The sequence below is a fragment of the Kitasatospora sp. NPDC005748 genome (genome assembly GCF_040630735.1).
In the GTDB taxonomy this organism is placed as follows: Bacteria; Actinomycetota; Actinomycetes; order Streptomycetales; family Streptomycetaceae; genus Kitasatospora.
This window is the reverse complement of record NZ_JBEXYD010000003.1, coordinates 112,719-169,580: the sequence shown is the minus strand read 5'-3', so window position 1 is coordinate 169,580 and position 56,862 is coordinate 112,719. Positions and strand designations below refer to the sequence as shown.

The window sequence follows — 56,862 nt, the reverse complement described above, 5'->3', positions numbered from 1 at the left end:
GATCGTGCTGGTCTGCCTGCTCGCCCAGATCGGCCACGTCGCCTACTGGACCGCCAGCACCGGCCTGGTGGTGCTGGCCTCCGCCGAGGGGGAGCGGACCCGCTGGTTCGCGCTGGTGCAGACGCTGCGCAACGCCGGGCTCGGCCTCGGCGGGGCGCTGGGCGCCCTCCTGGTGGCCGGCGGCGGCACCGGGAGCCTGCGGCTGCTGGTGGCGCTCAACGGCGTCAGCTACGTCGTCGCGACCGTCCTGCTGGCCACCTGGCGGCCGGCCCCGGCGGCCGCGCCGGCGGAGGAGACGGCCCCGGCGGAGGTGGCGGCCCCGGCCGAGGAGGCGGGCGGCTACCGCGCGGTGCTGCGCGACCGCCGGTACCTGCTGCTGGTCGCCGTCAACCTCACCTTCGTCTTCGGCTCGATGATCCTGAGCATGCTGCTCGCCGTCTACCTCACCGAGGGCCTGCACCGCGAGGCCTGGGTGGCCGGTTCGCTGCTGGTGCTCAACGGCCTCCAGGTCGTCCTCACCGGCAACCTGGTGGCCGGGCGGCTGGAGCGGTTCCGGCCGACCAGGGTGCTCACCGCCGCCTCGCTCCTCAACGCCCTCGCCTTCGGCGGCTTCGCCCTGGTGGCCGCCGCCCCCGGCTGGGCCGTCCTCGCCGCGCTCTACGCCGCGATGTTCCTCTACAACCTCGCCGAGACCATGGCCACCCCCTTCCGGGAGGAGCTCAGCGTCTCGCTCGCCGAACCCGGGCTGCGCGGCCGCTACCTGGCGGTCTACCAACTGTCCTGGAACATCGGCCAGGCCGTCGCTCCCGCCCTGCTCACCCTGCTGCTGGGGCGCGGCGCCGCCTGGCCGTGGCTGTTCCTGCTGGTCCTGAGCCTGGCCGCGGTACCCGGGCTGCTACGCCTGGAACGCGATCGCTGACGGACTGTTGTTTGTCCGTGTCAGATGGCAGACTGCGGCCGACGGCCGGGGGGCTGCGCGACGTGCGGAGGGTGACGCGATGAGCATGACTCAGGCAGGCGGAGGTGCCACGGTACGGCGCCTGCTACTGGGGTCCCAACTGCGAAGGCTGCGGGAGGCCAGAGGCGTCAGCCGGGAGGAGGCCGGGTACTCGATCCGCGCCTCCGAGTCGAAGATCAGCCGGATGGAACTCGGCCGGGTCGGCTTCAAGGAGCGGGACGTCGCCGACCTGCTCACGCTGTACGGGGTCGAGGCCGAGCAGGAGCGGGCCTCGGTGCTCGGGCTGGTCCGCGACGCCAACGCGACTTCCTGGTGGCACGGTTACGGCGACGTGCTGCCGGGCTGGTTCCAGACCTACCTCGGCCTGGAGGAGGCCGCCACCGAGATCCGCAGCTACGAGGTGCAGTTCGTCCACGGGCTGCTGCAGACCGCCGACTACGCGCGGGCGGTGATCACCCACGGCGGCCACGTCACCGAGGCCGACGAGGTCGAGCGGCGGGTCGAGGTCCGGCTGAAACGCCAGCGGGTGCTCACCGCCGACCGGGCGCCGCGACTGCTCGCCGTCCTGGACGAGGCCGCACTGCGCCGCCCCTGGGGCGGGCCCGAGCTGATGCGGGCGCAGATCGACCGGCTGCTGGAGCTGACCGAACTGCCCAACGTCGTGCTCCAGGTGATGCCGCTGCGCTTCGGCGGGCTGCGCGCCGAGGGCGGCGCCTTCTCGGTACTGAGCTTCGCCGAACCGGAGCTCGCGGACGTCGTCTACCTGGAGCAGTTCACCACCGCGCTCTACCTGGACAAGCCCGCCGAGGTGGCCGAGTACTCCGGCGCGGCGGACGGTCTGGTGGCCGACAGCCTCACCCCCGAGCTGACCCGGGAACTTCTTCGCTCCGTACGCCAAGAACTGTGAGCCGTCAGTACGATGAGCCCTGATCAGATCTGATCGAGGAGAGCCTGCGGGCTTTCCCGCAGCTTTCCCGAATCAGCACGAGAGGGATCAGATGTCGTACCTTTCCGAGTTGGCGCTGCAGTACATCGACGGCGAGTGGCGGACCGGCAGCGGCTCCTGGGACATCGTCGACGTCGACCCCTACACCGGCGACAAGCTCGCCACCATCACCGTCGCCACCGTCGAGGAGGTCGACCGGGCGTACCGCGCGGCCGAGCGGGCGCAGAAGGAGTGGGCCGCCACCAACCCCTACGCGCGCCGGCTGGTCTTCGAGCGCGCGCTGCGCATCGTCGAGGAGCGCGAGGCGGAGATCACCGAGGCGATCATGGCCGAGCTGGGCGGCACCGCCCTCAAGGCCGGGTTCGAACTCTCCCTCACCAAGGACATGCTGCGCGAGTCGATGCAGCTGTCGCTGCGCGCCGAGGGCCGGCTGCTGCCCTCGCCGGTGGAGGGCAAGGAGAACCGCCTGTACCGCCTCCCGGTCGGGGTGGTCGGTGTGATCAGCCCGTTCAACTTCCCGCTGTTCCTGTCGCTGAAGGCGGTCGCGCCGGCCCTCGCGCTCGGCAACGGCGTGGTGCTCAAGCCGCACCAGGAGACCCCGGTGGTCGGTGGCACGCTGATCGCCAGGATCTTCGAGGAGGCGGGCCTGCCGGCCGGTCTGCTGAACGTCGTCATCACCGACATCGCCGAGATCGGGGACGCCTTCATCGAGCACCCCGTCCCCAAGGTGATCTCCTTCACCGGCTCGGACAAGGTCGGCCGGCACGTCGCCACCGTCGCCGCCTCGCACTTCAAGCGCACGGTGCTGGAGCTCGGCGGCAACAGCGCGCTGATCGTGCTCGACGACGCCGACCTGGACTACGCGGTCGACGCCGCGGTGTTCAGCCGCTTCGCCCACCAGGGCCAGGTCTGCATGGCGGCCAACCGGGTGCTGGTCGACCGCAGCGTCGAGGCGGAGTTCACCGAGCGGTTCGTCCGCAAGGTCGCCACGCTGCGGGTCGGCGACCCGAAGGACCCGGCCACCCAGATCGGCCCGCTGATCAACCCGGTGCAGGCCGACGCCATCACCGCCCAGGTCGACCAGGCGATCGCCGGCGGGGCCACCGCCCTGCTGCGCGGTGAGACCAACGGCAGCCTGATGGACCCGGTCGTGCTCGGCGGCCTGCCGGCCGGCGCGCCGATCCTGCAGCGCGAACTCTTCGGCCCGGTCGTCCTGGTGGTGCCGTTCGACGGTGAGGACGAGGCGGTCCGGATCGCCAACGACACCCCCTTCGGGCTCAGCGGCGCCGTGCACACGGCCGACGTGGAGCGCGGTGTGCGGGTGGCGCAGCGGATCGAGACCGGCATGATCCACGTCAACGACGGGACCATCGCCGACGAGGCCGTGGTGCCGTTCGGCGGCGAGAAGAACTCCGGGGTGGGCCGCCTCAACGGCGAGTCCACGGTGGACGCCTTCACCACGGTGAAGTGGATCTCCATCCAGCACGGGCGCAGCCGCTTCCCGTTCTGACCCCTCGGGCCCGCCGGGCCGGACGCGGGCGCCCTGCCACCCGGACCACCGGTGGCGGGGGCCCCGCCCGCCGCGCGGGCGCCCGGGCTCAGCGGGGGTAGCGGATCAGCTCGGTGGTGGTGAGCTCGAAGGCGAACGGCTCCGGGACGGGCACCCGGTCGCCGAACCCGCCGCTCCACCGGCGGCGGTAGACGCCGTTGCCGGGTTCGGAGTGGAGGGTGAGCGTGCCGTCGCGCGGGTCGATCACCAGGTACAGCGGGATCTGCATCAGCGGGTAGTCGCGGACCTTGCCGACCAGGTCGTTCTCCGGATTCGAGGGCGAGACGATCTCGACCGCGATCGCCGCCAGCTCTGCCGGGACGTCGTTGCCGGCGAGCTCGACCACCGAGACCGGGATGTAGGTGAGGTCCGGATTGCGCAGCTTGCCGACGTTCGGCGAGGCGAGGTCGGTGTTCTCGCTGGGCATCAGGTCGGACGGCCGGTGCGCGTCGAACTGCTCCCGGACGATCAGCAGGTTGCGTTGGTGGATCACCGACGGCCCCGCCATCATGATGATCTCGTCGCCGGAGATCTCGATCTTCCACCCCGACGGCGGAGTCAGGCCCTGCGCGTACGCCAGGAGCTGGGCATGTCGTTCGGGGACACGGAACTCGGTCATGCCGCCATCCTCCCACCGCGACGGGCCCGCCGGGCCGGACGCGGGCGCCCCGCCACCGGGGAAGGGGTGGCGGGGCGGTCGCGGCGGTCGTGGGGCGGGCGGGGTCAGAACACCGGGCGGCCGGCCCGGACCAGGCGCCAGGACTCGGCGGCGAAGTCGGCCGGGTCGATGACGCCCCGGGCCTTCACCCAGGCGATCATCGCGTTGCGGATCTCGTCCGAGTTGGCCCACACCTTCGGGGCGGCCGCGACGTGCGGGAAGTTGCCGCCGCCGTTGGCACGGTAGTTGTTCACCGCGAGGACGAACTGGGCGGCGGGGTCGACCGGCTTGCCCTCGAAGGTGAGGTTGACGATCCGCGAGCCGGCCGGCTGGGCGATGTCGATGTCGTAGCCCAGGCCGTACACCGAGTCGTAGTTGTAGTCCGGGGTGTTCTGCGCGTTGGTCAGGGTGGCCTTGTCGACCGGCGCGTCCGGGGCGAGCTGGTTGTAGTACCGGGCCGAGAACTCCAGGTAGTCCTTGAGCTGGGCGCCCGTCAGGATGCGGGCCTCCAGGGTGTTCTCGTAGATGTACAGGCCCGCCGCGTCGCGCAGCTTGACCTGGCCGGACGGGATCACGGCGGTGCGGTTGAAGGGCGCGGCCTGCGCGAGCACCGGCAGCTTGGCGTACTGGCCGCCGGCCAGCGCCTCCTTGACCACGTCGGCCTGGACGCGGCCGATCAGGTCGATGATCGGGACGTCCCGGAACGGCGCCTCGGCGATCGACAGCTCGATCTTCGCGGTGCCGATGACCTGGTTGACGTACTCGACCACCTTCTTGTGCTGGTCGGTCATCAGGCCGACGATCTCCGGGTCCTCCGGGACGGTGTTGGAGTTCAGCACCCGGGAGGAGAGCGAGACCACCTTCCAGGCGCCGTTGTCCAGCTCCACCTCGAAGTCGAAGCAGGTCAGCCGCTGGCCCCAGCAGAGCGGCTCGGAGAGCACGACCGTCCGGCCGGTCTCCTTGTTGACGACCAGCCGCTGCGGGATCTCCTTGTGCGCGTGGCCCACCAGGACGGCGTCGATGCCCGCGACCTGCTCGGCCAGCGCGACCGAGGCGTTCTCCGCCCACGGCAGCTGGTCGCCGTAGGAGGTGGCCTCGTCCATGCCGGAGTGGCAGGCCACCACGACGACGTCCGCGCCGGCCGCGCGGACCTTGGGCACCCAGACCTTCGCGGTCTCCACGATGCCGGGGAAGGTCATCTTGCCGGCGACGTTAGCCTTGTCCCAGATCGCGATGCCCGGGTTGGTCAGGCCCAGGATGCCGACCTTGAGGGCCGGGCCGTTGCCCAGCCGCAGCTTGCGGATCACGTACGGCGGGAAGGCCGGCTTGTCGGTGCGGGCGTTCAGCGCGTTGGCGCCCAGCAGCGGGAAGTCCAGCTGCTCCTCGTAGGCGCGCAGGGTGTCGATGCCGTAGTTGAACTCGTGGTTGCCGAGCGCCGCGGCCGTGTACTCCATGGTGTTCATGGCGAGCGCCATCGGGTGCTCGGGCGCGGTGTCTGCCTCGGTGGCGATCGGGTCGACCCGGGCGTAGTAGTAGGTCAGCTGGGTGCCCTGGATGGTGTCGCCGGCGTCGATCAGCAGGGTGCGGTCCCAGCCCTTCTCCTCGCGGACCTGCTTGGCCAGCGTGGAGATCTTGGCGAGGCCGACCTCGTTGTGCGCCTTGTCGGCGTAGACCGCGTCGGTGAAGTAGTCCCAGTTGAGCACCCGGCCGTGCAGGTCGGTGGTGCCCATGACCGTGAAGGCCTGCTTCTTGGCCCGCCCCTTGGCGCGGGCCTCGTCCGGGCCCGCCGCCGCGGCGGGCGTGGCGGCGACGAGGCCGGCGCCGCCGGCCAGGGCGGCGCCGGCGGCGGTGGCGGCGGACCGGGCGACGAAGTCACGACGGTTCAGAGGCATGGACGGCTCTCCCGGGTGGGGACGGCGAATGGGTCGTCAGGTGTGGTGACGCGCGTAGAGGTACGCGCGTAGAAGTGTGCCGCGCGACCCGGCCGATGGGTAGCCCCGAAACGTTTCCAGCAGGTGAGATCTTGGCGACTCGTTCGTGACACCGCCGCACCGGCATCGCGCACCGTACCCGCCGCGGCCGCGGAACAGGTCACCCGCCGCGGCCGGAAAAGCGGCCACCCGCCGCGCCGGCGGACGGACGCGGCGGGCGGGTGGCCGAAGGACGGGCGCGGGGCCTAGATGTACCCCTCGCGGACCGCGTGGGCGACCGCGTGGGCCCGATTGCGCAACTGCAGCCGGGTCGTCAACCCGTGCAGGACGTTCTTGACCGTGCGCTCGGAGTACGACAACCGGGCCGCGATCTCACCCGTGTCCCAGCCCTCGGCGACCAGCCGCAGCACGTCCGACTCCCGCTCGGACAGCCCCGACGGCGCATGGCCCGGCATCCCCTGGACGCTCCGCTGCAACCGGCCCACCTGGCTGATCAGCCGCCCCAGCAGGTCCGCCGGCAGATCACCGTCACCCCGGGCCGCCGCCAGCACCGCCCGGCCCAGCCGCTCGGCGGTGGCCTCCCGGCGCCAGATGATCGCGGCCACGCCGCACTCCACCGCCTCCAGCAGCTCGGCCTCGCGCATCCGCTCGACGACCAGCACCACCCGCTGCTCGGCACCGCGCACCAGCCGCCGCAGGTTCGCCATCACGGCGGCGTCCGCCGACTCGGCCAGCAGCACGGTGACCGCCCCCGGTGTGGTCGGCGCACCCGGCGCCGGATCCAACAGCTCCAGCCCCGGGTGACGGCGCAGCTGCGCCTCCGCCCCGGCCCGCGAGATCGGGTCCGCGGCCTGGACGACGACGCTGGTCCGGCCACCGCTGGACGGGGGAGCGGCGGACGGGGCGACGTGCCGGGCGGACATCGGACGCTGCGGCGGCACCATCCGCTGGCCCGCCGACGCGGGAGCGTGCCTGGGCACGGCCCGGCGTTCGTGGTCGGTGTGCAGGACAGTCAAGCTGGCCCCCTCCTGGAAAATCCCCGGCTCGCGGCCGGACGGCCGGTGCGCCGCGTCCAGGCCCTTGCAGGGCCCGGCGGGCACAGGCGTGCGGCGTGCGATGCGGGAACGACGACGGCCCCCCGGTAGGCTCCATGGTCCCCGCCACGGGCGGCCACGGCCATCGTGGTCCACCACGAGATCGGCCACCCGACGGCAACGGAGCAGCGCAGCGCCGCGCGGACACGCGGACGACGGGCGCGGCCCCGGCCCGGGCGGGGGCGGTGCGGGGCGCGGAGGGCAGCCGGACGGATCGGGCGGGGGTGGGGTGCGGAGCGGCTCCGAAAGGGGTGCGACGAGAATCACAGCTCTAACCGAGCCGCTGACACGGCGTCAAGCCGTTTCCCTGCACAACGGGGAAAAGTGCCCGTCCGGTCATCGGCGGGCGTCGCGGGAGGGAAGCAGATGAGTACCGTCAGGACGCGCCGACACCAGCAGGACCGGACCGTCGCCGCACCACCGCACCTCGCGGCCCGCGACCCCCAGCTGCGCCGGATCGCCGCCCTCGCCACCCGTGCCCGGACCGGCACCGGCGGCGTCCTACTGGTCACCGGCGCCGCCGGCACCGGCCGCAGCGCCCTGCTCGCCGAAGCCGCCCGCCGCGAGGCCGCCCACGGCACCACCGTGCTGTGGGCCCGCTGCTCCGTCGACGAGGCCACCACCCCCTACGCCGCCGCCCGCCAGCTGTTCGAGGCCGCCCCCGGCCAGGGCACACCGCCCCCCGGGGCCGGCCGCACCGCCCCCGGCACCGGCACCGACACCGACACCGACCTCTGGGCCCTGCTGCGCCTGCACGCCGCCCACAGCCCCGTCCTGCTCGCCGTCGACGACATCCACCTCGCCGACCGGCCCTCCCGGGACTGGCTGCTCCAGCTCGCCCGCCGGATCGACCGGCTGCCCGTCCTCCTGCTGGCCACCGAACGCCGCCAGAGCGCCCTCGGCAGCCCGCCCGCCCGCTTCGGCCGCGGCCTGCCCCCCGGACTGGCCGACACCACCCGGCTCGACCCCCTCGACACCACCGCCGCCACCCGGCTCGCCGAACTCCACCTCGGCCTCGGCGCCCCGCCCGCCCTCGCCGACGACTGCGTCCGCGCCACCGGCGGCAACCCGCTGCTGCTCACCGCACTCCTCGCCGACCTGCGCGACCACCCCGACGAGTGCTGCCCCGCCGCCTTCACCGCCCTGCCCGCCCCGCCCGCCCTCGTCGCCCTCCCGGCCCTGCCCGCGCCCCGCGCCCTCACCACCCTCCGCGCCCTGCCCGACAGCTGCGCCCGGATGCCCGGCGGCGCCTTCCCCGAGGCCGTCGAACAGTGGCTGCGCGGCGGCGGCGACCGCGCCCTCACCGCCGCCCGCGTCCTCGCCCGGATGCAGGAACACCCCGCCGCCCGCACCGCCCCCCTGCCCGGCGCCGGGGACTTCGACCCGGTACCGATGCTCGCCGAACTCGCCGGCGCCGACCCCGACCAGATCACCGGCTGGCTCGCCGAGCTCACCACCCAGAAGCTGCTCGACGACCCCGGCCCCGGCCGCTGGCCCCGCTTCGCCCACCCGCTGCTCACCGACGCCGTCCTGGCCGGCCACGAACCCGGCCACCGCGCCCGCGTCCACCGCGCCGCCGCCGAGTTCCTGCACCGCACCGGAGCACCCGATGAACGCGTCGCCGGACACCTCCTGCTCACCCCCGCCCCCGCCCCGCGCTGGGCCGCGGAAGCCCTGCGCCGCGCCGCCCGCAAGGCCGCCGAGGCCGACCGCCCCGAGGACGCCGTCACCCTGCTGCGCCGGGTCCTCACCGAGCCGCTCAACGACCGCCGGCGCGGCCTGCTGCTCACCGAGCTCGGCGGCCTGGAGGTCACCCTCGGCCCGGCCGAGCGCACCGCGGGCGTCCGCCACCTCGCCGAGGCCGTGCACCTCCAGCAGTCCGACGAAGGCGTCTTCCAGACCGCCAACACGCTCGGCGCCGTACTGGCCGCCCGCGGCGACGCCCCCGCGGCGCTGGAGCTGATGGAGGAACTGGCCGAACGCTTCGCCGACCGCGACGACCTCGTCCACGCCGTCCAGGCCGCCGCCGCACTGATCGCCGCGCACGACGGCCACAGCTGGCTCCAGGTGGTCGAGGGCGTCCAGCGGTTCGCCGCCCGCACCCAGCACCGGCTCGCACCGCCCGCGTACGCGCTGCTCACCGAGTTCGACTCGACCAGCGGGGTGCTCTCCGCGGCCGAGGTCGCCGCCCGGGTCAAGGACCTGCTCGACGCCCCGGTCGACCCGCTCTGCCGCTCCTACGTCCTGGTCTCCGCCGCCACCCTGGCCCAGTGGGCGGACCTGCTGCCCGAGGCGGACCGGCTGGTGGCGCGCGGCCTGGCCGCGTACCGGGGGCCCTCGCTGGACCCCGGCTACCAGTGCCTGCTGAGCGTGCGCGCCGAGAGCCGGGTGATGCGCGGCGAGTACCAGGCGCTGCTCGACGACCTCGCGCTGACCGGATCGTCCGCCGCGTCGGCCGCCGCCGCGTCCGCGCCCGCCGCCTGCGCGGGGCCCGCCGCGCTCCCGGGACCGGCGCCCGCCCCCGCCCAGGCGGCCCCGCCCGCCCCCGCCCAGGCCGTCCGTCAGGGGCTGCGGACCGGCGCCCGCGGCCGGTCCGGCGGCGAGAGCGCCGAGCGGCCCGAACGCCACGAGCGCTCCGTCTGGTCCTGGTGGTGCGGGACACCGGCGGACACCGGCCCGGGCGCCACCGGACCGGGCCACCCGGGCGCCTGCGCCCCGGGCACCGCGGACCCGCACCTCGCGGACCGCGACGTCACCACCCCGGGCGCCGCGACCGCGCCCGGAGAACCGGCCGAAGCCGACGCGCAGGCCCCCGCCACCTACGCCGGCCTGCTCGGCCAGCAGAACGCCCACCTCGTCGCCCAGGCCGTCATCGCCCTCACCGAGACCGGCCGCTACTGGCAGGCCCACGGCCTCGCCCGCGCCGTCGCCGCGGACCGCGCCCAGGGCTCCTGGGAGTGGAACGAGTACCTGTACGCCCGCGGCCTGCTCCGACTCGCCACCGGCGAACCGGCCGAAGCCCTCGTCGACCTGATGGAATGCGGCCGCCGCCAAGGCGAACGGCACGTCCTCAGCCCCATCGTCACCCCCTGGCGCTCCGCCGCCGCCGACTGCCACATCGCCCTCGGCGAACCCGGCCCGGCCGTCGCCCTCGCCGAGGAGGAACTGCGGCTCGCCCGGATCTGGGGCACCCCGCGCACCGTCGGCCGCGCCCTGCGCGCCCTCGGCGCCGCCACCGGCGGCCGCCACGGACTCGACCTCGCCGCCGAGGCCGTCGAGCTCCTGCGCACCGCCGAGATCGAGACCGAACTCATCCCCGCACTGATCACCCACGGCCGCCTGCTCGCCGACGGCGGCCGCCGCGGCGCCGCCCGCCGCGCCCTGCGCGAGGCCGCCGGCCGCGCCGAACGGCTCGGCGCGATACGACTGCGGGCCGTCGCGGTCGAGGCGCTCCGCGCCAGCGGCGCCCGGCGCGGCCGCGGCGAGCACGCCGGCGCCGAGGCACTCACCGACAGCGAACTGCGGATCTGCCGCCTGGCCACGGCCGGACACTCCAACGCCGAGATCGCCGCCATGCTGCACCTGGCCGTCCGGACCGTCGAGACCCACCTGACCAACAGCTTCCGCAAGCTCGGCGTCCGCCGCCGGGCGGAACTCGCCGGCGCCCTGGAGACGTGACCGGCCCGCGCCGGCACCCGGCGCGGGCCTCCCCGCTCAACCCGCCAGCACCGCCGCCATCCGCTCCACCTCCCGCGCGAGCGCCACCCGCGGATCCTCCCCGTCCGGCGTCCAGCGCTCCCAGGTCCGCGCCCGCAGATAGCCGTCCACCGCCACCGGCAGCCGCCGCAGCACGATCCGCTCTGCCGCCGGCCCCGGACCGACCACCCGCAACCGCTCCACCAGGTCGTCCAGCTTCACCGACGACGGCAGGGCCACCGTCCCCAGATAACCCGCCAGCGCGTCCAGCTCCACCCAGCGCACCGGCGGCGCGGGCACCGGCACGTCCGGCACCGGCACGTCCGGCACCCGCCCCGGGGTCACCGGGCGCGGCCCCGGCGCGAGCAGCACACCCACGCCGTACAACGCCGCCACGATCCCCGGCCACCACGCACCGCCGAGCCCCGCGAAATGCAGCCCCAGCCCGACCGCCCCGCCCCCGCAGCCGACCAGATTGCGGGTGGACTCCAGATACCCCACCATCCGCCGCCCGCCCGGACCCCCGCGGTTACTGGTACCCACGGATCTCCTCGAACGCCCCGTCCAGCGATGCTGTCCCGTCGAACAGCTTGCCCCCGGTCAGCTCCGCGATCCCCTGCAACTGGTTCTTCGCCGCGTCCCCGAACAGGATCGGGAACACCGGCACCGCCTTCTGCGCCGCCGACAACCCGTTGTAGAAGTTCCGGAAGTCCTTGTCCGACGCGCCCTCGTTGCTCTCACCGTCCGTCATCACCACGATCGACGTGAACCGGTCGTCCTGCGCCGCCGCCTGCTGCCGGTCCAGGAACCGGTACGCCTCCTGCAGCGAGCTGTACACCGCCGTCCCGCCGTCCGCCGACAGCGCCTGCACATCCGCGTTGATCGACGCCAGCTCCTGCTGCGCACCGGCCGCCGGCACCGTGTGCGTCTTCGTCGACTTCACCTTGGAGGCGAACGACAGCAGCGTCACCTCCTCGCGGTTGCGGAACCGCCGCACCCCCCGGGTGTCCTCCGCCCCGGTCAGCCGCCCCAGCGCCGACTTCAGCGCCGCCAGCCGGGCCCCCGCCATCGACCCCGAGGTGTCCAGCACGTACACCGTCCGCGACGGCCGGCGCAGCTCGTCCTGGTACGAGGCCAACAGGCCGTCCGCGACCGCCTTGCTGCCCGGGAACGGCAACTCGTGCCGCCGGTCGGCCGGCAGCGACGGCGCCGCCGCCACCCCCGCCGACACCGGGTGACGCAGCGTCAACTTCGAGACGCGCTTCTGCACATCGTCCTTCAGCAGGTAGTCGGTCAGCCGCCGGAACGAGTCCCGCTCCCGCTCGGCCGAGGAACTGAGCAGCGTCAGCGGATAGTTCGCCGACACCACGCCGTCGGTCGGCCGGATCACCGTCAACTGCTGGTCCGCCGCCAGCGTCTTGTTCATCGACAGCAGGACCGACTCGTAGTTGACCAGCGCCCCGACCCGGCCCTGCTCCGCCCGCGCGTACGCCTGCGCCAGCCAGCCGGACGAACCCGACGTCAGCTTCTGCCCCGTGAAGAACTGCTTCAACGACGGCGTCGCCTTCCGCACGTCCGCCTCGGTGAGCGCCGAATCCGCCCCCGAGAACGCCGCCGCCACTGCCACCAGCGCCGAGAAGCCCGAGTTGGACCGCGACGGGTCGGCCATCCCGTACGCCAGCCTGCCGGTCGACGCCGCGTCCGCGAGCTGCCCCCAGCTCACCTTGGAACCGTCGCCCCAGCCCAGCTCGTCGAGCGCGGACGACCGCACACCCACCGCCACCGGCGACACCATCACCGGCGTCTCCGACAGCAGCTTCGACTTCCCCGCGTCGTCCAGCCGCAGATAGTGGTTCGAGGGGAACCAGACCGCGTCGTACTTGCCGTCCGCCCGGCCCGAGGCCACGGCGTCCGCACCGTCCAGCGACCCGGTCCAGGCGAACTGGACGGTCACCCCGGTCGCCTTCTGCGCCTCCTCCAGCACCGGCGCCATGTCCTGCAGTTCGCTGCCGGCCAGCACCCGCAGCACCCCCGCCCGCGCGGTCGGCGCCGGCGCGTCGCCCTGCTGCGGAGCCGGCGCCGGCGAGGACGTGCACGCCGTCGCCGCCACCAGCAGGGCGAGCCCCGCCACCAGCACCCGCCCGCCGCGCCCCGCCGCGGCCCCCACCCTGGTCGTCCTCATCGTCGCCCCGTCCGTCGTGCCGTCGTGTACCGCTTCGGGCGGTCCCGTTCGCCCCGCCACCGTCCCGCCCGCCATCGGCCGGTCACTTCCCCTTCGCCGCGTCGACCAGCTTGGCCAGCGCCTCCGAGGACGGCACCGGCGCCTGTTTCACCCGCGCCGCCGTCAGGTCCGCCGCGAAGGCCGGGTTCTCCCGCCCAGTGGTCTGCAGACCGAAGGCGGCCGGATCCGACTGCGGCCGGAACCCGTACCTGGCCTCCAGCTTGCGGAGCTTCTGGTCGTCGTTCAGCAGCGCGGCCAGCCTCTGCCCGGCCGCCGTGCGCCCGACGATGGTGTGGTCGGAGGAGATGGTGGTGTCCGGGTACAGCACCACCATGTCGCCGGTGCCCTTGCCCTCCACCGCCAGCTGCGCCGCCTGCGACTCGTAGGCGAGCACCAGCGGATTGCCCACGTTCGAGAGGAAGTCCCGGAACGGCTCGTCGCTGCTGCTCTTCTGGATGCCCTGCTTGCTGGTCAGCGAGGACAGCACGGCCTTCACCTGCTGCACCTCGGCGTCACTCGACACCACCTGGTGGTTGTTGAGCAGGTAGGAGACCAGCGCGAGGTAGAGCGCCCCGGAGGAGGACTCGGCGGGGTCCGTGGTGGTCATGAAGACCGCACCGCTGAGGTCCGCCTGGTCCTTCGCGCCGGTGAGCTCCTCCCACCGGCGGCCGGCCCTGACCACGTTGACGTACTCGTCCATCCTGAACGTCCACACCCGGGAGTTCTGGTCCTGGGAGGCCAGCCCGTTCTGCGCCAGCACCTTGGCCGTCGACTGGTGGGCCAGCACCACCAGGGGCGAGTAGAACGGGCGGACCGGCCCGTCCTTGAGTTGCAGCTGCCGGCGGATCGCCTCGGCCGGCGACAGGCTGGCCGGGAACGCGAAGTCGAGCCGGCCGAGGTCGCTCTCGCTCATCAGCCACGACCCGGTGGTCTGCACATCGACCTTGAGGCCCTGCTCCGCCAGCGCGGCCACGACGTCCGGATCCTTGAAGAAGTCTCGCTTCTCGGAGCCGATCACGCCGGTCACCGTGACGACCTTCGAGCCCGGATCGTCCCGGCCGGTGGGTTTGAGCAGCGCGAACGCCACCCCGCCGAGCAGCACCAGTGCCGCGATCACCCCGAACGCACGCTTCATACCGGGCGATTCCCCCTCGTCGGACCCGTGTCCGGGCTCCCGCCCGGGTGACGAGCGTCCCGCCGGGCCGCGAGCGGCGGTCGAAGGCGTGGTGAACCGGGGGTGAACACCCCTTCACGGAATCGCATCGGCGGACGCCCGCGGGGTGCCGCGCGCACACCAGTCCGAGCGGGTGTCAGATTGTTCAACTCACCTTCCTGCAAAGGTCATCCCGCCGGTCGGACGGGCGTCGATGTTACGCGCCGGTAATGCCTACGCTCAGGGGTATGCGCCGAGCAAAAATCGTCTGTACCCTCGGGCCAGCCACCGACTCGTACGACCAGATCAAGACGCTGGTCGACGCCGGGATGGACATCGCCCGCTTCAACCTGAGCCACGGCTCCCACGCCGAGCACGAGGAGCGCTACCGCCGGGTCCGCAAGGCCGCCGACGAGACCGGCCGCAGCGTCGGCGTGCTCGCCGACCTTCAAGGCCCGAAGATCCGACTGGAGACCTTCGCCGAAGGTCCGGTACTTCTCGAACGCGGCGACGAGTTCACGATCTCCACCGACAAGGGCGTCGTCGGAGACCAGAACATCTGCGGCACCACCTACCCGGGCCTCGCCGCCGACGTCACCAGCGGCGAGCGGATCCTCGTCGACGACGGCCGGGTCACCCTGGAGGTCGTCGAGGTGGCCGGCCCGCTGGTCCGCTGCACCGTCGTCGAGGGCGGCCTGGTCTCCGACCACAAGGGCCTCAACCTCCCCGGCGTCGCCGTCTCCGTGCCCGCGCTGAGCGAGAAGGACATCGCCGACCTGCGCTGGGCCCTGCGGACCGGCGCCGACCTGATCGCGCTCTCCTTCGTCCGCAGCGGCCGCGACATCGAGGACGTCCACCGCGTGATGGCGGAGGAGGGGCGTTCCGTCCCGGTCATCGCCAAGATCGAGAAGCCGCAGGCGGTCGAGAACCTGGAATCCATCGTGGACGCCTTCGACGGCATCATGGTGGCCCGCGGCGACCTGGGCGTGGAGATGCCCCTCGAACAGGTCCCGATGGTCCAGAAGCGCGCCGTCAAGCTGGCCAAGCGCAACGCCAAGCCGGTCATCGTCGCCACCCAGATGCTGGACTCGATGATCAATGCCTCCCGCCCCACCCGGGCCGAGGCCTCCGACGTCGCCAACGCCGTCCTCGACGGCAGCGACGCGGTGATGCTCTCCGGCGAGACCTCCGTCGGCAAGTACCCCGTCGAGACGGTCCGGACCATGGGCCGCATCATCGAGGCCGCCGAACAGGACGTCCTCGCCGACGGCCTCCCGCCGCTCACCGCCGGCACCAAGCCGCGCACCCAGGGCGGCGCCGTCGCCCGCGCGGCCACCGAGATCGGCGACTTCCTGGGCGCCAAGTACCTGATCGCCTTCACCCAGTCCGGCGACACCGCCCGCCGGCTCTCCCGCTCCCGCTCGCCGATCCCGGTGCTCGCCTTCACCTACGAACCGGCCGTCCGCAGCCAACTCGCCCTCACCTGGGGCGTGGAGACCTTCCTCGGCCCCTTCGCCGCCACCACGGACGAGATGGTCGAACAGGTCGACGCCGCGCTGCTCTCCCTCGGCCGCTGCCGCAAGGGCGACATCGTCGTCATCACCGCCGGCTCCCCACCCGGCCTCGCCGGCTCCACCAACCTCGTCCGCGTCCACCACGTGGGAACACTGGACAGCTGACCGGGCTTCGCCGATGGCGGCGCGCTCCGGGGGAGCGCGCCGCCATCAGTACTTGGGGCCGATGTGGGCGTCCATGAGGGCGACGGAGGCCTTGCGGGCGATGGAGACATTGACCTGGCCGGTGGGGCGAGGGACGGAGGTCTTCCACCGCACGCCGACGGCGTCGAGGGTCGAGGTGAGGAGGGCGATGATGTCGGTCGAGGTGTTGGTGAAGAAGTAGCGCGGGTATTCGTGGCGGCGGACGACACCGTTGACGGTGCGGGTCGCCCAGTTGGTGATGCGGCAGCCGTCGGAGTGGATCAGGCCGCGCAGGAACTCCCACGGGTGGGCTTCGACGATCTCCTGTTGCCACGGCTGCAGGGCGATGAGGCGCTCGTGCTTCTTGCCGGCGCCGTGCTGGGGGAAGTAGCAGGTCAGGTGCTGGGAGTACAGCTTCACGTCGTGGGAGCCGGTCCGGCGGACGCGGCACGGCTTGTTGCGCGGCATCACCTCGCGCATGGCCTTCTCGGCGGAATCCATGATTCCCGGCCAGTTGTCGTCACAGGAGATGGACAGGCTCGCCGTGCGGTGCTGCTTGGGTCGGCTGATGTGGCCGTCGCCCAGATAGAGGCCGAGTAGGTAGGCGTAAGCGGAGCGGTTTATCCCGTCTCCGTAGCAGTGGACGCAGGTCGACCGCTTGCGCCCGGGAGGCGTACCGCGCTTGGCAAGATCTTCGTGTTTCCACCAGGAGACGGTGCCGGGTGGGACGCCGAGCCTCCGTGCTACGTCGGCGTTGCGGACGCCTTGGTGAAGGAGACGGACGGCTTGTTCGCGCACTGAGGGGGGAGCCATGTCGCTCAGCGTGTCCGCTGCTCGGGTGACATTCGGGAGATCCCGCGACCATCCACCGGATCCGGTGAATTCCTCATTCAGCGGGAATACCGCTTGAAGTGCCGGGTGCGGGATTCGAACCCGCATGTCCTTTCGGACAGATGTGTTTGAGACATCCGCGTAAGCCTATTCCGCCAACCCGGCCGGGTGCGACTGCGACAGCATACCGCGTGCGCGTCCGCGGGTGGGTGTAGGTACCCTCATTGATGCAGTACCCCGCCGGAACGAGGAGCCCCGTGAGCACCGCCGACGAGCAGGCAGAGCCGCTTGAGACCGACATGCCCCAGATCACCCGAATTGTGATCGCCGAGGACGAGGCGTTGATCCGCCTCGACCTGAAGGAGATGCTCGAAGAGGAGGGGTACACGGTCGTCGGCGAGGCCGGGGACGGGGCGACGGCGCTGAAGCTGGTCGAGGAGCTGCGGCCCGACCTGGCGATCCTGGACGTGAAGATGCCCGTCCTGGACGGGCTCTCCGCCGCCGAGCAGATCCACGAGGCGCACCTGGCGCCCGTGCTGATGCTGACCGCGTTCTCGCAGCGCGAGCTGGTGGACCGGGCGCGGGACGCGGGCGCGATGGCGTACATCGTGAAGCCGTTCAGCAAGAGCGACCTGGTCCCCGCGATCGAGATGGCCGTCTCCCGGTACACCGAGATGCGGACGCTGGAGGAGGAGATCCAGGACCTCACCCAGCGGCTGGAGACCCGGAAGCTGGTGGACCGGGCGAAGAGCGTGCTGCAGACCAAGTTCGGGCTGAACGAGCCGGCCGCGTTCCGGTGGATCCAGAAGACCTCGATGGACCGTCGGATGACGATGGCCGCGGTCGCGGAGGCCGTGATCGAAGAGGGCGAGGCCCAGGACAAGAAGAAGGCCGACGAGGCCAAGGGCGAGCAGTAGCGGCCCGTGGGCCGACAGGCACGTGGAAGGGCCCGGCAGCGCACGCTGCCGGGCCCTTCCACGTGCCGCCCGGGCGGGAGGTCAGTCCTCGCCGAGGTAGGCCTTCCGCACGGACTCGTCGTGCAGGAGGTCGGCGCCGGTGCCCTTGAGCACGATGCGGCCGGTCTCCATCACGTAGCCCTGGTCGGACAGCGAGAGCGCCGCCTGGGCGTTCTGCTCGACCAGCAGGATGGTCGTGCCGCTGGCCTTCAGCTCCACGATGGTCGCCATGATCTTCTGCATCATCAGCGGGGAGAGCCCCATCGAGGGCTCGTCCAGCATCAGCAGCTTCGGCTGGGACATCAGTGCCCGGCCCATGGCGAGCATCTGCTGCTCGCCGCCGGACAGGGTGCCGGCGGCCTGCTTGCGCCGCTCGCCGAGGATCGGGAAGAGGCCGTAGGCCCGCTCGACGTCCGCCGCGATGCCGGCCGTGTCGGTGCGCAGGAACGCGCCGAGCAGCAGGTTCTCCTCGATGGTCATCCGCGGGAAGATGTGCCGGCCCTCGGGGGAGTGGGCGAGCCCGAGCGCGACGATCTTGTGGGCGGGGACGGTGGTGAGGGCCTGGCCGTCGAAGGTGACCGTGCCGCCGGTGGGCTTGAGCAGGCCGGACAGGGTGCGCAGGGTGGTGGTCTTGCCGGCGCCGTTGGTGCCGATCAGGGTGGTGACCTCGCCCTGGTTGACGGTGAAGCTGATGCCCTTGACGGCTTCGATCTTGCCGTAGGCGACGCGGAGGTCCTTGACCTCGAGGAGTGCGGTCACTGGTCGGTCTCCGTTGCTGCGGGGGCGGTGCCTTCGAGCGGTGCGCCGAGGTAGGCGGTGATGACGCGTTCGTCGCTCTGGACGGTCTCGCGGTCGCCTTCGACGATCTTCTGGCCCTGGACCAGGACGGCGGTGCGGTCGCACAGGTTGAAGATGAACCGCATGTCGTGCTCGATGACGAGGATGGAGATGCCCTTGTCACGGATGGCGAAGACGAGTTCCTCGGCGGCCCGGGTCTCCTGCGGGTTCATGCCGGCGGTGGGCTCGTCGAGGAGCAGCAGGCCGGGGTCGGAGGCGAGGGCCCGGGCGATCTCCAGCTTGCGCTGTTCGCCGTAGGGGAGGTTGCGGGCGAGGTGGTCGGCCTTGTCGGCGAGTCCGGTGAACGCCAGCAGTTCCATGGCGCGGGCGCGGCTCTCGGCTTCGGCGCGGTGGTAGCCGGGGCCGCGCAGGATGGCGGAGAAGATGCCTTCCTTGGTGCGGCTGTGCCGGCCGACGAGGACGTTCTCCAGGACGGTCATGTTGGCGAAGAGCCGGATGTTCTGGAAGGTGCGGGCGATGCCGGCCTGGGTGACGAGGTGGGGCTTGGGCGGCAGGACGGTGCCGCGGTAGGCGACGCGTCCCTCGGTGGGGACGTAGAGGCCGGTGAGGCAGTTGAAGAAGGTGGTCTTGCCGGCGCCGTTGGGGCCGATCAGGCCGATGATCTCGCCTTCGCCGACGGTGAGGGAGACGTTGTTGACGGCGGTGAGGCCGCCGAACCGCATGGTGACGCCGGAGACTTCGAGCAGGGGCTTGGCGGGGCCGGGCCCGGAGACGGCGGCGGGGGCGTCGGTGGTGGTCATCTGGCTGGTCACGCCCCTGCCTTGGTGAGGGCGACGGTGTCGCCGGAGAGCTGCGCGGGGATCGCGGCCTCGTGGAATTCCAGCTGGTTGCGCCGGTTGGGGATGAGCCCTTCGGGGCGGACGCGCATCAGCACGATGAGGGCGATGCCGAAGGCGAGCAGCTGGTAGTTGGAGAGGAATTCCAGCTTCTTCGGGATGAGGAAGAGGAGGGTGGCGCCGGCCAGCGGGCCGCTGATGGTGCCCATGCCGCCGAGGATGACGGCGGCGAGCAGGAAGGCGGAGTTGGGCGGCAGGGCCTCGGCGAAGGTGTACTGGTCGGGGGTGACGGTGTAGCTGACGTGGGCCTGGACGGTGCCGGCGAGGCCGGCGAGGCAGGCGCCGAGGGCGAAGGCGAGGAGCTTGAGCCGGAAGCCGTTGATGCCCATGGCCTCGGCGGCGGTCTCGTCCTCGCGGATGGCGACCCAGGCGCGGCCGATGCGGGAGTTGCCGACCCGGGCGAAGACCAGTACGACGAGGGCGGTGACCAGGAGCATCAGCAGGTAGTAGTTGGAGAACCGGCCGAGTTCGACGCCGAGGACGGTGTGCGGCTTGCCGAGGTCGAAGCCGAGGATCTGGAGGTCGGGGATCCGCGGGATGCCGTTGGAGCCGTTGGTGATCTTGGGCCCGGTGGTGCCGTTGAGGTTGAGCATGGTGATGCGGAAGATCTCGCCGAAGCCGAGGGTGACGATGGCGAGGTAGTCGCCGCGCAGCCGCAGGGTGGGGGCGCCGATCAGCACACCGAAGATCATCGACACCACGGCGCCGGTCAGCATCGCGGCCCAGAAGGGGAACTGGACGTGGATCGGCGAGGCGGGGGAGCCGGAGACCAGGGCGGCGGCGTAGGCGCCGACGCCGAGGAAGGCGACGTAGCCGAGGTCGAGCAGGCCGGCCAGGCCCACGACGATGTTGAGGCCGAGGGCGACCGTGGCGAAGATCAGGATGTTGGCGGCGACCGAGGTGTACTGGTCGCTGGTCTGGGTGAACGGGAAGCTGGCGGCGGCGGCGAAGGCGGCGCCGGTGGTGACCGGGCGGTACTTGACGGTCAGCGCGCGCAGCCGGGCCAGCAGGCCGCCCTTGGCCAGGGCGGGGACGACGGCGGCGGCGAGCAGCAGGTAGGCGGTGAAGAGTTCGCCGTACTCGGTGTCGATGCCGAAGGTGATCGCGAACAGGCCGATGGCGAAGGCCAGCACGATGAGCAGGACCTCGGCCCAGGAGGGCAGTTCGCGGGCGGCGGGCAGTGGCCGCTCGACGGTGCCGAGGCGGAGCCCGCTGTTGGCGAGGTGGCCGATCTGCAGGAGCAGGACGGCGGCGGCGGCGATCACCAGGGCGCCGGCGAGGGCGGTCAGCACCGGGGCGACGGGCTTGTCCTCGGGGACGGCGTGGGTGGCGAACCAGACGACCGGGGCGGCGGGGAGGAGCAGGAACAGCCGCCGGTCGAGGATCCGCACCGGGACGTGGGTGCGCCGGTCGAGCGGCAGGCCGAGGGTGCCGACGACGGCGAGCAGCGAGCCGAGGGCGGCGACCCAGCCGCCGGGGTCGAGGTTGGCGAGGCCGCCGAGGTCGACCGCGATGGCGATGACGGAGAACCAGCTGACGGCGAAGGCGCCGGCGGCGGCGAGCAGGACGGCGTTGTGGCTGCGGGTGGGGGCGGCCCAGCGCAGGCCGCGGACGCCGTGGGTGGCGAGCAGCAGGGCGAGGGTGAGCAGGCCCGCGGTGAGGGCGAGCCACTGGAGGCCGGCGGGGGAGCCGTAGTAGGTGAGGTCGCCGGGGAACTCGTCGGTGTACGTCCAGGACATCAGGGCGGAGCCGGCGGTGGCGAGGGCGCCGAGGCCGGTGACGAGGGCGGCGGCGCGGGCCGGCAGCGGGATGACCGGGGTGGTCTCGGTGGTCGAGGTGGTGGTCATGGTGCTCACGCCCTGTCCGCGACGCGTTCGCCGAGCAGGCCCTGGGGTCGGACGAGCAGGACGAGGATGAGGAGTACGAAGGCCCAGACGTCCTTCCAGGCGCCGCCTCCGAAGAGGTGCATGCCGGGCAGGTGCTGGATGTAGCCGGTGGCGAGGGCTTCGGCGAGGCCGAGGGCGACGCCGCCGAGCATGGCGCCGTAGATGTTGCCGATGCCGCCGAGGACGGCTGCGGTGAAGGCCTTGAGGCCGAGCAGGAAGCCCATCCGGAAGTCGATCTGGCCGCTGCGCAGGCCGTAGGCGATGGCGGCGACGGCGGCGAACGCGGCACCGATGGCGAAGGCCATGACGATGATCCGGTCGGTGTCGATGCCCATGAGCTTGGCGGTGTCGGGGTCCTGGCTGGTGGCCTGCATGGCGCGGCCGGAGCGGGTGCGGGTGACGAACCAGCCGAGGGCGAGCATGCAGAGCGGGGCGGCGATGATCAGGAAGATGTCGCTGCGCTGGACGGTGACGGAGCCGAGCTCGAACGGGTCGCCGGGGATCTTCGGGAAGACCCGGGCCTTCTTCGCGTCGGGGTAGAACGAGAAGACGAGCTGCTGCAGGACGATCGACAGGCCGATCGCGGTGATCAGGGGGGCCAGTCGGGGCGCGGTGCGCAGCGGCCGGTAGGCGAAGCGCTCGGCGGCGACGGCGGTGAGCGTGGAGACCAGGATGCCGGCTATCAGCATCAGCGGTAGGGCCAGCCAGAGTGTGGTGCCGCCGGGGAGGGCGAGGTAGGCGGTCAGGGCGCCGAAGCCGCCGACCATGACGATCTCGCCGTGGGCGAAGTTGATGAGCTGGACGATGCCGTAGACCATCGTGTAGCCGATCGCGACGAGCCCGTAGAGGGCGCCGAGGATCAGGCCGTTGGCCAGCTGCTGCGGTAGGTCGTGCACCGCTGGGCCTCCGTTGTGCGTTGCGTGAAGTCCGCGTGGGTGGGGGATGTGGGCGCGCGCGGGGGCACTGGTGGCGCCCCCGCGCGGGATGACTCCGGTGTTCCGGGCTGTTTCTGACGGGTGGTCAGGTCAGCCGCTGAAGGTGCCGGACTTCTCCACGGCCCACTTGCCGTCCTTGACGGTGTAGACGGTGAGCTGCTTGTTGGTGGTGTCGCCGAACTCGTCGAAGGAGACCTTGCCGGTCACGCCGTCGAAGGAGACCTTCTGGACGGCCTCGACGACCTTGGCGCGGGGGTTGCTGGGGAGCTTGCCGCCGTTGTCCTTGACGACGTTCTTGACGGCCTCGATGATCGCCCAGCCGCTGTCGTAGGAGTAGCCGCCGTAGGTCTCGTAGGCGTCCTTGTAGCCGGCGGTCTTGTAGTCGGCGATGAACTTGGCGGCGGTGGGGAGCGCCTCGACGGGCAGGCCGACGGCGGTGGCGTAGTCGCCCGCGCTCTTGGGGTTGAGCTTGATGAAGTCGCCGCTCTGGATGCCGTCGCCGCCCATCAGCGGGATGGTGAGGCCGGCGTCCTTGAGCTGGAGGGAGAGCGGCCCGGCGGCGGGGTACTCGCCGCCGTAGTAGACGGCTTCGGCGCCGGAGCTCTTGACCTTGGTGACGACGGCGGCGAAGTCGCGGTCGTCGGGGTTGACGTGCTCCTCGCCGACGATGGTGCCGCCCTGCTTGACGAACTCGCCCTTGAAGGTGGCGGCGAGGCCGGCGCCGTAGGTCTTCTGGTCGTCGATGAGGAAGACCTTGGTCTTCTTGGCGTCCTTGGCCAGGAACTGGGCCGCGAAGGGGCCCTGGACGGCATCGGTGGTGGCGGTGCGGAAGTAGGACTTGAAGGGGCGGGCCTTGTCGCCGCTGGCCCACTTCTCGCCCTGGCTGAGCGCGACGCCGGTGTTGGCGGGGGAGATCTGGACGAGGTTGGCGTCGTTGAAGATCTGCTGCATCGACTGGGCGACGCTGGAGTTCAGCGGGCCGACGACGCCGATGACGTTCTTGTCGGCGACCAGCTGGGTGGCGTTCTGCTGGCCCGGGGCGGGCTTGCCGGTGTCGTCGAGGGCCTTGATCTCGAACTTGACGCCGGGGACCTCGTTCTTCTCGTTGGCCTGCTTGACCGCGAGCTCGACGGAGTTGCGGATGCCGAGGCCGAGGGCGGAGAGGTCGCCGGTGAGGGGCGCGTCCACGCCGATGGTGACGGTGGTGGCCCCGGCGTTGCCGTCCCCGGACTTCTTCTCGCCGCGGGATCCGCAGGCGCTGATGCTGAGGGCGCCGATCACGGCAATGCTCACGACAACTGCTGAACGGTGACGCACAGGGGTCCCCTTCGGTTCAGGAGGGCGCCGCGCCTGAGTGGCGGGAGCCGGGATGCGCAATGGGCCTGGCCCAATCCGGTGGCGCGGTGACTGGCCGTGACTCTAGATGCCTCTGGGCGGCTCGGGCAGTGCTGTGGCGAGGCTGTGATTCTCTTGTTATGAGCACACGGAGCGACCGTCTCACTATGTGGTCGTTCTGGCCCGATCGATCCTGTACTGACAGGCGTCTACTCGCTGGTAGGTGCATGTAAGGGCCAGAATTGCGGGTGACTCCTGGCCTCACCGATAATCGGACACGACTGTCCGCCGTGCTGGTGTCGGGCGTGTGCGTCCGAATATCGGACATTCCCGGGAATGGCGAAGCACCCCCGGGTCGATGCGGGTCCGGAAGCGGTCGAAAGTTCGGATTTCCTACTTGTTACGCAGTGTTACATCCCTCGCAGTGCGCGCAAACGCGTCCGCCCCCTTGTCTGGACCAACGCCTGCCCAGGGCAGTCGAAGGTCAAACAAGGGGGCGGACAAGGGAATTGATGATCGGTCGGCCCGACCGGCGGGCCATTGACGGGTCGGCCGGGCCGACGGGGCGTCAGAGGTCGCGGAGCATGCAGGTCAGGCGGCAGCTGGTGATCCGCTTGCCGGTGTCGTCGGTGATCGCGATCTCGTAGGTGGCGGCGGTGCGTCCCTTGAACACGGCGGTGGCGACCCCGGTGATCAGGCCGGAGGTGGCCGAGCGGTGGTGGGTGGCGTTCAGGTCCACGCCCACCGCGTACCGGCCGGGGCCGGCGTGCAGCATCGCGCCGACCGACCCGAGGGTCTCGGCCAGCGCCGCCGAGGCGCCGCCGTGCAGCAGCCCGTACGGCTGCTGGTTCCCCTCGACCGGCATCGTGCCGACCACTCGGTCGCCGGAGGCCTCGACGACCCGGATCCCGAGCTTGTCGCCGAGGTGGCCGCCGGAGAAGGTGGCCGGGTCGACGCCGAGCTTCGCGAAGTGGTCCAGCACCTCCTGCGGGATGTTCAGGGCGGGGGCCGGTTCGGGGGTGGTCGCGCCGGGGGCCGCTTCGGTCATGGGGGAGCTCCTGCCGCTCGGGTGTCACGTCGTCGTGCTGCCTGCGATCGTACGACCGTCCTACTCGGCGGTAGTGATCGCGTGGGGGAGTTGGCGTGGCGGGTGCGCCCGGGCCGTTCCCCCGTCGGCCGGGACCCGTCCCCCCGCCGGTCGGACCCGGCTGCTCGCGCACGGGCGCGCCCGCGCGGGTGCGCGCCCGCCCGAGCACGCCCCCGGGCGCCGCACCCCGCGGGCCCGGCGCCCGGACCGCGCGGCGCCCTTTTTGTCGGTGCCGGGCCATAGGATCGGTGGCCGGTAGTGGAATCGGCAGGAACGGACGTTGACGTGGCTACGCAGAGTACGGACAAGGGCGCGGCGGGTGGCGGCGGGGCGCGGCCCCGGCTGATGCTGCTCGACGGGCACTCGATGGCCTACCGGGCGTTCTACGCGCTGCCCGTGGAGAACTTCAACACCTCCACCGGCCAGCCCACCAACGCGGTGTACGGCTTCGCCTCGATGCTCGCCAACACCGTCCGGGACGAGCGGCCCACCCACCTCGCGGTGGCCTTCGACCTCTCCCGGCAGACGTTCCGCTCCGTCGAGTTCCCCGACTACAAGGCCAACCGGGCCAAGACGCCGGACGAGTTCCGCAGCCAGATCGGCCTGATCGGCGAACTGCTGGACGCCATGCGGGTGCCGCGGATGACGGTCGAGGGCTTCGAGGCCGACGACATCATCGCCACCCTGGCCACCGCCGCCGAGGCGGCCGGCTTCGACGTCGACATCGTCACCGGCGACCGGGACTCGCTCCAGCTGGTCACCGACCACATCACCGTCCTCTACCCGACCAAGGGCGTCTCCGAGCTCACCCGCTACACCCCGGAGAAGGTCGCCGAGAAGTACGGCGTCACCCCCCGCCAGTACCCCGACCTCGCGGCGCTGCGCGGTGACCCGTCCGACAACCTGCCCGGCATCCCGGGCGTCGGCGAGAAGACGGCCGCCAAGTGGGTCAACCAGTTCGGCTCCTTCGACGAACTCGTCTCCCGCGCCGACGAGGTGAAGGGCAAGATCGGCGAGAAGCTGCGCGACCACCTGGACTCGGTCAAGCGCAACCGCGTCCTCACCGAGCTGGTCCGCGACGTCGAACTCCCGCTCGCCGTCGCCGACCTGGAGCGCGCCGCGTTCGACCGCGAGGCGGTCGCCGGTCTGATGGAGTCGCTGGAGTTCCGCAACGCCAACTTCCGCGACCGGGTCTTCGGCATCGACCCGGCCGCCGCCGAGCCCGAAGCCGCCGTCGAACTCGCCCCCGGCGTCGAGGTGGACGGCGAACTGCTCACCGACCCGGGCACGCTGGCCGGGTGGCTGCGCGGGCACTCCGACGGCAAGGCCCCGGTCGCGCTGGCCGCCGTCTACCGGTGGGCGCTCGGCACCGGCGAGGTCACCGAGATCGCGCTGGCCGCCGGCGAGACCGCCGCCTGGTTCGACCCGGCGCTGCTCGCCGAGGAGGACGAACGCGCCTTCGCCGACTGGCTGGCTGACCCGGCCGCCCCCAAGGCCCTGCACATCGCCAAGCAGGTGATGCGCGCCTTCGCCGAGCGCGGCTGGACGATCGCGGGCGTCGTCGCCGACACCGCCCTCGCCGCGTACCTGGAGAAGCCCGGCCGCCGCACCTTCACCCTGGAGGTGCTCGCCGAGGAGTACCTGGCCCGTTCGCTCGCCCCGGCCGCGGTCGCCGAGAGCGGCCAGCTCGCCTTCGACGCCCCCGAGGAGCCGGACGAGGTCGACGCGGTGGCCGCCCGCGCCCAGGCGCTGATGCTCCAGGCCCGCGCCGTGCTCGACCTCGCCGCCCTCTTCGACACCCGCCTCGCCGAGGTCGGCGCCACCGAGCTGCTGCGCGACATGGAGCTGCCGATCGCCGCCCTGCTGGCCCGGATGGAGCGCACCGGCATCGCCGCCGACCGCCCCTGGCTCACCGGCCTGGAGGCCCAGTTCGCCACCGAGATCCAGCGCGTGGTGGAGGAGGCGCACGCCGCCGCCGGCCACGAGTTCAACCTCGGCTCGCCCAAGCAGCTCCAGGAGATCCTCTTCGGCGAGCTGGCCCTGCCCAAGACCAAGAAGATCAAGACCGGCTACACCACCGACGCCGACGCTTTGACGTGGCTGGCCGGCCAGACCGACAACGAGCTGCCGGTCATCCTGCTCCGCCACCGCGACCAGGCCAAGCTGCGCACCACCGTCGAGGGCCTGCTCAAGACGGTCTCGCCGGCCGGCCGGATCCACACCACCTTCAACCAGATGGTCGCCGCCACCGGCCGGCTCTCCTCGCAGGACCCGAACCTGCAGAACATCCCGGTCCGCACCGAGGAGGGCCGCGCCATCCGCCGCGCCTTCGTCGTCGGCGCGGGCTACGAGGCGCTGCTGACGGCCGACTACTCCCAGATCGAACTGCGCATCATGGCCCACCTCTCCGAGGACGAGGCCCTGATCGAGGCCTTCGCCACCGGCGAGGACCTGCACACCACCGTCGCCTCCCAGGTCTTCGAAGTCCCCGGCGACGCGGTGGACGCCGAGATGCGCCGCAAGATCAAGGCGATGTCCTACGGTCTGGCGTACGGGCTCTCCGCGTACGGGCTCTCCCAGCAGCTCGGCATCAAGCCCGCCGAGGCCCAGGGCCTGATGGACACCTACTTCGAGCGCTTCGGCGGCGTGCGCGACTACCTGCGCCGGGTCGTCGACGAGGCCCGCGCCACCGGCTACACCGAGACCCTGCTCGGCCGCCGCCGCTACCTGCCGGACCTCAACAGCGACAACCGCCAGCGCCGCGAGATGGCCGAGCGGATGGCCCTCAACGCCCCGATCCAGGGCTCGGCCGCCGACATCGTCAAGATCGCCATGCTCCGGGTGGACGAGGCGCTGACCGCCGCCGGCCTCACCTCCCGGATGCTGCTCCAGGTGCACGACGAAATCGTGCTGGAGCTGGCGCCCGGTGAGCGCGAGCAGGTCGAGGCGATCGTCCGCGCGCAGATGGCCGGCGCCTACCCGCTGCGCGCCCCGCTCGACGTCTCGGTGGGCGTCGGCGCGAACTGGGAGGCCGCCGCGCACTGACGGCCGGCGGGAAGGCGGTGGGCGCGGTCCGGATCGGGCCGCGCCCACCGCCTTCTCGCCCTCCGGCGGCCGACCGGGCCGCCCGGCGGGCGATTGCTTCGTACCGGGGGTTGATCCGGCGTCAGGAGAGCTCTTCACTTGTCATGGCACCGACGTCCATGATCCGCGCGCCGTGCCGCTCCACCCGCTCCGACGCCTCACCCGACGAGTCTGGAGATCCCCTCATGTCCGTGCCCCCTCTGCGGCGCGCCGTCGTGGCGCTCGCGGCCCTGCCGCTGCTGGCGCTCGGCGCCGGCCAGGCGCTGGCCGCCCCGGCCCCGGCACCGCACCCCACCGCTCCCGCCCAGGCGTCCGCCGCCCGGGCCACCGCCACCGCCACCCAGGTGTCCGCGATCGAGGACGAGGTCGCCCGCGCGCTGGCCGGCGCCCTCACCGACGCCGCGCTGCGTGACCGGCTGCGGTCCGCGACCGCCGACGCGGCCTCCGGCGCCGCCGATCTCGGCCCGCTGGCCGCGGCCGCCCAGGGCCCCGCCGGCCGGCTCGCCGCCACCACCGCGCAGGCGGACCGCCGGATCGCCGCCGCCAAGGGCCTCGGCGACCTCGGCCCGCTGCTGCGCGTCCAGTTGGCCGACCCGTCGATGCGGGCCGCGCTGGACGCGGGCGCCGCGCCGCTGGTGGCCACCGCCGTCGCCGACGACCACGCCCGCACCGTCCGCGCCTACGACACCGCAGGCCGGGCCCACGCGCTCGACGCCACGGCGGTGCCCGGGCAGCCGGTCTACCTGGTGGACATCGACACCGCCAGGACGCTGGCCGCCGGTATGGCCGTCCTCCAGCGGGAGTTCGCCGCACGCGGTCTCGACACCGCCGGCGGTGCCGCCGCGGCGAAGGGGCCGGGGGCGGCGAACGGGTCGGTGACGGCGCAGGGACCGGGCGCGGCGCAGGCGGCCGGCGGCTGGTGGGCCACCAAGATCAGTGGCATCGAGGTCGCCGACGACGAGGAACCCTGGTTCAAGGGCGCCGCCGAGATGTTCGGCCTGGTGACCGGCTTCGGCCAGGACGGCAAGGTCCGGGTCGACTCGGTCGCCATGCCGTACCTCCAGTACGACGGCACGGTGTACTACCCGAACCAGATCCTGGTGAACTGGTCGAACTACAAGTACAACCTGGCCGACGTCGTCCTGATGGAGGACGACGGCGACACCAACTACCTGGCGCTGGCCCAGGCGGTGGCCGCCGTCCTGCTCACCATCGCCGACCAGGGTGCCTACATCCCGCTGGTCAACGCCGTCCTGGCGGCCCTGCCGACCTCCTGGTGGGTCGACGACCCGGACTACGTGGAGTCCTGGTACACCCTCGCCCGGACCAGTTCGGGCCGGCTCAACGGGGCCCGCGGCAACGGCTGGATGACCGTCGAGCCGTACTTCGTCGAGCAGTTCTGACGTTCTGACGTTCCGACGGTTCCGACCGGGCGGCCACCCGCGGGGCGCAACCCCGCGGGCGGCCACCCGGCCGGTCAGCGCCGGGCGTTCAGGCGTCGGGTCGGCTCGGCGGTGCTCGGGTCCTCCGGCCACGGGTGGCGCGGGTAGCGGCCCCGCAGCTCGGCCCGGACGGCCCGGTAGCCCTCGCGCCAGAACGAGGCGAGGTCGCCGGTCACGGCGGCCGGGCGCCCGGCGGGGGAGAGCAGGTGGACGGTGAGCGGCACCCGCCCGCCGGCCAGCGCGGGCGCGGCGGCCCAGCCGAACAGCTCCTGCAACTTGACCGCCAGCACCGGCCGTTCGCCGCTGTAGTCGACCCGGATCCGGGAGCCGGACGGCACCGTGATCCGCTCCGGCGCCAGTTCGTCGAGCCGCCCGGCCGCGCCGCCCGCCCAGGGCAGCAGCCGCTGCAGGGCGCCGGCGGTGTCGATCCGGGCGAGGTCGGAGCGCCGCCGGGCGCGCGAGAGTTCGGGCTCCAGCCAGTCGTCCGCCCGGGCCAGCAGGGCCTCGTCCGAGACCGCCGGCCAGGGCTCGCCGAGCGCCGCGTGCAGGAAGGCCAGCCGCTCGCGCAGGCCGGCCGCCCCGGCCGGCCAGCTCAGCAGCTCACCGACGCCCTCCCGGGCCAGCCCCTCCAGCAGCGCGGCCCGCAGCAGCGCCGGCCGGGGCCGGTCCAGCGTCGCCGCGGCCAGCTCGACGGCGCCCAGCGACTCCACCCGTCGGGCGGTCACCTCGCGGCGCCGGACGTCCCAGCGCACCTCCTCCCGGGTGGTCAGCAGCGGGGCCCCCGCCAGCCGGGCCGTCTCCTCGTCCAGCGCGGCCGCGTGCAGCACCCGCGCGGACGGCGAGCCGGCCGGCCGGTCCGCCGCCGCGACGGCCAGCCAGGGCACCGAGCCGAGCGCGGTGCCCGGCGCCAGCTCGGCGGCGGTGCCCGAGGCCATCAGGTACGGGCTGCGGGCTCCCGGTTCGGGCTTCTCCACCCGGGCTCGGGCGATCCGCTCGGGGAAGGCCAGCGCCACCACCAGACCGACCGCCGTCGCGTCCGGCAGCGGGGTCGCCGGGCTCCCGTCCACCCCGCGCAGCAGTCGCCGCACCTCCTCGCGCCAGCGGCTCGGGTACGGGTCGCGGCCGTCCCGGACGGTCCGCAGCACGGCGCCCAGGTCGTCCCCGAGGGCGCGCGGCGGCTCCTCCGACAGCAGGGCCACCACCTCGGCGGCGCGCCGCGCGCCGACCGCCGGTGCGCCGTCCACCAGGGCGCGGGCGAGCCGGGGGTGGAGCCCCGTCCGGGCCAGCCGGACGCCGCGCGCGGTGGCCCGGCCGTCGGCGTCCACCGCGCCGAGCGCCCGCAGGGTCTGCCGGGCGGCGGCCATCGCCCCGGCCGGGGGCCGGTCGGGCAGCGCGAGCCCGGTCGCGTCCGGGTCGCCCCAGCAGGAGGCCTGGAGGGCGAACGGCGTCAGGTCGGCGAGCGCGATCTCGGGCGTCGGCCAGCGCGCGGCGAGGGCGTCCTCGGCCTCCGCCCAGCAGCGGTAGACGGTGCCCGGCGCCTCGCGCCCGGCCCGCCCGGCGCGCTGCCGGGCGGCGGCCAGCGACGCCCGGACGGTCACCAGGCCGGCCAGGCCGCGCGCGTGGTCGGTGCGCGGCTCGCGCGCCAGGCCGGCGTCGACCACGACACGCACCCCCGGCACGGTCAGCGAGGACTCGGCGACGGCGGTGGACAGCACCACCCGGCGGCCCTCGCCCGCCGCGAGCGCCGCGTCCTGCACCGACTGCGGGGCCCGGCCGTGCAACTGGAGCACCTGCGCCGGGGCGTCCGCGAGCAGCCCGGCGACCCGGGTGATCTCGCCGACGCCCGGCAGGAAGCAGAGCACGTCGCCCCGGCACTCGGTGAGCGCCCGCCGGACGGTGGCCGCGACGTGCTCCAGCAGCGCCGGGTCGACCCGGGTGCCGTGCGCGGGCCGGACGGCCCGGGGCGGCGGCGCCCACACCACGTCGACCGGGTGCGAGACGCCGTGCGCCTCGACGACGGGTGCCGGGCCCTCGGCGCCGCCGAGCAGCTCGGCCCAGGCGGCGGTGTCCGAGGTCGCCGAGGCGCAGACGATCCGCAGCTCCGGCCGCAGCGCCGCCCGGACGTCCAGCAGGAAGGCGAGCGCGGTGTCGGCGTCCAGGTGCCGTTCGTGGCACTCGTCCAGCACCACCACGTCCACCCCGGGCAGTTCCTGGTCGCGCTGGAGGCGCTGGAGCAGGACGCCGGTGGTCACCACCTCGACCACGGTGTCCGGCCCGACCCGGCGCTCGCCGCGCACGGTGTGGCCGACCTCGGCCCCCACCGTCGAGCCGAGCAGCCAGGCCATCCGCCGGGCCGCCGCCCGCACCGCGAGCCGGCGCGGCTCGGCGACCAGCACCCGGCGGAGCGGGCGGTCGCCCTCCTCGGTGAGCAGCCCGGCGAGGGCCAGCGGCACCAGGGTGGTCTTGCCGGTGCCGGGCGGGGCGGCCAGCGCGGCCACCCCGCGCCGGTCGAGCGCGCGGTGCAGGGCCGGCAGGGCGGTACGGACGGGCAGATCGCGCCAGGCGGGGTTCACCCGGACAGTCTCCCCGACTCCCGGACTCCCTGGCCCGGCCCGGCCACGGCGGCCCCGACTCCCCGGCCCGGCCGCGACGGGCGCCGGTCCGACGGCCCCGGCGGCCCGCTCAGTCCCGTTCGGAGACGAAGATCGCCGTGCCCGGGATCAGCCGCCCGCGCAGCGGCGACCAGCCGCCCCACTCCTGGTCGAGTCCGGCCGGCCACTCCGGCTCCACCACGTCCAGCAGCCGGAACCCGGCGCCGACCAGCTCGCGCACCCGGTCCCCGATCGTGCGGTGGTGCTCGACGTAGGTGGCCCGGCCCCGCTCGTCCTGCTCGACGTAGGGGGTGCGGTCGAAGTACGAGGCGGTGGCGGTCAGCCCCTCGACGCCGGGCTCGTCCGGGAACGCCCAGCGGATCGGGTGGGTCACCGAGAACACCCAGCGCCCGCCGGGCCGCAGCACCCGGTGCACCTCGCGCATCAGCGCGCCGGTGTCGGCGCTGAACGGCACCGCCCCGTACGCCGAGCAGGCCAGGTCGAAGGCGCCGTCGGCGAACGGCAGCACCGCCGCGTCGGCCTGGACCACCGGTACGGGCGTGCCGCCGCGGGCGAGGTCGATCCGGCGGGAGTGCTGGAGCTGGCGGTGCGAGATGTCCAGCGCGACCGGCCGGGCGCCCCGGGCGGCCAGCCAGCGGGAGCACTGGGCGGCGCCGGCGCCGATCTCCAGGACGCGGCGGTCCGCGACCTCCCCGAGCAGTCGGGCGTCGGCCTCGTCCAGGCCCTCCGGGCACCAGGTGAAGCGGTCGTCGCCGAGGAACTCGCCGTGCTCGTCCTGGTATTCGTCCGCGTTGCGGTCCCACCAGTGCCGGCTGGCCCGGCTGCTCTCGCCGGCCTCGGCCTCGCGCCTTAGCGCGTCGTCGCCGTCGTCGTCAAGATCATGCGGGTCGGACAGGGGGGTGGTGGCCACGGTGATAGAGCCCATCGCGTAGGGTGTGGTCTGCGGAAGCGCCGCTGCCGCGAGCCGGCCCGTCAGGGCCCGGATCCAGGCGGTGGCATCCGGGGAAGGGCTTCCTGCGGACGCCACCATAGGTGCGCAATCGGAGGATATGGCCTGATCCATACCGGCCTCCACCGTCTTGGCGCCCTTGGCGTTGACCGTGCCTGGCCGTCCCCGTATGCTACAAGTTGCGCTGCGGGCCTGCGCGCCTCGGACGGAGCAGGTCGCGCTCGCATCTGTCGAAGACCCCACGGTCGCAAGACGGACACCGATTTCTCGCTGTGCGGGATGTTTCGGTGCGCCGTGTTCTTGGCTGTCCGGCTTTCGGTGGGAGCGATACGGGCCCTCCGCGTGGCATTACCTACGACTTCATGTCCGCACCGGAGCCCTTTTCCTAATGACGAGCCCCACCGACTCCTCCCTCAGCACCACCCCGCAGGTCGCGGTCAACGACATCGGCGACGCGGAAGCGTTCCTCGCCGCGATCGACGAGACCATCAAGTACTTCAACGATGGCGACATCGTCGAGGGCGTCATCGTGAAGGTCGACCGTGACGAGGTGCTCCTCGACATCGGTTACAAGACCGAGGGCGTCATCCCGTCCCGTGAGCTCTCGATCAAGCACGACGTCGACCCGCACGAGGTCGTCTCCGTCGGGGACAACATCGAGGCCCTGGTTCTCCAGAAGGAGGACAAGGAGGGTCGTCTCATCCTGTCCAAGAAGCGTGCTCAGTACGAGCGCGCCTGGGGCACGATCGAGAAGATCAAGGAAGAGGACGGCATCGTCACCGGTACCGTCATCGAGGTCGTCAAGGGTGGTCTCATCCTCGACATCGGCCTCCGTGGCTTCCTGCCGGCCTCGCTCGTCGAGATGCGCCGCGTCCGCGACCTCCAGCCCTACGTGGGCAAGGAGCTCGAGGCCAAGATCATCGAGCTGGACAAGAACCGCAACAACGTGGTCCTGTCCCGCCGTGCCTGGCTGGAGCAGACCCAGAGCGAGGTCCGCCAGACCTTCCTCACCACCCTGCAGAAGGGTCAGGTGCGCTCCGGCGTCGTCTCCTCGATCGTCAACTTCGGTGCGTTCGTGGACCTCGGCGGCGTCGACGGTCTGGTTCACGTCTCCGAGCTGTCCTGGAAGCACATCGACCACCCGTCCGAGGTTGTCGAGGTCGGCCAGGAGGTCACCGTCGAGGTTCTCGACGTTGACATGGACCGCGAGCGCGTCTCCCTGTCGCTGAAGGCGACCCAGGAGGACCCGTGGCAGCAGTTCGCCCGTACCCACCAGATCGGCCAGGTCGTTCCGGGTAAGGTCACCAAGCTGGTTCCGTTCGGTGCGTTCGTCCGCGTGGACGAGGGCATCGAGGGTCTGGTCCACATCTCCGAGCTGGCCGAGCGCCACGTCGAGATCCCGGAGCAGGTCGTCCAGGTCGGCGACGAGATCTTCGTCAAGGTCATCGACATCGACCTCGAGCGTCGTCGCATCAGCCTCTCGCTGAAGCAGGCCAACGAGGCCCTCGGTGCCAACCCGGCCGAGGTCGAGTTCGACCCGACCCTGTACGGCATGGCCGCTTCGTACGACGACCAGGGCAACTACATCTACCCGGAGGGCTTCGACCCCGAGGCGAACGACTGGCTGCCCGGCTTCGAGAAGCAGCGTGAGGAGTGGGAGCGCCAGTACGCCGAGGCGCAGTCCCGCTTCGAGCAGCACCAGGCCCAGGTCATCAAGAGCCGCGAGGCCGACGCCGAGGCCGCTGCCGAGGGTGGCGACGCTGTCGCCGCCGCCGCCGGTGGCTCGTACTCCTCCAGCAGCGACGAGGGCTCCGGCGCTCTCGCTTCGGACGAGGCCCTGGCTGCCCTGCGCGAGAAGCTGGCGGGCGGCCAGAGCTGAGCTCTCGCCCTTCGCTAGTGCCCTGCGCATAGCCGCTTGATCGATGAGCCCCACCCGGAACTCCGGGTGGGGCTCATTGTTTTGGGCATTCACTTATTTGTTCCTTATCTGCTGGATTTTTGTGATAAGGGGCTCATCGGGCGCCTATGGGCGATTCGGGACCTAGGCCCTACCTTGGGATGAGTTGCCCGACGGGTCGTTCACTCCGGCCCCACACGCTAGGCACCCCCCGCACATGCGCCGTAGCACCGCAGTGACACCCCCCGCCCGCACGTCCGCCGGCCGTCAGGTCGACGGGCGGCTCGCTGCCCTCGGCCGGTTCTGCTTCCGGCACCGGCGGTGGGTCCTCGGTCTCTGGGCCGTCGTCCTGGTGGTCGGGGTCCTGATCGGCGGCCGGGTGTTCGAGGGGTCCGTCGCCGGTGCCTCCTCGGCCAGTTCCGAGGCCGACCGCGGCAGCGCGGTGGTCACCGCGGCCGACCCGGCCCGGGGCACGGTGACCGCGGTGGTGGACGGCAGGCCCGTCGACGACCCGGGGGTCCGGGACGCCGTCACCCGCGCCACCGCCGAGATCGCCGCACTGCCGGGGGTCTCCTCGGTCAGCGACGCCTACGGCCCCGGCCCGGCCGCCGCCGCGCTGCGCTCGGCCGACGGCGACGCCGGCCTGGTCTCGGTCCGGATGGCCGACGACAGCACCGCCGCGCAGGCCGACGCCGTCGGCCAGCGCCTCGCCGGGATCCGGGCGGACGGGGCCGAGGTCACCGTCGGCGGCGACCTCGTGCTGGAGCAGGAGGTCAAGAAGCAGACCGAGAAGGACACCCGGTTCGGCGAGATCGTCACCCTGCCGCTCACCCTGGTCGTCATGGTGCTGGTCTTCGGCGGCCTGGCCGCCGCCAGCCTGCCGGTGATCGGCGCGGTCGCCTCGGTGGGCGGCGCGCTGCTGGCCATGTTCGGGTTCAGCAGGATCATGGACATCGACACCAGCGTGCTGCCGATCGCCACCGTGCTGGGACTGGGCCTGTCGATCGACTACGCACTGCTCATGGTGAATCGTTTCCGCGAGGAACGCGGGCACGGCGCGGGCATCGCCGCCGCCGTCGAACGGACCGCCGCCACCGCGGGCCGGACGGTGGCCTTCTCCGGACTGACCGTCGCCGTGGCGCTCTCCGGCCTCTTCGTCTTCACCAGCCCGGTGCTCGGCGCGGTCGCCGCCGCCGGAGTCAGCGTGGTGGTGATCGCCGTGGCCGCGGAGCTGACCCTGATACCCGCGCTGCTCGGCTTCGCCGGGAGCCGGATCAAGGCACCGAGCGCGCCCGTCCCCGACGAGGGCTTCTTCAGTCGCACCGTCCGCCGGGTCCGCAAGCGCGCCGTCCCCGTCGCCCTCGCCTGCACCGCGCTGCTGATGGCCGCCGGGGCGCCGTTCCTGCACGCCGACATGCGGACCTCCGGGGCCGCCGTGCTGCCCGCCTCCTCGGCCGGCCGGCAGGTCGCCGAGACCATCGACCAGCGCTTCCCGCAGTCCGCCCCGGCCCCGATCACCGTGGTCGTCGAGGGCGGCGCGCCGGTGGCCCAGGCGTACGCGGACGACGTGGTCGCCAAGCTGCCCGGAGTGGACGGCGTCCGGGCGGTGACCCCGGTCGGCGACCGGCTCTCCACCATCGACGTGCTGGTGCACGGCGATCCCCAGGGCGCCGAGGCCGAACAGGTGGTCAAGGAGCTGCGCGCCGACCGGAGCGGGCTCACCACCTACGTCACCGGCGGGGCCGCCTCGGTGGTCGACTTCCAGCACGAACTGCTCACCCGGGGCCCGATCGCGCTCGGCCTGGTGGCGCTCGGGACGCTGGTGCTGCTCTTCCTGATGACGGGCTCGCTGGTGATGCCGGTCAAGGCCCTGCTGATGAACCTGCTCTCGCTCGGCGCCTCCCTGGGCGCGCTCACCCTGGTCTTCCAGGACGGCTGGTTCAGCGGTCTGCTCGGCTTCAGCCCCACGGGCGGGCTGGAGACGTTCATCCCGGTGCTGGTCTTCGCCTTCGCGTTCGGCCTGTCGATGGACTACGAGGTGTTCCTGCTCGCCCGGATCAAGGAACTGCGGGACAAGGGGCACAGCTGTACCCGGGCGGTCGAACTGGGCGTCCAGCGCAGCGGGAAGATCATCACCTCGGCGGCCCTGCTGATGGTGATCGTCTTCGCCGGATTCGCGCTCGGTGACATGCTGATGGTCAAGCAGATGGGCATCGCGCTGGCCGTCGCCGTGGCGGTGGACGCCACCCTGGTCCGCTGCCTGCTGGTGCCCGCCGCGATGAGCCTCTTCGGCGAGTTCAACTGGTGGGCCCCGGCTCCGCTGCGGCGGCTGCACCGGCGGTTCGGCCTCAGCGAGCACGTCGAACTGCCGGCCATCGAGCCGGCCGTGCTGCCGGTGCCGCGGGCCCCCGTCCACGACCTGGCCGGCGCCGGGGTGGCCGCGAACACCTGATCAGCCGGGCTGCCGGAGCAGGGCGAGCCGGCCGGCGGTGCGGTCGAGGTCGCGCAGCGGACCGGAGCCGGCGGGCAGTCCGGCGAGCGGGTCGGCGCCGATCAGCACCAGGCGGGTGTCTCGGTCGCAGCAGACGTCGACCAGGTTGGCGAAGCGCTGGCGCGCGTCGGAGGAGGCGGCGGCCAGCGGCGGCCCGCCGCCGTGCGCGGCGGTCAGGGCAGGCGGCGCAGCAGGGCGACGGCGTCGCGGAGGGTCTCCCGCTCCCCGGGGGTGAGTCGGGCCTCGATGGCGGTGGCGATCCGGGCCTCGCGGCGGGCGCGCTGCTCGGCGAGGGCGGCGCGGCCGGCCCCGGTGGGGGAGACGAGCAGCTTGCGTCCGTCGGTGGCGTGCGGCTCCTGGGTGACCAGGCCGGCCCCGGTGAGCAGCGCGACCGTGCGGGCCATCGACTGGTGGCGGACGCGCTGGCGGGTGGCGAGTTCGCTGACGGTGAGGGCCTGCCCGTCGCGGATCAGCAGGCCGAGGACGCCCGCCTGGTTCTGCGGCAGGGGGTCGCCGGGGCGGAGCGCGCGGACCAGGTCGCCGACGGCGGCGCGGAGGTCGGCGGCCAGTTCGAGGGTCTCCGGACGCGGAGCGGCGGCGGTGTCGCGGCCGCCTGCGGTGTCGCTGGTCATGGGAGAAGTCTATCGCTCAGGTGTACAGCGAAACTGCACAGCCTTGCTGTACAGTTTTCCCATGCGAATCACCAAGTTCGGCCATGCCTGCGTCCGCCTGGAGCACGGCGGCACCACCGTCGTCGTCGACCCCGGGATGTTCACCGACCCCGCCGCCTTCGCAGGTGCGGACGCGGTGCTGATCACCCACGAGCACGCCGACCACTTCGAGGAGGCCCGGCTGCGCGCCGCTCTGGAGGCCGACCCGGCGCTGCGGGTCTGGACCAACCGAGCGGTCGCCGACCAGCTGGAGGGCGTCGCCCCTCAGGTCGCGGTGGTCGGCGAGGGCGACGCCTTCGAGATCGGCGGGATCGAGGTCTCCGTGCACGGCGAGTGGCACGCGGTGATCCACCCGGACATCCCGCCGGTGAAGAACATCGGCTTCCTCTTCGGCGGCCGGCTCTTCCACCCCGGTGACGCGCTGACCGTGCCGCCGCACGTCGTGGAGACGCTGCTGCTCCCGATCGCCGCCCCCTGGACCAAGGTCTCCGAACTGGTCGACTACGTCCGGGAGGCGGGCCCGCGCCGGGCGCTGCCGATCCACGACGCGGTGCTCAGCCCGGCGGGCCTGGCCGTGCACACCCGCCTGGTCGGCCCCGGCGGCCCGGGGACGGGCGCCGAGCTGCGCACCCTCGGGGACGGCGAGAGCCTCGACCTGGACTGAGCCGGGTCGGGGCTGACCGCGGGCCGGGGGCGCCGGTAGCCTGGCGCCATGCTGAAGATCGGACTGACGGGTGGCATCGGTGCGGGCAAGAGCGAGGTGTCGCGGCTGCTCGCCGCCCACGGCGCGGTGATCGTGGACTCGGACGTGATCGCCCGTGAGGTGGTCGCCCCCGGGACGGACGGCCTGGGCGCCGTGGTGGCCGAGTTCGGCGAGGGCGTGCTGCGGCCGGACGGTGCGCTGGACCGCCCGGCGCTCGGCGCCGTCGTCTTCGCCGACCCCGAGCGGCTGCGGGCGCTGAACGCGATCGTCCACCCGCTGGTCCGGGCCCGGTCCGCCGAGCTGGAGGCGGCCGCCGCCCCGGACGCGGTGGTGGTGCACGACGTCCCGCTGCTGGCGGAGAACGGTCTCGCCCCGCTGTACGACCTGGTCCTGGTGGTCGACGCCGACGACGAGGTGCGGATCGACCGGCTGGTCCGGCTGCGCGGCATGACCGAGGAGGAGGCCCGGGCCCGGATGGCCGCGCAGGCCTCCCGGGCCGACCGGCTGGCCGTCGCGGGCGTGGTGATCGACAACAGCGGACCGCTGGAAGCACTCGCCCCCCGGGTCGACGAGGTCTGGAACGCGTTGAAGACCCGTCAGGGCTGACCCTTCTCGAAGCCGGCCGGGAAGGCGATCATGGGGGGATGGCCGATCACCCCGCTCCCGCCGCCGCTGCCGCACCCGCCGCCGCATCCGCACCCGCTGCCGTTCGCCTCGCCGAGTACGCCCGACGCGACCTCGAAGAGATCCTGGGCGCCGGTGACGATCCCTTCGGGGTCGCGCACACCGGCCTGACCTGGCTGCCGAAGGAGATCCACTTTGGCGTCCGGGCGGCGGACGGCCGCCTGGTCGCCCACGCCGGCCTGCTGCCGCTGCCGCTGACGGTCGGCGGGACGGACACCGAGGCGGTGGGGGTCGGCGGCGTGGCCGTCGCCCCCGACGCCCGGGGCCGGGGCCTGGCCCGGGTAGTGGTCGGCGCGGCCCTGGCGCACGCCCGGACGCTGGGCCCGCGGTACGCGCTGCTGTTCTGCCGGCCGCCGCTGGTCGCGCTCTACGAGCGGCTCGGCTGGCGGGAGGCGGCGGGTGAGGTGCTGGTGGAGCAGCCGGGCGGGCGGGTCGTGCCGATGCCGCTGCGGACCATGTGGACACCGCTGACCGAGGGGGCGCGGCTGCCCGACGGGCCGGTGCGGCTGCGGTCGTTGCCGATGTGAGCCCGCCGTTCCCGCCCGCACCCCGGCGGCCGGTTCAGGCGCGGGCGGTTCAGGCGCGGGCGGCCTCGCCGGCGTGCTCGGCCGCCGCGGCGGCCAGCGCCCGGACGAAGGGGTGCGCCCGGGTGCCGTCCCCGGCCAGTTCGGGCTGGAAGAGGGAGGTCCGCCGCGCGCTGGCTGGACGCTCCCGACCTGGCGCCGGACGCGGCCCGGCTGCGGGCCGCCACCGCCGTCGACGGGTTCCGCCCGGCCGCGCGCTACCTGGGTACGGACGTCCGTGGCCTGCTCGCCCTGGTCGCCGCCGGGCACGGCCTGGTCGTCCTCCCGGCCCCGGCGGCGGAGGGCGCGGCGGGTGTCGTCGCCGTGCCGGTCCGGGAGCCGCGGCTGGTCCACCGGACGGAGCTGGTGCACGGCAGCCTGCCGGAGGGTCCGGCGGCGCTGCTGGCCCGGCTGCTGGCCGGCTGACGGACTGTCGGTCGGGCGGAACCCGGGCGGAACCCGGGCGGGCTTGGCGGTAGGGCGGTCCGGCGGGTCCGGTCCCGGCCGAGTCTCAGCCGACGACCGGCGCGCCGTGGCAGCACGGCCGGCCGAGCTCGAAGCAGACGTACTCCAGGCAGCCGAGGCAGATCGAGAGGTTCTCCAGCCGCCAGCGCTCGCCGTGGCAGGAGCAGTACGCCCGGCCGCGCAGCAGGGCGTCCCAGCCGGCCGCGCCGCCGTTCGCCCGGTGGGCGCTCGCCACGTACGCGGCCGTGGCGGCGTCGTGCGGCCGGCCCTCGCGGATGGTCCACAGGTGCCAGCAGTACAGGGCGAAGAACGGCTTCCCGTGCACCAGCCGGTCCGGGGCCCGCCCGCCGGCCTCCCAGGCCCGGACCAGGTCGCCGACCCGGTCGGCGAACGGCTTCCCGGTCCCGATCAGCGGCCAAGGCGCGGGCGGTGGAGCCGAGTTCGTCGGTCGGTCGTCGGTCATGTGCCACCCCTTCCGGCGCCCACCGTAGGGCATCGGCGTCCGGCGACGGCCAGGGGGGCGGCGACGAGGAGTCCGCCTTCCGGTACCCCTCCCGGGACCACTGCCCCGGCGCGGTCCTGAGCTGCCGCGGCCGCGCCCGCGCCCGGTGGTCGGCGGGACCGCCCCCGGCCGCCCGCCGGACCGACCGGCCGCCGCCGTACGGCCCGGAACCGGGCCCGGCTACCCTGGGCCGGAACCGAACGGGTGGAGGTGGGGGGCATGAAGCCCTTGCGCAGGGCTGTCCTGGCGGCGGCCGCCGTGCCGCTGCTGGCGCTGACGGCGTGCCAGAGCGGCGGTACGGGGACGGGGGAGGCCACCCCGTCGGCGGGTGCCACGACGCGCACCGGCGGGCCGACGGCCGAGGTGCGGTTCCCGGAGAAGGTGCTCCTCGACACGCTGCCCACCGCGACCGAGGTCGGCGGGCTGGTCCTCTCGGTGAGCACGCACGCCGGGACGCCGGACGAGCGCTGCGTCCTGGTCACCGTCGGCGCGGACGGCGCCGCGCGGAAGGTGCGCAGCTTCGCGGTCAGCAACGGGCTCGCCAAGCCGCCGACCAACATCCGCGGCTGTGCGACCCCGGCCGGCTTCACCGCCGGCTTCGCCGGGATGGTCGGCACCGCGCAGTACGGCTTCCAGGACGCGGACCACCCCGGTGAGCCCCGCGTCTCCGTGCTCGGCCAGGGCGGCCCGGCCGACCTCAAGGACATCTCCGGCCTGCCCGCCGCCGGTGCGGGCACCCGCCAGAGCGCCCCGGTCGTCGACCCGGTGAGCGGCGAGGTCGTGCACTGGACCGAGTCGAGCGGTCCGGCGGCCGACGGGCGCCTGCGGGCCGTCCGGCCGGACGGCACCGGGGAGCACCCGGTCGAGGGGATCGGCGTGCGCGCCCCCGAGGCGCTCGCCTTCCTCGGCGGCCGGGTGGTGTCGGCGCAGGTGGCGAAGCGGGCGGTGGCCAACGGCGACGGCTCGCTGACGGTCGCCGCGGACGACCGGCGGACCGTCCGGGTCGGCCCGGTGGCCACGCTCGCCGCCAACCCGGTCGCGGAGGTCAGCGGCGGAGTGCTCAACCCCAAGGCGCTGGTGGGCGACCGCCAGGTGCTCAGCGCCGACGGGCGCGAACTCGCGCTGGCCACCGTGGACACCGCCGACCCGGCCCACCCGCGGATCGCGCTCAAGCCGCTCGCCACCATCCCCGAGCAGTTCTGGGGGCCCGCCGTCCAGGAGGAGGCGTTCGTGGTCGACCGCGCCGCCAACGCGGCGTACACCACCGTCCAGCACGGCTCGGAGGACCAGGGGCAGCGGGTGCTGGTCCTGCGGGTCGACCTCGCCACCGGCGCGGTGAGCGCGGTGGCGATGCTGCTGACCGACGGTGGGCGGGTGATGCCGCTCGCCGTCGTGGCGTAGCGGCACCACGCGCCCCCGGCACCACGCGCCCCCGGCACCACGCGAACCCCGGCGCCCGGGCCTACTCGGCCGGGCGCCGGAACAGGGCGCTCAGCAGCACCGGGATGCCGAAGAGCGGCGACTCGGGCCCGTGCGGCACCATCGGGCGGATCTCGATCTCGGTGAACTCCGAGAAGAGGTGGCGCAGTTCGTCCGGGGTGTAGGCGAGGCCGCCGTCCAGCCGGCCGTTGCGGTAGAGCTCCCGGTCGGGGAGTTCGGAGCCCATGGCGCCGGCCGCGAAGGCGTTCACGACGAGGTGCCCGCCGGGCTTCAACACCCGTTCCAGGAGGGCGAGGTAGCTGATCCGCCGATGCGGCGGGAGGTGGTGCAGGCAGCCCGAGTCGTACACCAGGTCGTACTGCCGGTGCGGGAGTTCGACGGTGAAGATGTTGCCGCAGTGGAAGCGCACGTCGGCGCCGGCCTCGCGGGCCCGTTCGCCGGCCCAGGCGACGGCGGTGGGGGAGAGGTCGACGGCGTCCACCTCGAAGCCCTGCGAGGCGAGGTGGATGGCGTTGCGTCCGGGGCCGGCGCCGAGGTCCAGGGCACGGCCGGGGGTGAGCAGGCCGCGGTCCAGGTAGGAGACGAGGTTCTCGTCGGGCTTGGGGACGAAGAAGGGGCGCGGCGCGGAGCGGTCCGCGTAGAACTGGTCCCACCAGTCGCGGGCCTGGTCCGTCCACCGGTCGGCGGCGGGGAGGAAGAGCTGGTCCAGCAGGTTCAGGACGTCGTCGGTGGTGCGGATGTCGCGGTGCATCTGGTCCTCTCCACGGGCGGACGCGGGGCCGTCCGGTCCCCTCGATTCTAGTCGCCGGAAGGGAGAAAGTGGCTGGTGAGAGGCCATTTCCCGGCCGGTGGAGGCCGTGCCGGAAGCCCGCCGGGGCGGTCCCGACGGCCCGTCGGACGGCTCTGGCCCCACCCCTCGCGGCCCGCCGCGTCCGCCCGCCGGGGGTGCCTCCGGCGGCCGTGGAGGGGGCGTGGGGAGCTCGGCGGAGGGGGCCGTTTCCCCAGCAGGAGGTAAAGCTTTCCGGGCCGTCACCGGCCGCCGGTCGCCCCGCCGCCGGTCGCCCCGCCGCAGGCGTGGTCGAGCGCGTGGCCGATCGCGGTAGCGACGTCCTCGGCGACCAGGGTGGGCCGGTACGCGTCCTGCGCCCACGGGCGGCCGGCCGACACCCAGACGCTGCCCAGGCCGAGCGCGTGCGCGCCCGCGATGTCGGCGTGCGCCGAGTCGCCGACCATCCAGGCGCCGCTGAGCGGCTGCCCCACCGTCTCGGCCGCGGCCCGGAAGATCTCCGGAGCGGGCTTCTTGTGGCCGACGGCCTCGGAGACCACCCAGCCCTGGACGATCCGGTCGAGCCCGGTACGGCGGATCTTCGCCTCCTGCTGCCCGGTACGGCCGTTGGTGACGATGACGCACGCCCAGCCGTCGGCCCGGGCCCGGGCCAGTGCCCGGCGGGTGGGAGCGGCGACCTCCACGAGGTCGGCTCCACCGTTGTCGAGCAGGGCGTCGACGGCGCGCGCCGGTACCGAACTCCCGTACCGGGCCGCCAGGGCGGCGGCCATCCGGTCCTCCGGGGTGTACCCGCTCGCGTCGAGCTCCGCGATCCAGCCGAGGTCGCTGCCGGGCAGGCCGTGCTCGGCCAGGAACGCCCGGGCGGAGGCCAGGAAGGCGGCATCACGGTCGATCAGGGTGTTGTCGAGGTCCAGCATCAGCAGCGGCATGACCGGCAGTAGACCACAGGCGTCGCCGGCGACTTCAGGGCCGGACGGGCAGCTCACCGCTGTGCAGGGCGGTCAGGAAGGAGCACCAGGCGTCGGCGGTGAAGGTGAGGGAGGGGCCGTACGGGTCCTTGCTGTCCCGCACCGGCACCGCACCGGGGGCACCGTCCGCGACCTCCACGCAGTTCCCGCCCTCGCTGCCGCTGAAGCTGCTCTTGCGCCACACCAGGTCAGTCGTCATTTCCGTACCCCTCCGCGACGAGATCGTGCATCCAGGACAGGGACTCCTCGGCGTTCATGGCGGTCGACGCGAGCTGGTCGAACACGAGCACATGACGCGCGATGTCCGACTCCTTCTCCAGGTAGAGGCTGCTCGTCAATGCCTCGACATAGACGATGTCGCCCGGTACGTCGGCGAAGGAGAGAATGTGGAAGGCCATGCTCATGGCGGGGTGCGTTCCGGTGCTGAAGGGAAGCACCTGGATCGTGACGCTGGGCTTGTGCGCCAACTCGGCGAGATGGCGCACCTGGGCGCGCATGACCTCTGCCCCGCCGACCGCGCGGCGCAGGGCGGACTCGTTGAGGACCGCCTGGACGACCGGCGGATCGGCGCGCTGGAAGACCTCCTGGCGCTGGATCCGGAGTCTGACCCGGCGTTCGATCTCACCGTGCCCCTGCTCCGACGGCGAGATCCGGAACATGGCGCGGGCGTAGTCCGGCGTCTGCAGCAGCCCGGGGATCAACTCGGTCTCGTAGGCGCGTATGCGGGCGGCATCGGCCTCCAGCCCGACGTAGGTCTGGAACCAGTCGGGGAGGGCGTCCCCGTAGTCGTGCCACCAACCCCGCTGGGTGCTGCGGCGGGTCAGTGAGATGAACTGCCGCCGCTCGAAATCGTCCCGGACGCCGTACAGTTCGAGCAGTGCGCGGACGTCCGATTCCTTCAGGGTGGTCTGGCCCGATTCGATGCGCGAGACCTTTGCGGCGCTGAATCCCAGGGTGTCGGCGACGGTTTTCGCCTGCAGCCCGGTCTGCTCGCGCAGGCGGCGGAACTCGGATCCGAGCCTACGCCGGAGCACGGTCGGGCTGTCCACTCTGGCCGCTCCTTGTCAGTTGACGTCGAGTCACAGTCTGCCACCTCCTCTCGTGATCACAAGAGTCTTACCAGTCCGCGCAATTCCATGCGTGCGAATGTGCGGAAGGCGCGGGGTTCGGCGGAATTCCGGCGGGAGTGATGCCGGTGAATAGCCGGAATGCCGGGGTGGTGGTCGTGCCGGGAGCGGGAAGTCGGCCGGCTCGGATATTCACTCCGCACGCGACCCGTCCGTGGCGGCCTGGCACGCGGGCGTCCGACCGTCTAGACAGGAGGGGTGAACAGAGAGACTCCCGGCCGTGTGGTGGCCGTCGGATCGGTGAACGCCGACCGGATCCTGCGCTGTCCCGTCCTGCCCGCGCCCGGTGAGACGGTGCTGGTGACCTCCGTCGACGAGGGCTTCGGGGGCAAGGGTGCCAACCAGGCGGTCGCCGCCGCCGCGCTGGGGGCCGCCACCCACCTGGTCGCGAGGGTCGGCGCGGACGACGCCGGCCGCCGGGCACTCGCCGAGCTGCGGCGCCGCGCGGTCGGCACCGGCACGGTGGGCACCGAGGGCGCGGCCGCGACGGGGCAGGCCCTGGTCATGGTGGATCCCGGCGGGGAGAACAGCATCCTGGTGCTGCCGGGCGCGAACGCGCTGCTCTCGGCCGGGCACGTCGCCGCCGCCCTCGCCGCGCTGCGGCTGCGCGCCGGCGACGTGGTGCTGACCAGCGGCGAAGTCCCGCTGCCGTGCCTCGAAGCGGCGGCCGCGGCCGTCGCCGCGGTGCCGGGTGCGCGATGGGTGCACAACGCCGCGCCGGCCGGGACGCTCCCGGCCGGCGCGGCCGGACCGGGCACCCTGCTCGTCGCCAACGCGGTCGAGGCCCGGCAGCTCACCGGCGACGACGATCCGGCCGGGGCGGCCCGGGCGCTGGCGGCGCTCGGCGGGGCCGCGGTGGTCACCCTCGGCGGCGACGGCGCGCTGGTCGCCGAGGACGGCCGCGGCGAACGCGTGAAGGCGCCGCCGGTGGCCGTCGTCGACAGCACCGGCGCCGGTGACGTCTTCTGCGGCGCGCTCGCCGCCGAACTCGCCCACGGCCTCCCGCTCGCCCGGGCGGCGGCCACCGCGGTGGCCGCCGGGGCCTTCGCCGTCACCGCGCTCGGTGCCCGCGGCGCCGTGCCGGGCCGCGCCGACCTGGAGCGGTTGCTCGGAGGGTGAGGCCCGGGCCGTTCGCCGTCACGGCGCCCGGTGCGGCCGCCCTCGGCGTGCGTCGTGGGAGCGCGGTCAGTCGTCGGTGCCCGGTTCGGGGCCGGTGGCCGGGTCGCGGGTGAGCAGGTAGCGCGCGCCCGGGCCGGCCGCGGCGGCACGGTCGGCGGCGTTGTACAGGGCGCAGCGGGAGAGCGAGAGGCAGCCGCAGCCGATGCAGCCGGTGAGCTTGGCCCTGAGTCGCTCCAGCTCGGCGATCTGCTCGTCGATCCGGTTCTGCCAGGACCGGGCGACGCCGTCCCACTCGGTGCCGGTGGGGGCGCGGTGCTCGGGGAGCCGGTCCAGGGCGACCCTGGCCTCGTCGAGGGAGAGGCCGACGCGCTGGGCGGCGCGGACGAACGCGATCCGGCGCAGCGTGCCGCGGGTGAAGCGGCGCTGGCCGCCGGTGGTGCGGGTGGCGTGGATCAGTTCGAGCTTCTCGTAGTAGCGCAGCGCGGAGGTGGCGAGGCCGCTGCGTTCGGAGAGCTGGCCGATGGTGAGCAGGTCGTGCCGGCTCGGTCCGGTGGAGGCTCCGGAGTTCTCGCCGCGGGCGGATGCGGGGGCGGTCATGCCGCTCACTGTAGCCGCTTGACTTCAAGCTGACTTCAAGTTGCAGGATCGTGGGCATGACGACGAACACCGCCACCGCGGCCGGCTTCGAGCAACTCCCGGACCTGATCGGCCGGATGACCGGCGCCGAGAAGCACGGCCCGGCCGCCACCTCCACCCTGGACGTGCTCTGGGTGCTGTACGACCGCGTCCTGCGGGTCACCCCGGGCACCGCGGAGGACCGGGAGCGGGACCGCTTCCTGCTCTCCAAGGGCCACGGCCCGATGGCGTACTACGCGGTGCTGGCGGCGAAGGGCTTCATCGACCCGGAGCTGCTCCCGAGCTTCGGCGCCTACGACTCGCCGCTCGGTCACCACCCGGACCGCCTGCTGATCCCCGGGGTGGAGATCAGTTCCGGCTCGCTCGGGCACGGTCTGCCGCTGGCGGTCGGGACCGCGCTCGGGCTGCGCGCCCAGGGGCTCGACGACCCGGCGGTCTGGGTCCTGCTCGGGGACGCGGAGTTCGACGAGGGCTCGAACCACGAGGCGCTGGCCTTCGCCGGCGCGTACGGGCTGGACCGGCTGCACGTCGTCGTCATCGACAACTCCTCGGCCACGCACGGGTGGCGGGGCGGCATCGCGGCGCGCTTCGCGGGCGAGGGCTGGTCGGCCGAGACCGTGGACGGGCGCGACCACGAGGCGCTGTACGCGGCGTTCACCGCCGAGCACCCGGGGCGCCCGCGCGTCGTGGTGGCCCGGGTGGAGCCGAAGAACCCCTGAGCGCCGCGTCCGTCCGCCGCCCCGACAAGACCTCTCACCAGTAAGGGACTTCACCTCCATGGACACCATGCGCGAGCGCTTCGTCGATGTGACCGCCCGGCTGCTCGACGACGACCCGCGGCTGGCCGTCGTGCTGGCCGACATCAGCGCCTCGGGCTTCGCCCCCGCCGCCGAGCGCCACCCCGACCGGGTGGTCAACGTGGGCATCCGCGAGCAGCTGCTGATCGGCGCGGCCGGCGGACTGGCGCTCACCGGGATGCGGCCGATCGCCCACACCTTCGCCAGCTTCCTGATCGAACGCCCCTTCGAGCAGGTCAAGTTGGACCTCGTCCACCAGGGCGTCGGCGCGGTGCTGGTGAGCGCCGTCGGCTCCTACGACTGGCCCGCCGGCGGCCGGACCCACATGTCGCCGGGCGACGTCGCGCTGCTGGACACCCTGCCGGACTGGACGGTCCACGTCCCGGGGCACCCCGACGAGGCGGAGCGGTTGCTGCGGCACGCGGTGGCCGACGGCGACCGCAATGTGTACGTGCGGCTGTCCGAGCACCGCAACGCCTCGGCGGTACCGGTCGAGGCGGGGCGGTTCACCGTCCTGCGCCGGGGCGCCAAGGGCGTGGTGCTCGCGGTCGGCCCGATGCTGGACGCCGTGCTGGCGGCCACCGAGGGGCTGGACGTCTCGGTGCTGTACGCGGCCACCGTGCGGCCGTTCGACGCGGCCGGGCTCCGGGCGGTGGTCGGCGGACGCGCGGACGTGGTGGTGGTCGAGCCCTACCTGGCCGGGACGTCCGCCGGGGAGGTGCACGCGGCGCTGGCGGACCGGGCGCACCGGGTGCTCGCCCTCGGGGTGCCGCGCGCGGAGCACCGGCACTACGGCTCGATGGCCGAGCACCTGGCCGCCTACGGCCTGGACGCGCCCGGGCTGCGGGAGCGGATCGGCACCTTCCTCTGGTGATCCGGCGGGCGGACCGAGGCGCGGGCCGGCCCCGGCCGCGCCGCTCACAGCCGGACGACCGCGACGGAGTCCGGCCCCAGCCGCACCGCCGTCCCGTCGAGCGCGCACTCGCCGAAGGACGCCACCACCTCCCGCCCCGGCCCCCCGAGCGGCAGCGCGGCGGGGGCGCCGCCCAGGTTGACCGCCACCCGGTGGGCCCCCCGGTGCAGCACCAGCCACCGGGCCGCCTCGTCGTACTCGGTCCGGACGGCCGCGAGGTCCGGGTCGGAGAGCTCCGGCCGGGTGCGCCGCAGCCGGATCAGCGTCCGGTACCAGGTGAGCAGTTCGGCGTGCGGGGCGCGCCCCGGCTCGGTCCAGTCGAGGACGGAGCGCAGCACGGTGGCCGGCTCCTGCGGGTCCGGCACCGCGTCGGCCCGCCAGCCGTGCTCGGCGAACTCCCGCCGCCGGCCCTGGCGGACGGCCTCGGCCAGGTTCGGGTCGGTGTGGTCGGTGAAGTACTGCCACGGGGTGGCCGCGCCCCACTCCTCGCCCATGAACAGCATCGGGGTGAACGGCGAGGCGAGCACCAGGGCGGCCCCGCAGGCGAGCCGCCCGGGGGAGAGACCGGGGGAGAGCCGGTCGCCGAGGGCCCGGTTGCCGATCTGGTCGTGGGTCTGCAGGTAACCGAGCAGCCGGTGGCCGTGCGCGGGCGGGAAGGGCCGGCCGTGGCTGCGCTCCCGGAACGAGGACCAGGTGCCGTCGTGGAAGAAGCCGCGGGTGAGCGTCCGGGCCACGGCGGCCAGCGGGGCGCGGGCGAAGTCCCCGTAGTAGCCCTGGGACTCGCCGGTGAGCGCGGTGTGCAGCGCGTGGTGGAAGTCGTCGCTCCACTGGGCGGTGAGGCCCTGGCCGCCGGCCTCGCGGGGGGTGGTGGTGCGGGGGGAGTTGAGGTCGGACTCGGCGACCAGGAACAGCGGCCGGTTGGTGGCGGTCGCCAACCGGTCCACCTCGCAGGAGAGTTCCTCCAGGAAGTGGACGGCGCGGTCGTCCGCGAGGGCGTGCACGGCGTCCAGCCGCAGGCCGTCGATCCGGTAGTCGCGCAGCCAGGCCAGCGCGCTGCCGATCAGGTACCGGCGCACCTCGTCCGAGCCGGGGGCGTCCAGGTTGACCGCCGAGCCCCACGGCGTGTGGTGCCGGTCGGTGAAGTACGGCCCGAAGGCGGGCAGGTGGTTGCCGGACGGGCCGAGGTGGTTGTGCACCACGTCCAGCACGACGCCGAGGCCCTTGCGGTGCGCGGCGTCCACGAAGCGCTTCAGCCCCTCCGGACCGCCGTAGGGCTCGTGCACGGCCCAGAGCGAGACCCCGTCGTAGCCCCAGCCGTGCCGGCCGGGGAACGGGCAGACCGGCAGCAGTTCGACGAAGTCGACACCCAGCTCGACGAGGTGGTCGAGGTGTTCGGCGGCGGCGTCGAAGGTACCGGCGGCCGTGAAGGTGCCGACGTGCAGTTCGTACAGCACGGCGCCGGGCAGCGGGCGGCCGCGCCAGCCGGTCTGCGACCAGCGGAACGCGGCGTGGTCGACGGACCGGCTGGGCCCGTCCGGTCCGTGCGGCTGCCGGGGCGAGCGAGGGTCGGGCAGCGGGCGGCCGCCGTCCAGCCGGAACGCGTAGTCCCCGGCCGGCGCCGGCCCGTGCCACCAGCCGGGCCGGCCGTCGTCCCGGGCCAGCGGGTGCCGCGCGCCGTCGACCTCCACCTCGACCCGTTCGGTGGCCGCCGGGGCCCACACCTCGTAGGTCCGGACCTCGTGCGTCGTCACGCCTCGCCCCTCCTGGTCAGCAGCGCCACGGGCTGCGCGGTCAGCAGCTCCGCCACCGGTACCGGGCCGGCCGGGTGGCGGTGTCCGGTCAGTTCGTCCGTCCACGCGCCGCCGGCCGGCAGGTCCAGCGCGGTGTCCTGCCAGCCGCCGGCCCGGGCGAGCCCGTACGGCAGCCGGGTGACCGCCGTGATCACGTCGTCGCCGCGGGCGAAGGCGAGCAGGTGGTCGGCGGCCGGGCCCCGGGCGGCCAGCGGCCGGTAGGCGCCCAGCGGCCGGCGGCGGCGCAGGTGCAGCGCCGTCGCGGTCAGGTGCAGCTTCTCCCGGGCGAGGTCGCCCGCCCGGGGGGTGGCCGAGTCGGTGAGCCGGACGGCGAGCGCGCCGAGGTCCACCACGCCCCGGTTGTCCGGGTCGACCAGGGTGTACAGCGGCTCCTCACTGCCCTGGTAGAGGTCCGGCACGCCGGGCACGGTCAGGTGCAGCAGGGCGGCGGAGAGGGTGTTGGCCCGGGCGTGGGGCGCGAGGGCCCGGACGAAGCCCTCGATCCGCGGGAGCAGTCCCGGGTTGGCGTAGGCGGCCCGGGCCCGGTCGGCCAGGGCCTGCTCGAAGCGGGCGTCGGGGGCCGTCCAGGAGGTCCGCAGCTTGGCCTCGCGGGCGGCCTTGAGCAGCGCGGGGACGAGCCGGTCCGGCGTGATCGGCCAGGCCGCGACCAGCGTCTGCCAGAGCAGCCAGTCGCTGTTCGGGTCGCCGCCCGGGCCGGCGGCGGTGGACCAGGCGGCGGCCTCGTCGGCCCAGGCCCGCGGCTGCTCGGCGAGCACGGCGAGGCGGGCGCGGGCGTCGGCGCTGCGCTTGGTGTCGTGGGTGGAGAGCACCGTCATGGTGGCCGGCCAGTGCTCCTCGACGTATTGGCACCAGGCGTGGAACGCGGCGGGCGGGAGCCCGGGCCGGGCCGGCTCGCCGCCGACCTCGTTCAGCGCGAGCAGCGCGTTCCACCGGTAGAAGGCGGTGTCCTCGACGCCCTTGGCGGCGACGGCGGCGGCGGTCTGCGCGAAGCGGGCGCAGAACTCGTCCTTCTCGGGCCCGCTGCCGAGCCGCCCGAGGGCGAGGTCGGCGACCAGCCGCCCGGTGGCGTCCTCGGAGCCGTCGAGGGCCGCCCGCACCTGCTCCTCGGAGATCGCCGGGGCGGGCTCGCCGGGCCGGACGTACGGGCGGTACGCGGGGTAGCCGGTGAGCACCCGCCGCAGCGCGTCCCGCAGCTGCCAGGGCGCGTGGTCGGCGTGGGCGGGTTCGGCGGCGCCGATCCGCACGGCGAGCCGGACCAGCCGCTCGACCTCGGCGGCCAGCTCGCCGCGCGGGCCGGTCATGTCGGCCCGTCCGCGCCGGGCGGCGGCGACGGCCGGGTGCGGGTCGGCGCACGGCTCCCCGCCGGACCCGGCCCCGCTGACCGCGTGCTCGTACGCGCCGGCCAGCCGGCAGGCGCCGGCGTGGTCGGTGAGCACGCCGTCGATGCGGCGCAGCGCGTCGTACCCGGTGGTGCCGGCGCACGGCCAGTCCCCGGGGAGGCGCTCCTCACCGGTGAGGATCTTCTCCACCACCGTGTAGGCGCCGCCGGTGGCCCCGGCGAGCCGGCGCAGGTAGCCGCGCGGGTCGGCCAGGCCGTCCGGGTGGTCGATCCGGAACCCGTCCAGGACGCCCTCGCGGTGCAGCCGCAGCAGCACGCCGTGGGTCGCCTCGAACACCTCGGGGACTTCGACCCGGACGGCGATCAGCTCGTTGACGGTGAAGAACCGCCGGTAGTTCAGCTCGGTGCGGGCCAGCCGCCACCAGGCGAGCCGGTACCACTGCCGGCTGAGCAGCTCGGGGAGCGGGAGGCCGGCGGTGCCGGGCCGCAGCGGGAGGGCGTGGTCGTGGTAGCGGAGCTCCTCGCCGTCGACCACGAGGTCGCCGAGGACGGCCCCGAGCCGGTCGCCGAGCAGCGGCAGCAGCACCCGGCCGCGGCCGGGGGAGTCCGGGGGGCCCGGCTGGGCGGTCCAGTCGATGTCGAACCAGGGTGCGTACGGCGAGTCGGGGCCGTCCCGCAGGACGTGCCAGAGCGGCCGGTTGAGCCGTTCGGGGACGGGGACGGCCATGTGGTTGGGCACCACGTCGGCGAGCAGCCGCAGGCCGTGCCGGTGGGCTTCGCCGGCCAGCGCGCGCAACGCCGGTTCGCCGCCGAGCTGGGCGCTGATCCGGCCGTGGTCGACGGTGTCGTAGCCGTGGGTGGATCCGGGGGCGGCCTCCAGCAGCGGGGACAGGTGGAGGTGGGAGACGCCGAGGGCGGCGAGGTAGGGCACCGCGGCGGTGGCGTCGCGGAGGGTGAAGCCGGGCTGCAGCTGGAGGCGGTAGGTGGCGGACGGTACTGCGGCCGGGCGGGGCTGGGCGGGCTCGGCGGCGTAGGTCATGTGTCCATGACTACCCGTGCGAGCCCGCGGCCAAGACCCGTTGCTGATCCGAACAGGTGAACGTGGTGACCGCGGCACGCCGTGGGGCCCGGCCGCGGACCCCGGGCGCCGCCCCGCGGCCGGGCGTCCGGCGCCCGGCCTAGGCCGGCCGCTGGAGCACCATCAGCGAGCGGTCGACGAGCGAGAGCGCGTCCCCCGCCTTGACCCGGGCCCCGGCGCCGGGGGCGGGCAGCCGGGGCTGGGCGGTGTCGACCACGACCTGCCACTCCTGGCCGTGGTCGGCCGGGACGGTGAACTCCAGCGGTTCGAAGTGGGCGTTGAACATCAGCAGGAAGGAGTCGTCGACGATCCGCCCGCCGCGCCGGTCCGGCTCCGAGATGGCGTAGCCGTTGAGGAAGACGGTGAGCGACTTGGCGTAGCTGGCGCCCCAGTTGCGCTTGGTCATCTCCTCCCCGCCGGGGGTGAACCAGGCGATGTCGGTGAGGTCCTCGTAGAGGCCGTTGGCCGGGCGGCCGGAGACCGGGCGGCCGTGGAAGAAGCGGCGCCGCCGGAAGACGGGGTGGTCGCGGCGGAGCCAGATCATGCCCTGGGTGAATTCGAGCAGCCGGGACTCGGGGCCGTCGCCCTCGGGCCAGTGCACCCAGGCGAGTTCGTTGTCCTGGCAGTAGGCGTTGTTGTTGCCCTCCTGGGTGCGGCCGAGCTCGTCGCCGTGCGAGAGCATCGGCACGCCCTGGGAGAGCATCAGGGTGGCGATCAGGTTCCGCTGCTGGCGGGCGCGCAGTTCCTCGATGGCCGGGTCGGTGCTCGGGCCCTCGGCGCCGCAGTTCCAGGAGCGGTTGAAGGATTCGCCGTCCCGGTTGTCCTCGCCGTTGGCCTCGTTGTGCTTGTCGTTGTAGGAGACCAGGTCGCGCAGGGTGAAGCCGTCGTGGCAGGTGACGAAGTTGATCGAGGCGATCGGGCGGCGGCCGTCGTCCTGGTAGAGGTCGGAGGAGCCGGTGAGCCGGGAGCCGAACTCGGCGAGCGTGGCGTTCTCGCCGCGCCACAGGTCGCGCACGGTGTCCCGGTACATGCCGTTCCACTCCGTCCACAGCGGAGGGAAGTTGCCCACCTGGTAGCCGCCCTCGCCGAGGTCCCACGGCTCGGCGATCAGCTTGGCCTGGGAGACCACCGGGTCCTGCTGGACGAGGTCGAAGAACGAGGAGAGCCGGTCCACCTCGTGGAACTGCCGGGCCAGCGTGGCGGCGAGGTCGAAGCGGAAGCCGTCGACGTGCATCTCGGTGACCCAGTAGCGCAGCGAGTCCATGATCAGCTGGAGGACGTGCGGGCTGCGCATCAGCAGGCTGTTGCCGGTGCCCGTGGTGTCCTCGTAGAACCGCTGGTCCTGGGCGAGCCGGTAGTAGGAGACGTTGTCCAGGCCGCGCAGCGAGAGGGTGGGCCCGAGGTGGTTGCCCTCGGCGGTGTGGTTGTAGACGACGTCCAGGATCACCTCGATGCCGGCCGCGTGCAGCGCCTTCACCATCGACTTGAACTCCTGCACCTGCTGGCCTCTGTCCCCGGTGGAGGAGTAGGAGGAGTGCGGGGCGAAGAAGCCGACCGTGTTGTAGCCCCAGTAGTTGGCCAGGCCGAGGTCGCGCAGCCGGTGGTCGCGGACGAACTGGTGCACCGGCATCAGCTCGATCGCGGTGACGCCGAGCTTGGCCAGGTGCTCGATCACCGCCGGGTGGGCCAGCCCCGCGTAGGTGCCGCGGATCTCCTCGGGGATGCCGGGGTGGAGCTTGGTGAGGCCCTTCACGTGAGCCTCGTAGACCACCGTGCGGTGGTAGTCCGTGCGCGGCGGCCGGTCGGTGCCCCAGTCGAAGTACGGATTGACGACCACCGAGTGCATGGTGTGCGGGGCGGAGTCGAGGTCGTTGCGGCGCTCGGGCGCGCCGAAGTGGTAGCCGTAGACCGACTCGTCCCAGTCGATGTTCCCGCTCATCGCCTTGGCGTACGGGTCCAGCAGCAGTTTGGCGCTGTTGTGCCGCTGGCCGAGGCCCGGGTTGTACGGTCCGTGGACGCGGAAGCCGTACCGTCGGCCGGGCTGGACCCCGGGGAGGTAGGCGTGCCGGACGAAGGCGTCCGTCTCGCGCAGCTCGACGGCCGTCTCCGACCCGTCCTCGTCGAGCAGGCAGAGCTCGATGCGGTCGGCGCTCTCGGAGAACACCGCGAAGTTGGTACCGGCCCCGTCGAAGGTGGCACCGAGGGGGTAGGGCTTCCCTGGCCAGACCTGCATGAGTCCTCAACTTCCTTGTGTCGGGGGGAAACTGACAGGCAGTCCGACTGTCAGCCCGGACCCCGACGCTCTCTTCCCGGCTGGGCGGCCGGGCATGTGCGACGGTCGCGCGCCGTGACGCACGGCACAGTCCGCATACTCCCCGACGCCGCCCCCGAGGGCGGGGCCATTCGCCGCGTGTTCGCCCGAACGGGTGTCCGCCGGGTACCCCCGGGGCCGCCGGGACGCACGGGGCGGCCGGGGCGCACGCGCCCCCTCGGCCAACCGGCTGCGGGCGCCTCGCGGCGGGCAGTACCCTTGATCGTCCGGCCGCTTCCCGCGCCGTGGCGATCCATCAGGGAGTGCGGCGCCGGCGGACGCGGCAGGACCGGCAGCACCCGACAGAAGACCCGACAGACGATCCGGCAGACCACCGGCTCCGGCAGCAACCAGGTGAGGTGGCGCATGGTGTACCCCGCCGGCGGCCGTGGCGGTGGGCCCGGCGGCCCCGACCGGGGCGGCGCCCGCAGCGAGGCCCCGACGGTCGTCATGCGCCCCGCCATGACCGGCCGGGCCGTGGTGCCGGCCCAGGGCGGCCCGGTCGAGATACCGGCCCTCGCCTGGTCCAGCGCCGAGTGGGAGGACGCCTACCAGCGGGTCCGGCTGGCCGGGCGGGCGTACGTCTGGCTCAACCTGGTCGAGCAGCGGCTGCGCTCCCTCGTCGACGAGGTGCTCTACCCCATCTACGCGCCCGCCCACGGCGAGGACTGGGTGACGGCCGCGGCCGGCCCGGCCGGCGAGGAGTGGGCCCACCGGGCCGGCGCCGTCCGCGAGGTCAGCCGCCGCAAGGGCTACCTGCTCGACCCGGCCGACGACGACCCGCTGGTCTTCCTCACCCTGCCCCAGCTGCGCGAGCTGATGGTCCAGCACTGGCCCTGCTTCGACCCCTACCTGGCCGACCGCCGGGAGATCGAGCTGGCGCTGGACGAACTGGAGGTGGCCCGGCACGTCGTCTCCCGCAACCGCGTCCTGACCCCGACCGTGCTCGCCCAGACCGAACGCGCCGCCGCCCGGCTGCTCGCCGTGCTGGACGGCGGCACCGGCGGCGTCCCCGCCGACGTCGTCGAGTCCCTGGTGGCCGGCCGGTACGCGGACGTGGTCGCGGTGCACGCCGACCGGGTCCGGCTCCAGCGCGACCTGCCGGTGGAGGACCTGCTGGACGGCGCCCGGCGGCTGGACGCGCTCGGCATCGGCCTCGGCATGCTCTGCCAGAACTACACCGGCAAGCGCCTGGTCCGCCTCGCCACCGACGGCTGCCGGGTCCGGCTGCTCTTCCTCAACCCGGCGAGCAGCGCCGTCCGCCGCCGGGAACGCGAACTGGGCCTCGGCCGCGGCGAGCTGGCCCGTTCGATCGAGATGAACATCATGCACGTGCGCCGGGTCCGGGCCCGGTTGCGCGACCAGGGCGGCTTCGAGATCCGGGTCTTCGACGAGACCCCGCGCTTCACCGCCTACCTGGTCGAGGGCCCGCGCCCGTCCGGCCAGACCGGCGGCCCCCGCCGGCAGACCCGGGACCTCGGGGTGGTCCAGCCCTACCTGCGCCGGGCCCGCGGCATGGAGTCGCCCGCCCTGGTCCTGCGCGGCGGCGCCGGCCAGCAGCCGGGCGGCACCGACGCCGGGCTGCTGGAGGTCTACCGCGAGGAGTTCGAGGGCATCTGGGGGGACTCCCGGCCGGTCTCCTGAGCGGCCGGCGGGCCGGTTGGCGCGCAGGGGCCGGGGCCGCCGCGAAACCGGCTGGCCCGGCCGGCCGGGCCGCTGGAAGACTGCCCCGGTGACCACCACCCCCGCCTGGACGAAGCGCCCCGCCACGACCGCCGACCTCGAACCCCTGGTCGAGCTGCGCGCCGTGGTGCTGCGCCCCGACCTCGAACGGCTCGGCCGCTAC

43 protein-coding genes, 1 tRNA gene and 2 pseudogenes (2 of these 46 running past the window's edge) are annotated in these 56,862 nt (G+C 73.6%); 19 read left to right on the top strand and 27 right to left on the bottom strand.

What is annotated here, in order from left to right:
* The 3 genes from ABZ495_RS03875 to ABZ495_RS03865 form a co-directional block, all read left to right on the top strand.
* Nucleotides 1-919, top strand: the 3' portion of a protein-coding gene (locus ABZ495_RS03875; protein WP_359834296.1) for an MFS transporter. The gene continues 335 nt to the left of window position 1, outside the view; 919 of the gene's 1,254 nt are visible here — the last part of the coding sequence; its start codon lies beyond the left edge, outside the window; the stop codon is at nucleotides 917-919.
* A gap of 79 nt (nucleotides 920-998) precedes the next feature.
* Complete coding sequence (locus tag ABZ495_RS03870; protein WP_359802450.1) at nucleotides 999-1,865, top strand: helix-turn-helix transcriptional regulator; 867 nt, start codon at nucleotides 999-1,001, stop codon at nucleotides 1,863-1,865.
* A gap of 91 nt (nucleotides 1,866-1,956) precedes the next feature.
* Complete coding sequence (locus tag ABZ495_RS03865; protein ID WP_329487198.1) at nucleotides 1,957-3,414, top strand: aldehyde dehydrogenase family protein; 1,458 nt, start codon at nucleotides 1,957-1,959, stop codon at nucleotides 3,412-3,414.
* Between the two features lie 88 nt (nucleotides 3,415-3,502).
* Here ABZ495_RS03865 and ABZ495_RS03860 read toward each other — a convergent pair whose 3' ends face one another.
* From ABZ495_RS03860 to ABZ495_RS03850, 3 genes are all read right to left on the bottom strand, one after another.
* Entirely contained in the window at nucleotides 3,503-4,072 is a 570-nt protein-coding gene (locus ABZ495_RS03860; protein ID WP_359834294.1) for a Uma2 family endonuclease, read from the bottom strand.
* Between the two features lie 104 nt (nucleotides 4,073-4,176).
* Nucleotides 4,177-6,003, bottom strand: coding sequence for a 5'-nucleotidase C-terminal domain-containing protein (locus tag ABZ495_RS03855; RefSeq protein ID WP_359802444.1), 1,827 nt, complete (start codon nucleotides 6,001-6,003; stop codon nucleotides 4,177-4,179).
* A 284-nt stretch (nucleotides 6,004-6,287) separates the two neighbouring features.
* Complete coding sequence (locus ABZ495_RS03850; RefSeq protein ID WP_329492076.1) at nucleotides 6,288-6,965, bottom strand: response regulator transcription factor; 678 nt, start codon at nucleotides 6,963-6,965, stop codon at nucleotides 6,288-6,290.
* A gap of 537 nt (nucleotides 6,966-7,502) precedes the next feature.
* Here ABZ495_RS03850 and ABZ495_RS03845 point away from each other — a divergent pair.
* Nucleotides 7,503-10,814, top strand: a complete 3,312-nt coding sequence (locus tag ABZ495_RS03845; RefSeq protein ID WP_359834292.1) for an AAA family ATPase — start codon at nucleotides 7,503-7,505, stop codon at nucleotides 10,812-10,814.
* A 36-nt stretch (nucleotides 10,815-10,850) separates the two neighbouring features.
* Here the strand turns inward: ABZ495_RS03845 and ABZ495_RS03840 are convergent, their stop codons facing one another.
* From ABZ495_RS03840 to ABZ495_RS03830, 3 genes are all read right to left on the bottom strand, one after another.
* The gene (locus ABZ495_RS03840; protein ID WP_359834291.1) at nucleotides 10,851-11,375 is read right to left on the bottom strand and encodes a hypothetical protein; all 525 of its coding nucleotides are present in this window, start codon (nucleotides 11,373-11,375) and stop codon (nucleotides 10,851-10,853) included.
* A complete protein-coding gene (locus tag ABZ495_RS03835) occupies nucleotides 11,362-13,014 on the bottom strand; it encodes a VWA domain-containing protein (RefSeq protein WP_359834289.1) in 1,653 nt (550 codons plus the stop codon). Before ABZ495_RS03835 ends, ABZ495_RS03840 begins: the two co-directional genes overlap by 14 nt.
* 82 nt (nucleotides 13,015-13,096) lie before the next feature.
* Nucleotides 13,097-14,188, bottom strand: a complete 1,092-nt coding sequence (locus tag ABZ495_RS03830) for a hypothetical protein (RefSeq protein ID WP_359834287.1) — start codon at nucleotides 14,186-14,188, stop codon at nucleotides 13,097-13,099.
* Between the two features lie 266 nt (nucleotides 14,189-14,454).
* On the opposite strand from ABZ495_RS03830, the gene pyk reads away from it, so the two are divergent.
* Complete coding sequence (gene pyk / locus ABZ495_RS03825; RefSeq protein WP_329487191.1) at nucleotides 14,455-15,885, top strand: pyruvate kinase; 1,431 nt, start codon at nucleotides 14,455-14,457, stop codon at nucleotides 15,883-15,885.
* Nucleotides 15,886-15,930: 45 nt separating this feature from the next.
* Here pyk and ABZ495_RS03820 read toward each other — a convergent pair whose 3' ends face one another.
* From ABZ495_RS03820 to ABZ495_RS03810, 3 genes and pseudogenes are all read right to left on the bottom strand, one after another.
* Nucleotides 15,931-16,404, bottom strand: a complete 474-nt coding sequence (locus ABZ495_RS03820) for a hypothetical protein (RefSeq protein WP_359834400.1) — start codon at nucleotides 16,402-16,404, stop codon at nucleotides 15,931-15,933.
* Nucleotides 16,405-16,569: 165 nt separating this feature from the next.
* Nucleotides 16,570-16,716, bottom strand: a pseudogene (locus ABZ495_RS03815) (helix-turn-helix domain-containing protein); the annotation flags it as partial.
* A gap of 99 nt (nucleotides 16,717-16,815) precedes the next feature.
* A tRNA-Leu gene (locus ABZ495_RS03810) sits at nucleotides 16,816-16,899 on the bottom strand.
* 134 nt (nucleotides 16,900-17,033) lie between these two features.
* Between ABZ495_RS03810 and ABZ495_RS03805 the strand changes: the two genes are divergently transcribed.
* On the top strand, nucleotides 17,034-17,651 hold the full coding sequence (locus ABZ495_RS03805; protein ID WP_329492075.1) for a response regulator: 618 nt from the start codon (nucleotides 17,034-17,036) through the stop codon (nucleotides 17,649-17,651).
* A gap of 81 nt (nucleotides 17,652-17,732) precedes the next feature.
* Here ABZ495_RS03805 and ABZ495_RS03800 read toward each other — a convergent pair whose 3' ends face one another.
* From ABZ495_RS03800 to ABZ495_RS03775, 6 genes are all read right to left on the bottom strand, one after another.
* The gene (locus ABZ495_RS03800) at nucleotides 17,733-18,449 is read right to left on the bottom strand and encodes an ABC transporter ATP-binding protein (RefSeq protein ID WP_329487190.1); all 717 of its coding nucleotides are present in this window, start codon (nucleotides 18,447-18,449) and stop codon (nucleotides 17,733-17,735) included.
* Nucleotides 18,446-19,288, bottom strand: a complete 843-nt coding sequence (locus ABZ495_RS03795; protein WP_329492074.1) for an ABC transporter ATP-binding protein — start codon at nucleotides 19,286-19,288, stop codon at nucleotides 18,446-18,448. Before ABZ495_RS03795 ends, ABZ495_RS03800 begins: the two co-directional genes overlap by 4 nt.
* 8 nt (nucleotides 19,289-19,296) lie before the next feature.
* Nucleotides 19,297-21,231 carry a branched-chain amino acid ABC transporter permease gene (locus tag ABZ495_RS03790; protein WP_359834392.1) on the bottom strand — a complete coding sequence of 645 codons (1,935 nt, stop codon included), beginning with the start codon at nucleotides 21,229-21,231 and terminating at the stop codon, nucleotides 19,297-19,299.
* 5 nt (nucleotides 21,232-21,236) lie between these two features.
* Nucleotides 21,237-22,166, bottom strand: coding sequence for a branched-chain amino acid ABC transporter permease (locus ABZ495_RS03785; protein WP_359834286.1), 930 nt, complete (start codon nucleotides 22,164-22,166; stop codon nucleotides 21,237-21,239).
* 129 nt (nucleotides 22,167-22,295) lie between these two features.
* Nucleotides 22,296-23,522 carry a branched-chain amino acid ABC transporter substrate-binding protein gene (locus ABZ495_RS03780; RefSeq protein WP_329487188.1) on the bottom strand — a complete coding sequence of 409 codons (1,227 nt, stop codon included), beginning with the start codon at nucleotides 23,520-23,522 and terminating at the stop codon, nucleotides 22,296-22,298.
* Between the two features lie 586 nt (nucleotides 23,523-24,108).
* Entirely contained in the window at nucleotides 24,109-24,588 is a 480-nt protein-coding gene (locus tag ABZ495_RS03775; protein ID WP_359802424.1) for a hotdog fold thioesterase, read from the bottom strand.
* A 384-nt stretch (nucleotides 24,589-24,972) separates the two neighbouring features.
* Between ABZ495_RS03775 and polA the strand changes: the two genes are divergently transcribed.
* Nucleotides 24,973-27,672, top strand: a complete 2,700-nt coding sequence (gene polA / locus ABZ495_RS03770; RefSeq protein ID WP_329492072.1) for a DNA polymerase I — start codon at nucleotides 24,973-24,975, stop codon at nucleotides 27,670-27,672.
* A gap of 224 nt (nucleotides 27,673-27,896) precedes the next feature.
* Nucleotides 27,897-29,114, top strand: coding sequence for a DUF3103 family protein (locus ABZ495_RS03765; protein ID WP_359834284.1), 1,218 nt, complete (start codon nucleotides 27,897-27,899; stop codon nucleotides 29,112-29,114).
* A 74-nt stretch (nucleotides 29,115-29,188) separates the two neighbouring features.
* Here the strand turns inward: ABZ495_RS03765 and hrpB are convergent, their stop codons facing one another.
* The gene (gene hrpB / locus ABZ495_RS03760; RefSeq protein ID WP_359834282.1) at nucleotides 29,189-31,726 is read right to left on the bottom strand and encodes an ATP-dependent helicase HrpB; all 2,538 of its coding nucleotides are present in this window, start codon (nucleotides 31,724-31,726) and stop codon (nucleotides 29,189-29,191) included.
* Nucleotides 31,727-31,835: 109 nt separating this feature from the next.
* Entirely contained in the window at nucleotides 31,836-32,690 is an 855-nt protein-coding gene (locus tag ABZ495_RS03755) for a class I SAM-dependent methyltransferase (protein WP_329487184.1), read from the bottom strand.
* 412 nt (nucleotides 32,691-33,102) lie between these two features.
* Between ABZ495_RS03755 and rpsA the strand changes: the two genes are divergently transcribed.
* Nucleotides 33,103-34,593, top strand: coding sequence for a 30S ribosomal protein S1 (gene rpsA / locus ABZ495_RS03750; RefSeq protein ID WP_329487183.1), 1,491 nt, complete (start codon nucleotides 33,103-33,105; stop codon nucleotides 34,591-34,593).
* A 235-nt stretch (nucleotides 34,594-34,828) separates the two neighbouring features.
* Complete coding sequence (locus tag ABZ495_RS03745; RefSeq protein ID WP_359834280.1) at nucleotides 34,829-37,063, top strand: MMPL family transporter; 2,235 nt, start codon at nucleotides 34,829-34,831, stop codon at nucleotides 37,061-37,063.
* A gap of 212 nt (nucleotides 37,064-37,275) precedes the next feature.
* Here ABZ495_RS03745 and ABZ495_RS03740 read toward each other — a convergent pair whose 3' ends face one another.
* A complete protein-coding gene (locus ABZ495_RS03740) occupies nucleotides 37,276-37,734 on the bottom strand; it encodes a MarR family transcriptional regulator (RefSeq protein ID WP_359834279.1) in 459 nt (152 codons plus the stop codon).
* Nucleotides 37,735-37,795: 61 nt separating this feature from the next.
* Between ABZ495_RS03740 and ABZ495_RS03735 the strand changes: the two genes are divergently transcribed.
* From ABZ495_RS03735 to ABZ495_RS03725, 3 genes are read left to right on the top strand one after another with little or no spacing between them, the layout of a single operon-like run.
* Nucleotides 37,796-38,437 (top strand): MBL fold metallo-hydrolase, encoded by a 642-nt coding sequence (locus ABZ495_RS03735; protein ID WP_359834277.1) that lies wholly within the window; start codon nucleotides 37,796-37,798, stop codon nucleotides 38,435-38,437.
* Between the two features lie 48 nt (nucleotides 38,438-38,485).
* The gene (gene coaE, locus ABZ495_RS03730; protein WP_359802408.1) at nucleotides 38,486-39,082 is read left to right on the top strand and encodes a dephospho-CoA kinase; all 597 of its coding nucleotides are present in this window, start codon (nucleotides 38,486-38,488) and stop codon (nucleotides 39,080-39,082) included.
* A 38-nt stretch (nucleotides 39,083-39,120) separates the two neighbouring features.
* Nucleotides 39,121-39,687, top strand: coding sequence for a GNAT family N-acetyltransferase (locus tag ABZ495_RS03725; RefSeq protein WP_359802405.1), 567 nt, complete (start codon nucleotides 39,121-39,123; stop codon nucleotides 39,685-39,687).
* 547 nt (nucleotides 39,688-40,234) lie between these two features.
* Here the strand turns inward: ABZ495_RS03725 and ABZ495_RS03720 are convergent.
* Nucleotides 40,235-40,651, bottom strand: a complete 417-nt coding sequence (locus ABZ495_RS03720) for a hypothetical protein (protein WP_359834275.1) — start codon at nucleotides 40,649-40,651, stop codon at nucleotides 40,235-40,237.
* A gap of 258 nt (nucleotides 40,652-40,909) precedes the next feature.
* Here ABZ495_RS03720 and ABZ495_RS03715 point away from each other — a divergent pair, with 258 nt between their 5' ends.
* The gene (locus ABZ495_RS03715; RefSeq protein ID WP_359834273.1) at nucleotides 40,910-42,091 is read left to right on the top strand and encodes a hypothetical protein; all 1,182 of its coding nucleotides are present in this window, start codon (nucleotides 40,910-40,912) and stop codon (nucleotides 42,089-42,091) included.
* A gap of 61 nt (nucleotides 42,092-42,152) precedes the next feature.
* On the opposite strand, the gene ABZ495_RS03710 is transcribed toward ABZ495_RS03715, so the two are convergent.
* The 4 genes from ABZ495_RS03710 to ABZ495_RS03695 form a co-directional block, all read right to left on the bottom strand.
* Nucleotides 42,153-42,881, bottom strand: a complete 729-nt coding sequence (locus ABZ495_RS03710) for a methyltransferase domain-containing protein (protein ID WP_359834271.1) — start codon at nucleotides 42,879-42,881, stop codon at nucleotides 42,153-42,155.
* A gap of 278 nt (nucleotides 42,882-43,159) precedes the next feature.
* Complete coding sequence (locus ABZ495_RS03705; RefSeq protein WP_359834270.1) at nucleotides 43,160-43,846, bottom strand: HAD family hydrolase; 687 nt, start codon at nucleotides 43,844-43,846, stop codon at nucleotides 43,160-43,162.
* A gap of 34 nt (nucleotides 43,847-43,880) precedes the next feature.
* The gene (locus ABZ495_RS03700) at nucleotides 43,881-44,084 is read right to left on the bottom strand and encodes a DUF397 domain-containing protein (RefSeq protein WP_329487168.1); all 204 of its coding nucleotides are present in this window, start codon (nucleotides 44,082-44,084) and stop codon (nucleotides 43,881-43,883) included.
* Entirely contained in the window at nucleotides 44,074-44,934 is an 861-nt protein-coding gene (locus ABZ495_RS03695; protein WP_329487167.1) for a helix-turn-helix transcriptional regulator, read from the bottom strand. Before ABZ495_RS03695 ends, ABZ495_RS03700 begins: the two co-directional genes overlap by 11 nt.
* A 276-nt stretch (nucleotides 44,935-45,210) precedes the next feature.
* Here ABZ495_RS03695 and ABZ495_RS03690 point away from each other — a divergent pair, with 276 nt between their 5' ends.
* On the top strand, nucleotides 45,211-46,131 hold the full coding sequence (locus ABZ495_RS03690; RefSeq protein ID WP_359834268.1) for a PfkB family carbohydrate kinase: 921 nt from the start codon (nucleotides 45,211-45,213) through the stop codon (nucleotides 46,129-46,131).
* Between the two features lie 66 nt (nucleotides 46,132-46,197).
* Here the strand turns inward: ABZ495_RS03690 and soxR are convergent, their stop codons facing one another.
* A complete protein-coding gene (gene soxR, locus ABZ495_RS03685) occupies nucleotides 46,198-46,728 on the bottom strand; it encodes a redox-sensitive transcriptional activator SoxR (RefSeq protein WP_329487165.1) in 531 nt (176 codons plus the stop codon).
* Nucleotides 46,729-46,784: 56 nt separating this feature from the next.
* Here soxR and ABZ495_RS03680 point away from each other — a divergent pair, with 56 nt between their 5' ends.
* The gene (locus tag ABZ495_RS03680) at nucleotides 46,785-47,486 is read left to right on the top strand and encodes a thiamine pyrophosphate-dependent enzyme (protein WP_329487164.1); all 702 of its coding nucleotides are present in this window, start codon (nucleotides 46,785-46,787) and stop codon (nucleotides 47,484-47,486) included.
* 58 nt (nucleotides 47,487-47,544) lie between these two features.
* The gene (locus ABZ495_RS03675) at nucleotides 47,545-48,438 is read left to right on the top strand and encodes a transketolase C-terminal domain-containing protein (RefSeq protein ID WP_359834267.1); all 894 of its coding nucleotides are present in this window, start codon (nucleotides 47,545-47,547) and stop codon (nucleotides 48,436-48,438) included.
* Nucleotides 48,439-48,482: 44 nt separating this feature from the next.
* Here the strand turns inward: ABZ495_RS03675 and treZ are convergent, their stop codons facing one another.
* The 3 genes from treZ to glgX form a co-directional block, all read right to left on the bottom strand.
* Entirely contained in the window at nucleotides 48,483-50,228 is a 1,746-nt protein-coding gene (gene treZ / locus ABZ495_RS03670; RefSeq protein ID WP_359834265.1) for a malto-oligosyltrehalose trehalohydrolase, read from the bottom strand.
* Nucleotides 50,225-52,666, bottom strand: coding sequence for a malto-oligosyltrehalose synthase (gene treY / locus ABZ495_RS03665; RefSeq protein ID WP_359834264.1), 2,442 nt, complete (start codon nucleotides 52,664-52,666; stop codon nucleotides 50,225-50,227). The genes treZ and treY overlap by 4 nt, the downstream gene beginning before the upstream one ends.
* Nucleotides 52,667-52,805: 139 nt before the next feature.
* Nucleotides 52,806-54,938, bottom strand: coding sequence for a glycogen debranching protein GlgX (gene glgX, locus ABZ495_RS03660; protein ID WP_359802380.1), 2,133 nt, complete (start codon nucleotides 54,936-54,938; stop codon nucleotides 52,806-52,808).
* Nucleotides 54,939-55,478: 540 nt separating this feature from the next.
* Here glgX and ABZ495_RS03655 point away from each other — a divergent pair.
* A complete protein-coding gene (locus tag ABZ495_RS03655; RefSeq protein WP_359834390.1) occupies nucleotides 55,479-56,660 on the top strand; it encodes an SAV2148 family HEPN domain-containing protein in 1,182 nt (393 codons plus the stop codon).
* 88 nt (nucleotides 56,661-56,748) lie between these two features.
* Nucleotides 56,749-56,862: pseudogene (locus tag ABZ495_RS03650) on the top strand (GNAT family N-acetyltransferase) (its annotated part continues 333 nt past the right edge of the window); the annotation flags it as partial.

Bases quoted from the DNA above. Each gene is read 5' to 3' on its own strand.
- ABZ495_RS03870 (WP_359802450.1), top strand. From the start codon at position 999: ATGAGCATGACTCAGGCAGGCGGAGGTGCCACGGTACGGCGCCTGCTA.
- ABZ495_RS03865 (WP_329487198.1), top strand. From the start codon at position 1,957: ATGTCGTACCTTTCCGAGTTGGCGCTGCAGTACATCGACGGCGAGTGG.
- ABZ495_RS03860 (WP_359834294.1), bottom strand. From the start codon at position 4,072: ATGACCGAGTTCCGTGTCCCCGAACGACATGCCCAGCTCCTGGCGTAC.
- ABZ495_RS03855 (WP_359802444.1), bottom strand. From the start codon at position 6,003: ATGCCTCTGAACCGTCGTGACTTCGTCGCCCGGTCCGCCGCCACCGCC.
- ABZ495_RS03850 (WP_329492076.1), bottom strand. From the start codon at position 6,965: ATGTCCGCCCGGCACGTCGCCCCGTCCGCCGCTCCCCCGTCCAGCGGT.
- ABZ495_RS03845 (WP_359834292.1), top strand. From the start codon at position 7,503: ATGAGTACCGTCAGGACGCGCCGACACCAGCAGGACCGGACCGTCGCC.
- ABZ495_RS03835 (WP_359834289.1), bottom strand. From the start codon at position 13,014: ATGAGGACGACCAGGGTGGGGGCCGCGGCGGGGCGCGGCGGGCGGGTG.
- ABZ495_RS03830 (WP_359834287.1), bottom strand. From the start codon at position 14,188: ATGAAGCGTGCGTTCGGGGTGATCGCGGCACTGGTGCTGCTCGGCGGG.
- pyk (WP_329487191.1), top strand. From the start codon at position 14,455: ATGCGCCGAGCAAAAATCGTCTGTACCCTCGGGCCAGCCACCGACTCG.
- ABZ495_RS03820 (WP_359834400.1), bottom strand. From the start codon at position 16,404: ATGGATTCCGCCGAGAAGGCCATGCGCGAGGTGATGCCGCGCAACAAG.
- ABZ495_RS03805 (WP_329492075.1), top strand. From the start codon at position 17,034: ATGCCCCAGATCACCCGAATTGTGATCGCCGAGGACGAGGCGTTGATC.
- ABZ495_RS03795 (WP_329492074.1), bottom strand. From the start codon at position 19,288: ATGACCACCACCGACGCCCCCGCCGCCGTCTCCGGGCCCGGCCCCGCC.
- ABZ495_RS03790 (WP_359834392.1), bottom strand. From the start codon at position 21,231: ATGACCACCACCTCGACCACCGAGACCACCCCGGTCATCCCGCTGCCG.
- ABZ495_RS03775 (WP_359802424.1), bottom strand. From the start codon at position 24,588: ATGACCGAAGCGGCCCCCGGCGCGACCACCCCCGAACCGGCCCCCGCC.
- polA (WP_329492072.1), top strand. From the start codon at position 24,973: ATGCTGCTCGACGGGCACTCGATGGCCTACCGGGCGTTCTACGCGCTG.
- ABZ495_RS03765 (WP_359834284.1), top strand. From the start codon at position 27,897: ATGTCCGTGCCCCCTCTGCGGCGCGCCGTCGTGGCGCTCGCGGCCCTG.
- ABZ495_RS03755 (WP_329487184.1), bottom strand. From the start codon at position 32,690: ATGGGCTCTATCACCGTGGCCACCACCCCCCTGTCCGACCCGCATGAT.
- rpsA (WP_329487183.1), top strand. From the start codon at position 33,103: ATGACGAGCCCCACCGACTCCTCCCTCAGCACCACCCCGCAGGTCGCG.
- ABZ495_RS03745 (WP_359834280.1), top strand. From the start codon at position 34,829: ATGCGCCGTAGCACCGCAGTGACACCCCCCGCCCGCACGTCCGCCGGC.
- ABZ495_RS03740 (WP_359834279.1), bottom strand. From the start codon at position 37,734: ATGACCAGCGACACCGCAGGCGGCCGCGACACCGCCGCCGCTCCGCGT.
- ABZ495_RS03735 (WP_359834277.1), top strand. From the start codon at position 37,796: ATGCGAATCACCAAGTTCGGCCATGCCTGCGTCCGCCTGGAGCACGGC.
- coaE (WP_359802408.1), top strand. From the start codon at position 38,486: ATGCTGAAGATCGGACTGACGGGTGGCATCGGTGCGGGCAAGAGCGAG.
- ABZ495_RS03725 (WP_359802405.1), top strand. From the start codon at position 39,121: ATGGCCGATCACCCCGCTCCCGCCGCCGCTGCCGCACCCGCCGCCGCA.
- ABZ495_RS03720 (WP_359834275.1), bottom strand. From the start codon at position 40,651: ATGACCGACGACCGACCGACGAACTCGGCTCCACCGCCCGCGCCTTGG.
- ABZ495_RS03715 (WP_359834273.1), top strand. From the start codon at position 40,910: ATGAAGCCCTTGCGCAGGGCTGTCCTGGCGGCGGCCGCCGTGCCGCTG.
- ABZ495_RS03710 (WP_359834271.1), bottom strand. From the start codon at position 42,881: ATGCACCGCGACATCCGCACCACCGACGACGTCCTGAACCTGCTGGAC.
- ABZ495_RS03705 (WP_359834270.1), bottom strand. From the start codon at position 43,846: ATGCCGCTGCTGATGCTGGACCTCGACAACACCCTGATCGACCGTGAT.
- ABZ495_RS03700 (WP_329487168.1), bottom strand. From the start codon at position 44,084: ATGACGACTGACCTGGTGTGGCGCAAGAGCAGCTTCAGCGGCAGCGAG.
- soxR (WP_329487165.1), bottom strand. From the start codon at position 46,728: ATGACCGCCCCCGCATCCGCCCGCGGCGAGAACTCCGGAGCCTCCACC.
- ABZ495_RS03680 (WP_329487164.1), top strand. From the start codon at position 46,785: ATGACGACGAACACCGCCACCGCGGCCGGCTTCGAGCAACTCCCGGAC.
- ABZ495_RS03675 (WP_359834267.1), top strand. From the start codon at position 47,545: ATGGACACCATGCGCGAGCGCTTCGTCGATGTGACCGCCCGGCTGCTC.
- treY (WP_359834264.1), bottom strand. From the start codon at position 52,666: ATGACCTACGCCGCCGAGCCCGCCCAGCCCCGCCCGGCCGCAGTACCG.
- glgX (WP_359802380.1), bottom strand. From the start codon at position 54,938: ATGCAGGTCTGGCCAGGGAAGCCCTACCCCCTCGGTGCCACCTTCGAC.
- ABZ495_RS03655 (WP_359834390.1), top strand. From the start codon at position 55,479: ATGACCGGCCGGGCCGTGGTGCCGGCCCAGGGCGGCCCGGTCGAGATA.